Raw genomic sequence first — 57,671 nt, 5'->3', positions numbered from 1 at the left:
TCAGAAGCTTGTTTGCCTCCTCGTTCATGGCCTTCCACTGGATCATGTGATTCTTCTTGATCTCATGTCCCATAAAAATATTCTCAGCCACTGTTAAATGTGGATAGGATGTGGGGTGCTGGTAAACAGCTGCAATTCCTGCTTCCTGTGCATCCTTCGGACCTTTGAAATCCACTTTTTCTCCAAACAGGTACATTTCGCCTTCTTCTGCTTTATGTACACCGGTAATTACTTTAATGAAGGTAGATTTACCTGCACCGTTTTCGCCCATCAGTGCATGAACTTCGCCAGGCTTTAACTGGAACTGTACATTGTTCAGTGCTTTAACGCCGGGGAAAATTTTCGTAATGCCTTTTAATTCAAGAACATATTCAGACACGGCTTTTTCTCCTCCCTTTCTTGATCTGTTATTATTCTACCACCTGTGCACTTTGTTTGAAAATGGGAAAATATTTTGAAACAGGGTAAAATATTTTCCACTTAATGGGTAAAATTTTCCACCCGGTTTTAAATTTTTCACAAAACTGCGTGCTTTTGGTATCGTATTTTGGATATAATTGTGGTATGATGGGTGTGGTATTTTTATTAATACGTTTTTATAACCTTGCAGATAACTGTTCATTTCTTTCACAGTTACTGTCCTTTCACTAATCAGGAGCTCCGGTAATTTCCAGAGCCCCTATAACGGAGATTCATTATGAAATTACTGATCGTAGACGACGAAGAGCTTACCCGCACCGGTGTAATTTCTTCCATTGACTGGCAATCCATCGGAATCCGGGAGGTTCTTCAGGCGGATGATGGAATAAACGGAATTGAAGTGGCCAGAGTACACAGACCGGACATTGTGCTATGCGATGTACGTATGCCCCGTCTGGATGGAATCGCAATGCTGGAACGGCTGGAAGAAATTCTTCCTGATATTGTTCCTGTTTTTATGAGCGGATATTCGGATAAAGAATATCTAAAGGCTGCCATCAAGTTAAAAGCCGTCAATTATATAGAAAAGCCTCTGAACCCTGTGGAAATCCGGGATGCCATCGTGGAAGCCCGTGATCTTTGCCTGGAAAAAAAACGCACCCGGCAAAATGCGTCCATCCATTCCATGGAAAGCGCTTCCCGCCTGGCCCTTCTTCTCACCCAGCCTTTCGCCCATGCGAAGGAAAGTATTGACCAGCTCATAGATGAGCTGACTCTGTCTATTAGCAATACCACTCCCTTTACTGCAATTGTGCTTAAGACCGATACCGAGGAGGAGTTTCCTCTTTCAGAAGCAAACGCCATATTTCTGTCCGTCCAGGAATTTTTAAAAACCTTCCATATAGATTGTATTTTTGCAGAAAAGCGTGTACAGTATATGGTTTACTTTTTGTTTGGTTCCTCTCCTGGAGCTGCCGTTCGAAAAAGCATTGAAGAATTTTTCTGTAGTCTGTATTCCCGCTGCACCAGATTCTGCATCGCAGCCGGAGATACTGTTACAGGCATTTCCAGAGCTTATCAGTCCTATACTTCTGCTGTTATTTCCCTGCAGAGCAGCTTCTTTTTCCCCACAGGTACCTTTCTGTCTCCTTTTTATCAGGCACCTGTTTCTGAAACAGCAGCAGAGCTTTCTGCCAGTCCGGAGAATGAATTTCTCACTCTTCTCACTGAAAAAAATAAGGAAAAAGCAAAAGCTTTCCTTGACAATCTGTACCTGTATTATAACCAGAATCAGAATGTTCTGCCTAACCAGGCCAAGGATCTCTATTACAAATTATTCCGTGCTTTGGATAATGCTGCACGTCAGCTGAAGCTAACCTTATCCGATACCCAGGAAAATTTAATAGACACATTGGAGAAGATTTTTTCCTATAATGAGATGCACCAGAAGCTGGTAAAAAAGACAGAAATTTTTTTCCAGACAGCAGCCAGCACAGAAGAAGAAAATTCTACTATTTTTCTGATCAAGGATTACATTGGACAGAAATATATGAACGAGACCTTATCTGTGAAAGATATCAGTGATCATGTATTTTTATCAACCTCGTATGTGTGTACCTTCTTCAAAAATGAGACCGGTCAGACTTTAAATCAGTACCTCACAGAATACAGAATGGAAAAGGCCAAGCAGCTGCTGTCTGACCCCAGGTATAAAATTACGGATATTTCCTCGCGGGTGGGGTACAGTGACGGGAATTATTTCGGTAAAAGTTTTAAGAAGTATACAGGTTTTTCTCCTTCTGAATATCGAGAGAAGATGAGTTAGTTTCATGCGCCGCACAAAAAAACTTTTATGTATCCCAAAATATCTGCATAGTTTTAAGGAGTGTGAAATAATTTGCATAAGCTTAAGCAATGGTACCAGGATCTGAACCTGCAGTCCAAGTTTACCCTGGTACTTCTTTTGATCGTGTCAATTCCTGCGATCGCCATTATCTTCTTTTTTTATGGAAGAGCCTACGACATGGTAGTTTCCTATACGATCCGCCAGGAACAGGACCGGTCTGCAGAAACGGCGCCGTTGATAGAAGAATCCATTCAGAAAGTCCTGGATGTAAGTGAAGAAATTTCTTCCCTTGATTTTTACCAGACACTTTTTAAAAATGCCATAACCGACTCCTTCACGGATCTAGCAGATTCCCCGGATGCGGCATCTTTTTCCCAAAAGGTAGATCAGCTGATCACTGGTACACCTGTTACCAATGTCAAAATTTATATGGAGGTACCAAAAGACTCTCCTTCAGACATAAATGCACTTTTAAATAAGGAAGACCTGAAAGATACTTTTCTATCTCTCGATCAGATCCGTGGAACCTACTGGTATGGTATTTTCCGCGGAAGCCGCGTTTCCCAGCTTTTTTGTCCCTCCTTCTATCTTGGTACAAAGGAGCAAAAGGCATATGGAAATCAGGCATATATCACCCATGCTTCTGTGATCTATAACAACAGAACTTATGATGCTTATATGGCGGTCTATTATTCCGGTCATGATTTTCAGCAGATTCTGTCTGAGAATCTTACTCTGGACGACAGTGTATCTTATATTATGAATGAGCGTAACAACCTGGTTTCTGCTTCCAGTGATTCTCTCGCCGGAATTTACTGGCTGGATTACGACAAGATCATGGAGTCCTACATGTCCTCCAACAGTTTCGTGGAGCAGGATATTCTAGGGAAAACCGTTTACGTTGGTTTCTACCGGATCAAACAGCCAGGCTGGTTTATGGTGACGGTACTTCCCTCCCAGCCCCTGATCAATCAGAGTAATATCCTGGTTTTGCAGTTTTTATCCATTTATATTGCGGTACTGGTGCTTGCCTTTTTGCTTGCAAGTACCTTGTCCAAATCCATTACAGGGCGAATTTCCTCCGTTATCAGTCAGATGAGAACAGTCCGTCACGGTCCTCCGGTCCCTATGGACAGCCCAAGTGCGCACGATGAAATTGGTGACCTTATTGATACATACAACTATATGACACGCAAAATGAACCAGCTTATGGAAAAACAGGCCCAGGCTGCTGAGGATCTGCGAATTGCCGAGTTTAATTCCCTGCAGGCTCAGATCAATCCCCATTTTCTTTATAATACCATGGATATGATCAACTGGATGGCCCAGCAGGGACGTACCTCTGAGGTCTGTAACGCAGTGCAAAGTCTTTCCAGATTCTACAAGCTGACACTTAGTCGCAAAAAGGGAATCAGTACTATCGCCAAGGAAGAAGAACATGTTTCCATCTATGTTCACCTGCAGAATATGCGCTATCATGACAGCATTTTCTTCATTTCCGATATTCCGGATGAACTGATGGAATACCAGATTCCAAAGCTGACCCTGCAGCCTGTTATAGAAAATTCCATACTTCACGGCATTCTGGAAAAAACTTCCAAGTCTGGAACTATTGTACTTACCGGATGGATGGAGGATGGGGATATTGTACTTCTGATTTCTGATGACGGAGTTGGAATCGCGCCGGATAAACTGCCCGTGATTCTTTCCGGGGAAGGAACCAGTATTTCAGGTGGAACTAATATTGCGATCTATAATACTCACAGACGGCTTCAAGTGCTTTATGGCGCAGATTATGGATTGACTTATTCCAGCGATGTAGGAAAAGGAACTGAAGTGCAAATCCGAATTCCGGCAAAGAAGGATGTAGAAAACAAATAGCAGTTTAATCTTATCATCTACAGCAAAAGAGAGAGTCTGACGACTCTCTCTTTTACTGAATATGAATATGTGTACAAACCATATAGATGGTCTTATTCTTGCTATTATTTGCACAGCTTTGAAAATTATCTTGTTACAATATCAACCGGTACATTGAAGATCTTTGCAACCTTCAGGATGGTATCAATATGTCTGCCTGTTGCAGCTGCCATATGATGTGTCGGGCCAGCTTCACTCCAGCGGTTTACAAACTCTCTTGCACCACATGTAAAACGAGTTCTCATGTTCGTATCGCCAAAGGAAAGGATTGGTCCTTCCTCATTGATTCCCTCAGCAACAACGAATTTGAATCGTCCGTCTCCATCCTGTGTGATTGCAAGATAGGTAACCGGACCTGTGTATGGATAGAACTGTGTCAGATATCCGCCGCCTGTTTTGCCATGGAACACTGGTACGATCTTCATGGTAGGTTTCTTATCAGAAATATCGGCATCACCACTTCCGGAATGACCGATAATGCAGATGTCATCATTGAAGTCAATGGAATACATCTCGGAAAGCTGGCCTGTGCCGGAAATTGTCTTCAGAATACTCATTGCCATGGCAACCTTCATATCACCCTCAACAGCACATGCAGTACCCTGTTTGATCAGCATAGAGAATGCCGGAATCAGCATACTGTCAAGGACACCAGCCTTGCCCTGTGCAAATCCGTCATAATGGGAAGCGATCATTCCAAGATGCTCGTCCTTTACCCATTTCTCAAATGCTACAACATATTTTGCCATATCCCATACTTTCTCAATTGTTCCGCCGCCCTCAATATCAAAGGTGTCCAGAATATCCTGAGCTTTTGCACGAATTGCATCCTCATCTGTGATATCATCCGCAATTGCCCACATTTTTTCCCAGTCAAACTGTTTGGTATAAAGGAACATTCTGTTATACAGGTTAGTCTCATCAATGTAAAGGTCCATCATACCTGGGTAAGGTCTTCCAATCTGGGCAATATTTGTGTCACGGAATCTTCTTCTTACCTGAGCTGCTTTACACCAGTCTTCAATCTCAGCCTGAACATCTGGATCTCCGCCTTCTACAACACCAGTGATAACAGCATGTCTCTTTCCAGCTCTCTCAAGGTCAGCAACAGCTTCTCCAACAGCACCGCAGGCATATCCTTCGCCGAGCCATGTAGCAATGTCTGTGTGATCGTAATCCAGAGCTTTCAGCTTCTGAACATTTACCAGAACAACCGGAACATTCAGGTCACGGATTGCAGGAAGCATGTTGTAGGATGTAGCGTAGGTTAACATCTGAAGGAAAACGAGATCAACGTCTGCTGCACGGAATTTATCCCCAGCAGCCATAGACTGTTCTTTTGTTGTTACCATTCCTCCATCGATGATTTCTACGGTATCCGGAATTGTTTTCTTAAATGCCTCGTACTGAGCCTCAAACTCTGGTACCAGTGAAGGGAACTGAGGCAGATATGCGCCTAAAGCAATAGAAAATACACCAACTTTTGCTTTTGTGTTTACTAACATAGTAGTACCTCCTGTTTAATTTGATATATTATACAAATGATCGTATATCCCGGCTGTTTTAACTTTTCATTAAGCCTGATATACCTTAATTCCAAAGGACTCATGAATGGTAGTACGAGCCTCTTCGATTGATTTAAACTCTTCTGCTTTTAACATCTGAGCGGTAATATTACCGATTGCAGTTGCCTCTCCAGGACCTGCATGAACCTCTTTGCCTGTTGCTCTCGCAGTCAGCTCATTAAGATAGCCTGCATTGGAACCGCCGCCAACTACATGGATACGACTGAAGGTTCTTCCTGTCATCTCTTCCAGTTCCTTTGCTGTCTTTGCATAGCACTCAGCAAGACTGGTATAAATAACAGTAGCAATTTCTCCTAAAGTTTCCGGAACCTTCTGTCCGGTTCTTCTGCAGTAATCTTTAACCTCTTCGATCATGCTTTCCGGAGAAAGGAAGCACTCATCATTTGCATCTACTCTGGATGGGAAATCTTTCGCTTCCTCTGCCATCTGACAGATTTCTGCAAATCCATATTTATCATCATATTCATGACGAACAGACTGGATCATCCAAAGTCCCATGATATTCTTCAGATAACGGAATCTTCCTGCATAGCCGCCCTCATTCGTAAAGTTCATCTCGCAACTCTTCTTGGAGCAGTCAGCTTTTTCTCTTTCAATTCCCATCAATGACCATGTTCCGGAGCTGATATAAATAAAATCGTCGTCGTTTGCAGGAACTGCAAGAACTGCGGATCCGGTATCATGTGTAGCCGGTGCTACAACTTCCACATCAAACCCAACTTCTGCTTTTACCTCTTCTGTAAAGTGTCCAACACTGGTACCAGGCATGATCAATTTCTGGAACATTTTTCTTGGATATCCAAGTTTATCAATCAGTTCGTAATCCCAGTCCTTTGTTTCTGCATTTACCAGCTGACCTGTTGTTGCCTCTGTATACTCACAGGTTTTCTTGCCTGTAAGAAGATAATGGAAGTAATCCGGTACATGAAGCATAGTTTCAGCCTGTTCCAGATATTCCGGATGTTTTGTCTTCACAGCCATCAGCTGATATACCGTGTTGAAAATTGCTTTCTGAATACCGGTACGTGCATAAAGATCCTCAAGAGAAATCGTCTTATATACTTCCTCATCCATACCTTCATTTCTGTGATCACGATATCCAACTGTATTTCCAAGAACCTTGTCGTCCTTATCCATCAGTACAAAGTCAACGCCCCAGGTATCAACACCCATGCTTACCGGAATCTTGCCGATCTCTTTACATTTCTTAAGACCATTCTTAATTTCCTGGAAAAGTCTGTCAAACTCCCAGCAAAGCTCGCCGTCTTTCTTTACCATTCCATTCTCAAAACGATGAACTTCCTCAAGCTCCATTTTTCCATTCTCAAGATGTCCAAGGATCAGACGTCCGCTGGAAGCACCGATATCTACTGCTAAATAATACTTTGTCATTTTATGAAACCTCCTCAATTGTAAAATTACGCTGTATGGATCAAGGTTCCTGTCTTATTGTCCTACACAAACGTCTCATCAAACATTTTCCATAAACAATAACGTTACTGTTCACTCCGTTCACAGTAACGCGCTTCGCGATGCACAGAAATCATGCATTCGCATGATTTCGCGCCGCAATTCTCGGGTTTTCTGTGAACTTTGTTCACAAAAAACGCCTCGCGGAACGTTACCAGTGAACAGTAACACAATAACGTACCAATCCTGATATTCCTCATACAGCGGCTTTTCTAATTGATGATATCATAGTACTATAATATCCATCAATAAATAAGAACCTTGTTTGTCTAAAAAAGTGTCCTTATTTGCAAACAGAATGTTCTGTCCACTATATTCACAAAAACCTCTTACATAAAGTATCCGGAAGATAGTGACAATATTTCCGTGCTGCAATAATTCCTCTTTCACCCAGAAAACCCCCGGGGCAATGCCCCAGGGGTCTGTTTCATTCACAGTTTATAAACCTGCAAACATTGGACGTTGTGTCGTCTCTTTACTTTTTAATTAGTCGTAAAGGTTTGGAGCGATGTTTTCATCGTCGATGTTTGTAGAATCATACCAGTAACCAGCTGTAGGAACATCCTCAAGCTCAGCTCCGTTAGCAGCTGCTGTCAGAGCGTAGATTGCATAATATCCCATCATCAGAGGAGACTGTGTAACTGCACCAAGGAATGTGCCATCTGTTACAGCTGCTTTAATGATAGAACCAGCGTCGAAACCAACACCGATAACATCACCGTTAGCTGCGTCAGAACCAAGAACGTTCAGGTTAGCGTTAGCTGCAAGAACACCCTCTGCTGCAACCTGGTTGGAACCGAAGATTGCGATACAGTTTTCCTGGGAAAGGATAGCCTGAGCCTCTGTGGAGCAAAGCTCTACAGTTGTCTGTGCCGGAACTGCAACCTGGATAACAACGTCTGCGTCAGCTTCTTCAGCGTCAGCACCTTCTGCTGCGTTTACATAGAACTCATTACCTTTAACTGCTACTGTTTTTCCATCAGCTTTAATCAGCTCGATCATCTTATTGATGAATCCTGTACCACGCTGCTGGATGTTAAGACCTGTAGCATCCTGGTTAACCTCACCGATGATAACCTGTCCGTCAGCATTAGCGATAACGTCTTTGATTGCCGGATACATGTTCTCAGCTGCTACAGAACCAGCCTGATTGTTGTCTGTGCAGACTTCGCAAACTACAGATCCTTCCGGAGCATCAGCGATACCTGTATCAAATGTAACAACCGGGATTCCTTTGTCAACACATGTCTGAAGAGCTGCCTGAACAGAAGATGTATCACAAGCTGCAAGTCCTAATCCAACAGGATTAGCTGCGATAGCTGTATTGATCATGTTAACCTGGTCAGCGATATCGGACTCACTGTTTGGTCCCTGTGCTGTATAGGTAACCCCTAATTCTTCAGCTGCTTTGTCCATACCTTTCATAGCTGCTTCCCAGTATGTAGCCTGGAAAGATTTAACCATCATAGGGAATTCATAAGCTTCGTTAGCTGTAAGTCCTTCAAACTGATCTTCCGGAGCTGCCATAACAGTTGTTGCTGCTAAACCAGATACCATTGCTGCACAGAGTACTAATGCCATAACTTTCTTTGCTTTCATTTACTACTTCCTCCTTGAAATAAAAATTATATAGTTTTTTATGATGATACGTCGCTACACTCTCCGACGCTTCACATCCGTTATGAAATTGTTGCTGTTTACCAGCTGTTCTGCTTATAAACAGAATTCTGCTTTTCTTCAGGCTGACTGTCTGTAAGCCAGCCTGTATGTTTCAGTTATTAGTGTGCACTTTTTTTCTCTTTCAGGATATCGATCAATACTGCAACGATCAATACAACACCTGTGATGATCTGCTGCCAGTTTGCCTGCAGACCGACATATGGAAGACCGGTCTTTAACAGCATGATTACGAAAATACCTACCAGAGTTCCTACTACAGATCCATAACCACCGGAAGCTGCAACACCACCAACGAATACACCGCCGATTGCGTCCATCTCAAGTCCGGCACCAGTACCAGGCTGTACAGTAGGAGTTACTGCTGCGTATGCGATAGCTGCAAGTCCGGTAAACAGACCGCAAACTACGTATACCATTACATGGTAAAACTTAACATTGATTCCGGAAAGAGCTGCTGCTTCTTTGTTGGAACCGATTGCGATGGTGTAACGTCCGAATTTTGTATGATTCAGAACGAACTCCATCAGGATTACCAGAAGGATCATCCAAAGGAAACCGAGCGGGTAACGGGAAGCGCTTCTTCCCTGTCCGATTGTCAGTTTAAAGATGGAATGGAACCATCCGCCTGGCTGATTCAGTGTTGGCCATGGTGTAGCACTGCAAAGAGAACCAGCACCACGGGTAATCATACAGGTACAAAGAGTAGCAAGGAATGGCGGCAGATTCATGATGCCAATGAGAACACCGTTCAATGCGCCGATTGCAATTCCAAGCACTACACAGAGCAGCATTGCTACTACTACTGGAACATTGTTGCTTCTTACAAGTGTTCCGCCGATCAATGCGTAACATACCATACCAGTTCCGATTGACAGGTCTACACCGCCTGTGATAAGCGGGAATGTAACACCGATTGCCATCAGAAGGTCATAATATGAGAAATCCAGCATACTCAGGATTGTGGTGTACTGTCTGAACTCCTTACTCATAAAGGAGAAAACAGCAGCCAGTGCAATGATAACCAGCAAAACAATAAATCTCTGATCACTTAAAATACTTTTTTTCTTCTTAGTCATGACGTCCTCCTTAATCGATATTCCGTGTCGCCTTATTCATGATGTGTTCCTGTGTAGCTTCAGAAATATCAATATTTCCTGTTACCTTACCTTCACACATAACGATGATTCGGTCACTCATTCGGAGAATCTCGGTCATTTCAGAGGAAATCATAATAATAGATTTTCCTTCTGCTGCAAGCTTGCTCATTAACTTGTAGATCTCGTTCTTCGCACCAACGTCGATACCTCTTGTAGGCTCATCGAAAATCAGGATCTCACTGTCACGGGTAAGCCATTTTGCAATAACTACCTTCTGCTGGTTACCACCGGAAAGATTCACTACCAGCTGGTCTGTAGAAGGAGTCTTGGTTGCAAGCTCTTTCACATATCTCTCTGTAACTTTTTTCTCTTTGGCTTTGTTGATGAATAAACCGTTGCAATATTCTTCCATGGTAGCCAGAGTTGTGTTCTCTGTTACAGATTTCTGAACAACAACTCCATATCTTCTTCTGTCCTCAGACAGATAACCGATACCATATTTAACAGCATCCTGTGGGCTGTTGATGGTTACTTCATGGAGCTGTCCATCTTTACCCATAATGGAAATCTTACCGCTCTGTTTCGGATCTGCCCCAAACAGTGCTCTGGCTGTCTCGGTACGTCCTGCTCCCATCAGTCCTGAGAAGCCAAGGATTTCACCTTTACGAAGCTCGAAGCTTACATCCTGAACCATCTTGCCTGCATTCAGATGCTCTACCTTCAATACAACCGGGGCATCTGGCGCAACCATGCTATGATCCTTCGGATCTTCGTAAATAACACGACCAACCATCATGTTGATAATATCTTCTTTTGTACTGTCTGCTGTGATCAGGGTTCCAACATAGCCACCATCTCGCATGACAGTTACACGGTCTGTGATGACCTTGATCTCATCCATACGGTGTGAGATGTATACAATACCAAGATTCTTCTTACGAAGGTCTTTGATGATTTCAAATAAATCCGCAATCTCCTTCTCAGTAAGAGCTGCTGACGGCTCATCAAAAATGATCACCTCAGCTTTGTGGGAAATAGCCTTTGCAATCTCACACATCTGCTGCTTACCAACAGTAAGATTACTCATTTTTTCTCTCGGATCGATCTCAATATTCAGATCCTGAAATAATTTTCTGGAATCTTCGATCATCTTCTTGTCGTCTACACGGATTCCCTTCTTCGGTTCACGTCCGATAAAGATGTTCTGTGCAACAGTCAGATCTCCGATCATATTTAATTCCTGATGTACGATTACCACTCCGGCATCCTGAGCTTCACGGGTATTGTGAAATTCTGTCTCTTTGCCTTTATATGTAATTGTTCCGGAATCCTTCTGGTAAATACCGGTAAGTACCTTCATCAGTGTGGACTTTCCGGCTCCGTTCTCTCCCATAAGTGCATGTACTTCACCGCGTTTCACTTCGAAATTAACATGATCCAGGGCATGAACTCCAGGAAAGGACTTATCAATATCCTTCATAGTTAAAATAACTTCACCCATTGTCGAATCCTCCCTTATGATCAGTTCTTTCTGCGTCTTGCAGAAACGTCAGCGTAAACTGCTACAATAACAATGATACCTGTAATAATCATCTGCTGTCCTTTGCCAAGACCAAATGCCATGATTCCCTGCTGAAGAAGAGAGATGATAAATACACCGATCACAGTACCGCCGATGGAAGCAAGTCCACCAACCATGGATGTACCACCCATTACACAGCCTGCAATTGCCTCGTTGTTATACTGATCGCCATATCCTGGCTGAACGGTTGTATAAGTAGCAACAAAGAACAGTGCTCCGATTCCTACCAGGAATCCACAGATCACATATGCAAGCATTCTCCATTTTCTGGTGTTGACACCAGAAAGACGAACTGCCTCGCTGTTAGATCCAAGACAAAGGATATAACGTCCTGGCTTTGTATTGTAAAGAACAATACCGCAAACCACTGCCATTCCAAGGAAGATCACAAGACCAACCGGGAATCCATTATAAGATGCGATATTACGGAACCATCCGTTTACCGGATCAGAACTCTGCGGCCAGCTGACTGACTGTGTCTTGGTAAATACAGAAGCAATACCTTTTGCAATGTTCATGGAAGCCATGGATACGATAAATGGCGGAACTGACATATAAGAAACCAGCCATCCATTAAATATACCAAATGCAAGACCAATGAGCACACACAGAACCATGGCAGCTGCACAAGGAACTCCATAAGAAGTCATGCAGTAACCGGAAACCAGTGCACAGCAGAACATAACCGGTCCGATGGAGAAATCAATTCCTCCTGTAGCAATTACAAATGTTACTCCAAGTGATAAAAAGCCCAGGAAGTATACATAGTTCAAAGTAGATTTGATACTGTCGCCAACAGGGAATTTACTTCCGAGTACTACCTTGAAAACTACGAACATAAGAACAAGAATACAGACAAGCATGATTCTGTTCAGGCCGAGCTTTTTCACAATTGGATTTTGTTTTAACTTTTCCAACTTTTCACCCTCCTTGATTTTTTGTTATTGTCCAGGTTTACCTCACTCTTCCTGAGCAATAACTTTTTGCACTCTCTGCGTTTTCTATATAATACCTTGAATTCTTCACAATTGTAATAGAATATTTTCCAGAAAAAGGTTAAATATTTACGGTATGGTCATAAATTTTTAACCTTTTATGTGAAATATGCACTAACACTTTACCATGTAAAATCAAAAAACCTCAAATTCAATCCTTTTCATACGTAAGAAACGCAAAAGGATAGAACCTGAGGTCTCATTTTATCTGACAGAGTATATTAAAAAGATCTGGTACAGCATAAATCGGGTAACTCTTCCGCAAAACGTGCAGCTGTGAAGATACAGAACAGCTACAAAGTCTGTTTTATGGTATTAAATGGGAAGATCAGCTTTTCAATTTCGCTGGAATACATATTCTCCGGAGTTACAAGCTGACAGCCGGAATTTACATTCTCATCGTAAGGTTTGCCCTGCAGCATACGCACAGTCTCCGTTACACCCAGATAGCCCATCTTAAACGCTTTCTGCACAACAATTCCCTTGAAGACACCCTTTTCCATAAGCTGGACTGCTTCCTGGGAGCTGTCTACCCCCACTACCTGGATTTGGTCTTCCATATCATGTTTCTGTACCGCCCGTGCTGCGCCTACAGAGGAATATTCATTCATTCCTGCAATCATTTCAAGATTCGGATATTTCTCCATCAGTTCTTCTGTAAGCTGGGAAGCCTTATCAAACTGGGAATTACAATATACTACGTCTACAACATTCTTATTATAATCCCCCAGACCTTCCCGAAAGCCCTGTTCTCTTTCGATTGCGGTGGAAACACCTTTTACATGGCTTACAATTGCAATCTGGGAATCCTTATTTAAAAAAGTTCTGGCATATTCCCCCAGTTGCTTTCCTGCTTCCAGGTTATCTGTGGCAACTGTCATATCCTGAATATTGCTTTCTGTATAGGAATCTATAAATGTGATCTTGATTCCCTTATCTTTTGCCTCCTGCAATAATTCATCGGAAGCATCAAAGCTGGAAGGGGAAAATAGTATTGCATCCGGATTTTTCTCAATGGCCTCTTCCAGAAGTTTATTCTGTACCTCCACATCCTGTTCTCTCTCCGGTGCCAGCACTTCCAGTTCTGCACCGCATTCCTGCGCCGCCATTCTTGTCCCTGAAATCAGGGAGGTCCAGAAGTCATTGGTTCCATCCTCTGTTTTCGGTATGTAAATTAATGACCACTTTTTGTTATTATTTTTTTGACGAATATAAAGCATTCCTCCGGAAACCAGACACACCGCCAGCGCTATGCATACAAGCATAAGCCATTGTTTACGCTTTTTCATGATGTTCCTCCTGCTCGATCGGAATTACCACTGTAACAGTCGTACCTTTTCCTTTTTCACTTTTATAGCTCAGACCATATTCCTTTCCATAGTACATACTGAGACGTCTTTGAACGTTGTATACACCGACACCATTAGAACGATAATTGACTTTATGCTTCTCAAAAATCCGGTTCAGGGTCTCCTCATCCATTCCCACACCGTCATCTGCTATTTCGATAACTGCATTTCCATCTTTCTGGTATCCGTTAACAGTAAGCATCCCTTTTGATTCCTTATATTTAAGACCATGATAAATTGCATTTTCCACAATTGGCTGAAGTACAAGTTTCACTATATGCACACTGTTAATAGATGGATCCACATTGATCTCAAATTCCAGTTTATCTTTATAGCGCATTTTCTGAATGGTGAGATAACTCTTTACATACTGGATTTCCTGGCCGATGAGGACCGTTTCATCTTCGTTGCTGATACTTTGCCGCAAAAGCCGTGCCAGAGAAGCGGTCATCAGTACTACATCTTCATATTTCTTTCCTTCTGCCATCCAGATAATGGAATCCAGCGTATTATAAAGAAAGTGGGGATTGATCTGGGACTGAAGAGCTTTCAGTTCGCTCTTTCGCTTCAGTTCCTGTTCGTGGACATTCTGTGCCATCAGATCTTCAATCTTATGGGTCATCACATTGAATGATGTGGTAAGACTTCCAATTTCATTCTGGGAAGGTATAACCAGATCATCTGCTGCCTTGAAATCTCCTTCCTGAACCCTTTCCATAGAATCACGAAGCTTCTGAATCGGAAGAGTTATGCTTCTGGCAATAAAGCTGGAAATAAGCATGGCGATCACAACCAGTACAATGGCCGTCATTACATATATGTTATTGGCCTCTTTACTGCTCTTTAAAAGCTCTGCCATATTCATGCAGCCAACAATCGTCCAGCCAGTTATCTCAGAGCGGGCAAGTGTATAGATTTTTTCGTCATCTCCCTCTCCTGTTACTACCGTATCTGTGTCGGCATTCATAACAATATCAATGTTCTCCGTCTGAAGCTCATTATACAGCTGCTGCTGGCTTGGATGATAAACGATGTTTCCATTCTGATCCAGAATAAATACATATCCCTTATCCCCAATGCTGTTCTGGTCGCAGAGCTCACTGATGGCGCTGTAATTCAAATCAATAAATACAACACCGTCACTGTTTCCCGTGCCATAGAAATTGTGGACTTCGCGGCTTAAAGTAATCACCCACGGACGCTGCCCCTTGATCACATGCTGGACATGGGAAGAACTGAGACAATACTGATTGTAGTTATCTACCGCATTGGTGTACCACTCCTGAGTGGAAAGATCCAGATCCGGATTGGTGGCCTGATATCCGCTGTTTATAAGCATAACTCCATCTTTTTGCACGATTCCAATGTTGCAGATGTCATCACGGCCTTTCAGTATCGTACTAAATTGTTCCAGGAGACGTTTCCTGTGTCCTTCTTTTACAGCCTCATCCTCACCGATGCGCTGGTACAATAGCTGATACGCATCCTGGCTTTTTGCAATAACTGAGGCAATATTATCCATATATGTAATATACGAATCAACATTCTGATTCAGCTGATGTATAATTGTCTGGGTATAAATGGCAGAGTTCTCATAAACTGTAGAATTCGTATATCTTACTGATACTGCAGTCGCTGCAAGCACCGCACAGAGAACCAGAGCAGAAACAGCCACAAATATAGTGCTTTGAATACTTTTAAAGCCTTTAAGAAATTTTCGCTCTCTTTTGTTTTCATTCATAGGCTGCTCTCCCTTGCATTTTTCTCATTCATTTCAACTTTTTATTTTTCATACCTTTCATTACTGATTTCTGCAGAAATAATTCACCTGCTGTCAACAACTCTTTTATAGCTGCAATTATTCACTTCCGGATTCAATCATTTCCAGATCACATTCTGTCTGAAAATTTTCCTTAAGATTCTCTGAAATATGAATCTTCCCATCATCTGTTACCAGGATCACATTGAATTCTTCCCTGTGCTGCCGCCAGAATTGACAAGCTTTCTCATAACCCATGATATAAAGAGCCGTGGACATTCCATCTGCAAGTGTACCATCCCTTGATACGATTGTCACAGACAGCAGATCTCCATCTGCCGGATATCCTGTCCTGGGATTGATGATATGAATATAGGTCTTCCCATCTTCTTCAAAATACCGCTCATAACCGCCAGAAGTAACTACGGCCTGATTTTCCACAAATAAAACACCAATATAATCCTGCTGTCCGCCTTTTGGATCACGTATTTCCACTTTCCAGCTGCTGCCGTCTGGCTTCGTCCCTATCGCCTGAATGTTTCCTCCAAGAGAAACCAATGCGGAAGAAACGCCATATTCCTGAAAAAGCTCTGCCAGCTTCTGACCTGTATATCCTTTTGCAATTCCTCCAAAATCAATCTGCTGATCTGCTCCAAGCGTTACAAACTTTGCTTTTTCTTTGCTGTCCCTGCCCTTTTCATCAGAGTCCCGGGTCTGTATTTCTACTTTATTTCCATCCACCAGTGCCAGTTTTTTTTGTACTTCTGCAGCTGTAGGCACATGATAATTACCTGTGGGAAATCCCCATAGCTTCATCACCGGATAAATCGTATCGTCAAAAAGTCCGTCTGTCTCCTGATAAATCTCTTTTCCCCGGAGGATCAGTTCTGCCAGATCATCTGTTGCCTGCAGATTTCCCTGTTCGTTTAAGGCATATACTTCACTTTTACTGTTTTCTGCTGATAACATCGCATCCAGTTTCTGTACTTCTTCTATAGCTGCATCTACAGCTTTTTCGCTATTTTTACCATATGCGGTAAACTCCATATAGGTGTCCATCGCAAACAGCTGCTTCTGGCATTTCTGATTCTGAACAAAATACCTGCTGCCTTCTGTAAGAATCAAAATTCCAATACATATGCCGGCTGCCGTCAGTACTTTTCTTTTCATATGGATCTTTTTTCCCTTGCATACTCGGTAGGAGTCTTACCTGTCATTTTCTTAAAAGAAATTCCAAAATAATGGGGATCTGAAAAGCCCACCTTCTCCGCAATCTCATAGTTCTTAAGTGCAGTCTGTTCCAGGAGTTCCTTTGCCTTTTCCATACGGGTCTTACTGAGGAATTCCAGGAAAGTGCCTCCTGTGGCTTCCTTAAAAATAGTACTGAAATAGCTTGTACCAATATTCAGATAGGAGCAGATATCATTCAATCCTAATTCCGGCTCATTGTAATGCTGGCGAATATATTCCATAGCAAGTACCGCCTGCTTCTGCCCGCTGGAGCTGTTCAGGGAAGAGCACCTTTCGAATACCTCGTGAACATAGTCCTCTGCCATTTTAAAAGCTTCCTTAAAAGTTTTCTGTTCGGTTACCCGTCCCATGAGAATTTCTCTTTTGTGGAACAGATCTTCATTCTCAGAAGAAAGAGCTTCCCAGCAGCTTCCTGCATGGCGCAGAATCATCTGAAGGCAGACACAGGCCTGACTTTTATCCACTCTGGCCTTTTTGATCTCAGATTTCATAACAGAAAGAGCCTGATTCATCTCAGCTTCATTGCCTTTCTTGATTCCATCTACCATATCGCTTAATGGCTGCTGCAAAGAAATACTTCTCTCCGGATTCAGTGTTTCTGTATCAATGAGCAGATTTCCGCCCAGTAAATAGCGCAGTTCAATAGCCTTCTCAGCCTGGTTATGAGACTGGATCGTATCTCCGGGATTCCTTACCCAGCCCCCAATTCCTGCTGAAGCTTCAATGCCGATCACTTCTTTTACTTTTTTCTGGATTTCCTGACAGATTTCCTGTATTTCTCTGGAAAACTCCCTGCTGCGGTTTCCCATAAAGAGGATACACACCCGGTTATTTCCTTCCTGATAGGCAATTCCTGCATTACGATCTGTCACGATCTCATCTGCAACATTAAATAAAACAAAAGCCATTAATGCGCTCTCCTGGCGTTTTTCCATATCAATCTGATGAATATCGGAAAACAGATCCATGTCAAATAACGCAACCCGATAAGATGCTGCCTCCAGATTAATTCCCATTCCAGACAATTCCTCCAGGCTCTCCTGCACATCCCGCGTACAGCTTACCAGAGATTCAATCGCTTTCGAACGAATCACCAGAGCATTTTTGTGATAATCCTGAGATGTCTTTGTGAGGGATTCTATTTTCTTCTTTTCTTTTCTCTGCAGATCTACTTTTTCTTTCATTTTGCCAATAACTTCTCTGAGCTCCATAGCAGTTACCGGCTTCAGCATGTATTCGCTTACATTATACTGAATTGCTTTCTTTGCATATTCAAATTCCCCGAAGCCACTGAAGATCACAATTACGATCTCCGGGTAATTATCATGCAGAAAATGGCTCAGTTCCATTCCATCCATATACGGCATCAAAATATCTGTGAGAACAATATCTACCGGATGGCTCTTCACAAAATCTGCTGCCTGCTTTCCGTTTTCGCAGTCTCCTACAAGCTGGCAATCCATGGACTTCCAGTCAATATTCTCCTTTATGGCGTCACGTACCAGGATCTCATCATCTACAAGTAAAATTCGATACATAGTTTTCGCTTTCCCTTTCTATACACAGCATGTACCTCATCGGCTCCCCTGCGCCTGTTTGCACATGGTATTCTATTAATTTCAGCTAAATATTATATTATCACATACCATAAAATCATGCAAACTAAACAAACAATTCCAGAGTGTGTTTGGTGTGTTACTGTTCACTCCGTTCACAGTAACGCGCTTCGCGATGCACAGAAATCATGCATTCGCATGATTTCGCGCCGCAATTCTCGGGTTTTCTGTGAACTTTGTTCACAAAAAACGCCTCGCGGAACGTTACCAGTGAACAGTAACTGTTTGGTTACTGTTACTGTTTACTGGTAACAAAAAAGCTGCAAAGTTATAAGCATTATAAACCCTGCAGCTTTTCTGCTGTGTAAGATATTCAAAGAAGCTTTGAAATTATAACCATTATTTTACAATCACTCCATCCTCATCCCAGAGATCGTGCCAGTCCTTTGCACCTTCCCACAGGAATACATGGCCTTTGATCAGACGGTTATTCTTATCAAGGGAACGGATGGTTTCCATCTCTTCTTCTGTCAGAGGATCTTCCGTGACACATTTCAGATTCATGGTGTAATTCTTCTCTTTCAAAGAGAATGGAATTGGGGAAGCACCTCTCTGTACAGCCCATTTAATGCAGATAACTGCTGGATGTACACCATGTGCCGCTGCAATTGCTTTCAGCTCTGGCAGTTCAATATCCGCAATATCTTCTGGCATTTTATCACGTTCCGGACGTTCAGGAGAACCAATTGGGCAGAATCCTACCACTTCAATACCATGCGCTCTGCAATAATCAAACAGCTCCGGCTGCTGGAAGCATGGATGAAGCTCCATCTCGATCGCAGCTGGTTTAATTCTGCAAAGTGGAAGTACTGCCTCCAGTTTCGGGATTGTCATATTAGACATACCGATATGTTTCGTCAGACCCATATCTACCAGGCGCTCCATCTGGCGCCAGGTTTTCATAAAGCGCTCTACTGTAAACGGTTTGGAATCAGGATTTCTGGAATCCACATCACAATGTGGTGCATGATAGTTCGGGAATGGCCAGTGAACATAATACATATCCAGATAGTCAAGCTTCAGATCCTTTAAGGTCTTCGCACAGGCAATCAGTACATCTCCGTCACCATGCATATCGTTCCATACTTTGGAGGCAATAAAAAGTTCTTCTCTTTTTACAATACCTTCTGCAAATGCATCTGCGAAAATCTTTCCGATCATATCTTCATTTCCGTAACATGCAGCACAATCAAAAGAACGGTAACCTACGCGAAGTGCACCTGCAACAGAAGCAGAAACTGCGTCTGCATCTGCATGGTCACTTCCAAAAGTACCCATTCCAACAGCTGGCATCTTAGCGCCAGTATAAAGTGTTCTCTGCGGAACAATTGCCGGATCAATCATTGTCATTTTCTTATCCTCCTTAACATTTCTTTTGCACTATGGCTTTCAATTACAACGCAATTTACTTTCGCTTAATATCTTTTACTACATTTTCTTATAATTTAGTAACCTCAATCTGTGGAAGCAGTTTTTCCATATCTTCCATCACAAAAAATCCAGTCTCCTCGCGCATGGCTGCTGCCGCTGAAATAGCACTTGCCAGTTTCATTGTCTCAGGAAGTGAAAGTCTCCTGGATAAACCCAGTGCGAATCCTGCGATCATAGAATCTCCACACCCAACTGTGTTCACTGCATTTATTCTCGGAACCAGTGCACGGAAAATTCCTCCATTACCTACTGCAAGAGAACCGTCAGCTCCCAGGGAAACAGCTACGATTTCCACACCTTTTGCATGAATCTCTTTCGCCGCATCTATAATATCCTGAATATTATCACATTTCTTGCCTGTGAGCATACGGATTTCATCAATATTGGGCTTGATCATAGTAGGTGCTGCTTCAATTCCCATTTCAAGAAGTTTGCCACTGGTATCCAGAATAACCGGAATTCCTGCCTCTTTTACAATCTTTATAAGTCGCTGATAAGCAGTTCCATCAAGTCCTTTCGGAACACTTCCTGACATTGCAACTACTTTCGCTTCTTTTACAAGATTACAGAATTTTTCCTCAAATCCGGCAAAATCCTCTTCTGTAAGGGTAAACCCAGGTTCCAGAAATTCTGTCTGAACTTTATTAACTTCATCCCAGATATTAATACAGGATCTGCTTTCTGCAGCTACATGATAAAAAGCACTTTTAATACCAAACGGTTTCAATGCATTCTCAATATAAGCTCCTGCATAACCACCTACAAAACCTGTGGCAGTCACCTCTGCTCCGTAAATTGAAGCCGGCTTGGATACATTCAGACCTTTTCCACCAGGAACATAAGTACATTCCTTTACACGATTCACTTCTCCAGTCTTAAAGTTATTTACCACATACCGCTTATCAATGGCTGCATTTAATGTTACTGTCAGTATCATATGCTCAATCCTCATTCATCAGAAGAATCTTCCCCTTTACAAGACCAGGTGTCTTATAGAGCTGGAATGCTTCCTGAGCCTGACTCATTGGCATTTTGCGATAAATAAATCCCGGATCAAATTTCAGCTGACCGGTTGCAAAATAATGAGCTGTAAGATCCCACTCTTTGCCTGGGAACGGGGAACTATAGGACATCCAGGAGCCTGTAAGTTTAAATTCTTTACGATTCATATTCTCCCACTGCTTTGGTGTAAATGTAAGATCTGCATGAGGTGTTCCAATGAAGCATACGTGTGCCTTATTCGCAGCAAGTTCAAATGCCATATGCATAGTGGGAACCTGTCCGGCTGTTTCAAACACATATTCATAGCCCTTACCACCGGTAATTGCCATAGCCTCTTCCATATAATTCTCTTTGGTTGTATTGATAACTGCATCTGCGCCCATTCTCATGGCAAGATCCAGGCGTTCCTCACTAATATCAAATACGACAACCTTCTTGGAACCAAAGATCTTTGCCCACTGCATTGTGAATATGCCAATTGTTCCACATCCTAAAATTGCTACGCAGCGACCGCCCTGATAATCATTCTGAAGGAGTCCATGAAGAGCAACTGTGGATGGCTCGAACATTGCACCCTGTTCATAGGAAATAGACGGATCAAAAGGAATCGCATTCTGCTCTGGAATTACTACATAATCCGCATTACTTCCCTGCTGCCTGGAACCGATAAAACTGTAATGCTTACATAAGGAGAAGTTTCCATTCTGACAATCATCACACTTCATGCACGGAAGAAGCGGAGCCCCGGAAACGCGGTCGCCAACTTTCACCTTAGTGACCCCTTCGCCAACTTCTACTACATCACCAGAAAACTCATGTCCAAGAACGATAGGATAAAAATGAACACCATGATTCAATACTCGCGGAACATCAGAGCCACAAATGCCGGAAGCTTTTACTTTAATCTTTACCCAGCCTGGTTTTGCCTGCGGTTCTTCGATTTCCTGGTACTGTACATCCTCGTTTGCAACTACAACTGCTGCTTTCATCTTGAAATACCTCCTTACTTCAGTACCATCATAGCTTTCAGAGATTCATATAAATCCCTATATGTACGGTATGTCTTATTATAAACTTCTTTATTCTCAGGATTGGGCTCATGGCGTCTTGTCTCTTTCACTGTCATGGAAACCGCTTCCTCGTAATCTTTATAAAATCCAACTCCTACGCCAGCCAGGATTGCAGCACCTAATGTGGTTGCTGTATCGGAAGCAGGGACCACCACTGCCTTGCCTGTCACATCAGCCTTAATCTGAGTCCAGAGAAGGGAATTGGCTGAACCTCCCATAGCACGAAGAACTTCTGCTTTAGCACCTGCTGCTTCAGCCACCTCCAGATTATGGCGCAGGGAAAATGCTACGCCCTCCATACAGGCTCTTACCATGTGTCCCTTGGTCTTAGCAAAATCAAGTCCATAGAAAACGCCTTTGGCGTATGGATTCCAGACAGGGGATCTCTCCCCGGACATATAGGGAAGGAACACAACGCCTTCACTTCCGGCTGGTACTGCCTCGGCAATTTCATTCAGTTGTTCCAGAGAGGATTTCCCGGTATCCGCCTTGCGGCTCCTCTCATAAGCTGCAAATTCTCTCTCAAACCAGCGCATGACACCGCCGCCTCCGGTAGTTCCTCCCTGAAGAAGCCACTTGCCTGGCACTACGTGATATCCTAAGATCAGACTTGGATCTGCTTTGTATGTATCTGTGCAGATGCTCATGCCACCAGCCTGTCCACCCTGCTCCTGGGTCTCCCCCGGATGGATCACACCTGCACCAAGTGTCCCACAGGCTGCATCCAGACCGCCGGCCACTACAGGAGTTCCGACAGTCAGTCCACTCTGGGCTGCCGCCTCTTCCGTCACAGTTCCCACTACCTTATCGCACGCAACAATCTCCGGAAGAAAATCCACAGGAATTCCCAGTTTCTCACACATCACTTCATCCCAGGTACCAGTACGCATATCAAAGCAATGCAGACCATATCCCTGTGAAAGATCCTGTGTAATGGCACCAGTCAGTCTGTAAGCAATAAAGCTGTTTGACTGAAGGATCTTGTAAATCTTATTATATACTTCAGGCATATTTTCCTTATACCAGAGAATCTTCGCTGTGGTATAAGAAGGCTGAAGAGAATTACCGGCAACATTGAAAATATTCTCACTGCCGATTTCATTATTGAGTCTGTCGCAGATTTCCTGGGCTCTTGTATCCATCCAGATAGGTGTATCTGTCAGAACATTTCCCTCATGGTCAATGGCAATAGCCGACCAGCTCTGCCCATCAATTCCCACTCCAGCAATCTGCTCTCCTGAAATATTACCTGTCTTCAGGCATTCGCAAATAGCGCCGCAAACCGCATGCCACCATTCATCCGGCTTCTGCTGCGCCCATCCCTCATGAGGATAATAAACAGGGTAATCCCCATTGGCGGAAGCCATCACCTTTCCATTCTTGTTAAATATGGCAACCTTGCACGCGCTGGTTCCAATATCAATTCCTAATAAATAGTCTTTGCTCATCCTTGTCTCCTTATGGATTTCCCCATAAAAATATCAGTCTGAAGTTTCCGTACAATATGGTCAGGAAGCTCCTCTCTTCCTTCAAGCCGTTCCAGCATGATCTGTGCTGTTTCCCTTGCAATTTTCTCTGTAGGCTGTGAAACAATGGTAAGTGCAGGTCTGCAGGCACGGGCAAAAGGCAGATTGTCAAATCCCACCAGGGAAATCTCCTCTGGCATGGATACTCCCATCTCGTTAAGCCCGATCACTGCCCCCATAGTCATCTCATAGTTTGTCACAAAAACAGCTGTCATATCAGGATTCTCTTTCACCAGCTCTTCTACTGCCTGAACGCCCCCCTGGATCGTGTAATCACCATGGCAGATCAGCTTTTCATCAACCGCAATTCCATGATCCTTAAGGGCTTTCATGTATCCTAACATACGCTGTCTGGCAGTGAATACCTCATCCGGGCCACCGATCAGACCGATCTTCTGATGCTGTTGTTCTACCAGCATGCCAACAGCTTTCTCAGCTGCATTTACATTATCCACCAACACGCAGTCGCAGGATATTCCCTGGATCATACGGTCGATAAGCACAATGGGCTTACCAGTTTTCTGAAATTCATTCAGATGGGCTCCTGTCATATCTACCGGCATATTGATAATTCCATCCACACGTTTCCTGGTAAGGAAATCCACTGCTTCTTTTTCAAGCTTCTTATCTGTTCTGCAGTCACAGACAATCGCTGCATATCCATGGCTTCGGAGAATATCCTCCATTCCACTGATGATTTCGGCACAGAAAACATTGTTCAGCTCTGGAATCACAACCCCCACTGTTTTGGTAGCATTGGTCTTCAGACCGCGGGCAACTTCATTTACTTCGTAATGTAATTCTTCGATGGCTTCTTCGATCTTGATACGGTTCTTCTCTCTTACATTCCCCCCATTGAAATAAGAGGAAATCGTTGCCAGGCCAAGTCCTGTCCGTCTGGCAATATCTTTCATCGTCGCTGCCATAAATCAGCCTCTTACTCAGCCTTTCCGTCACAGCCGCAAACTTTCATACGAGCCATTACAAGCTCTTTCACAGCTGCAATTCCAGCCTTGCCATATGCCTTAGGATCAAATACCTTCTCATCCTCAAGTGTCTCTCTGACAGCCTTGGAGTATGCCGCACGAAGCTCGGTGGCAAAATTAACCTTACAGATTCCTCTCTTTACACAATCCATAACATCCTCATCGCTAAGGCCGGAAGCGCCATGAAGAACCAGCGGAATATCTACAACTTCACGGATTTCACTTAAACGCTCCTTATCAAGAACAGGAGTTCCCACATAGAAGCCATGTGCTGTGCCAATTGCTACTGCAAGAGAAGTAACGCCTGTGCGCTCTACAAATTCTCTGGCTTCCTGTGGATCGGTATTGGTATCTGCAACTGCAACCAGATCATCTTCCTTACCACCTACCTTACCAAGTTCTGCCTCGCATGGGATTCCCATAGAAGCTGCTACGTCAGCCACCTTCTTGCTCACCTCAATGTTTCCTTCATAGTCCAGCTTAGAACCATCAATCATCACGGAAGTATATCCAGCCTTCAGTGCCTTCATCGCAAGATCAAAACTACTGCCATGGTCAAGGTGCAGGCAAACCGGAACGGAAGCCTTTGCAGCTTCTGCTGCAACGATTGCCTGATAGGTCTCAAGAGTGCCATATTTAATAGTAGATGGAGTAGTCTGGATCATAACAGGTGCTTTCAGCTCCTCAGCTGCCTGAATGATAGCTTTCACCATCTCCATATTCTCTGCATTAAATGCACCTACTGCGTAACCGCCCTGCTGAGCCTTCAGCAACATTTCCTTAGATGTAACAAGTGGCATATTCTCCTCCTTCTGCCTGCTGATACAGGCCATGAATCTTCGGTTTTCGAAAACCGAAACGTTTCTGTTTTAGTTCATATTAACTCTTTTCCAAATTTCTGTCAACAGTAAATATTTCATCTTTTTGCGTAAAATTTTACCTTGAAAAATCCGGCAAAGAAAGGTAACTTATAGAGTAGAATATTTTCGGAACCGGTATCAGTTTTTATAGATTACTGTGCCAGATTTCTGAGAAAGAACGAAGGGAGAATATATTATGTTAAAAGGAATTCCAGAAATACTTTCACCACAGCTTTTAAAAGTTTTATGCGAAATGGGACACAGCGACCGCATCGTTATCGCGGACGGCAACTTCCCAGTAGAATCAATGGGTAAAGATGCAATTGTTGTTCGTTGCGATGGACATGGAGTTCCAGAACTTCTGGACGCTATCCTTACTGTTATCCCTCTTGATTCTTATGTAGAGAAACCAGTTACCCTGATGGAAGTTATGCCTGGCGATCCGGTAAAAACCCCAATCTGGGATACATACAAAGAGATTGTTTCCAAACATGATGAACGTGGCGCCGAAGCAGTTGGAAATATCGAGCGTTTCGCATTTTATGAAGAGGCAAAGAAAGCATATTGTATTATCGCTACAGGTGAGAAAGCTGTTTACGCAAACGTTATGCTTCAGAAAGGTGTTGTTATCAACAAATAATTTTTTTCAGCTAAAAAGCTCCGTCGGATTCCCGACGGAGCTTTTATTATTCATGTTTATTATGATTCACTATTTTTTCCTTTTTTCTTAAGAAGCCAGATTACCACTGCGATACCAATGATAATAACTACCACCAGAATCCAGATAACAGAGCTCATTCCTTTATCTGTGCTCTCCACATTTTCGCTGGACGCTTCCTGTTCTGCACTTTCTGAAGGAGCAGCTGTTACTGCTGCCTCTTCTGTAGGCGCAATAGTCTCAGTGGGTTCCGGGGTAGGAGTACTTGTCTCAGTGGGTTCCGGAGTAGGAGTACTTGTCTCAGTCGGCTCCGGGGTAGGCGTGCTCGTCTCAGTCGGCTCCGGGGTAGGCATACTTGTCTCACTTGGCTCCGGGGTAGGCGTACTTGTCTCAGTCGGTTCTGGAGCAGGAGTACTCGTCTCGGTTGGCTTCGGAGTAGGAGTACTTGTCTTCTCAGGCTTCGGGGTAGGAGTGCCTGTTGGCTCTGCCTCCGCATCACTGACATCTTTGCCTTCGGTACCTGCTTTTCCAACTTCAGAAATATTCTCTCCAGCCTGAACAGATTGGGAACCGTTTTCCGCTTCTTTCTCAGTTTCAGGAACAAGTTCTACTGTACTCTCTTCCGTATTGGTGGCTTCTGCAATATTTACCCAGCCAGAAACATCACCAGCCTCTGTGTGTCCCCAGATACCATCTTTACCAGTATCTACTTCTGTATCAATATATAACTTCTCACCGTTCGCTATATTACAGCCTCCGGAAACTGTGCCGTACTTTTTGCCAGGTCCTTTATACAGGCAAACGGAACCGTCTTCCTTAGCATTGACTGTAATACTGTAATTCGCATCCTTGCTTCCGTATAAAGCAAGCTCTGATGCCACTGCCTCGGCAAGAGTAGCCGGCTTCAGATAATTCTCTTCCAGGAAACCAAACATGCCATGAAGCTGAGCATATACCCATACCTTTCCAGCTTCATCTGTGACCTCTCCTTCTACATGGATCGCAGTTCCATTAGGAATCAGCTCATCATTCAGCTTCGGGCTGGAAGCATCTGCCTCTGAATACATGTCAACACCGCCATCAGGCGATTCTACAATCATATAGTAATCTGTTTTATAATCAACCTGCTGTGTCTTTCCTGCATCTGCAAAAACTCCCACAGTCATGCAAAAAGTAAGAAGCACAGCCAGCAACATTCCCAGCTTTTTCTTCATATATATCCTCTTTTCCCTCTTGTATACATTTTTCGTTACTGTTTACTGATAACATTCCGCGAGGTATTTTGTGAACGGAATGAGCAGTAACCATTTTTCTGCTTTTCATTGTAACACACCAGGAAAAACTTGCAACCATTTTTCTCATATTTTCCCATTATTTTACAGCAACAGTTACTATTCACTGGAAATGTTCCGCGAGGTGTTTTTATAAACAAATTTCACAGAAAAATCGGGAATCTGGGCGCGAAAGCATGCGAATGTATGTCCCATAAAAGTCCCCAGACAGTAAAAGAGCGAGACAAAAGTCCCGCTCTCTCTCAGCTTTCCTTCATTGTCCTGGGGGAGTGAAAGAAAGCAGTTAAGTTATAAAAAGCTAATTATTTATAAAGAGGTCCATAGTTCTTGCAAGCTCTGAAATCTGCACCTTCTTTATCCATTCCAAATGCATTCCAAGCTGCCGGACGGAAGATATCAGTTTCCGGTACATTATGCATGCAAACCGGGATTCTCAGCATAGAGCACATTGTGATCAGATCAGCACCAATATGTCCATAAGAGATTGCGCCATGGTTAGCGCCCCAGTTATTCATAACATCATATGCACTCTTGAATGCACCATCCTTGCCATCACATCTCGGTACGAACCATGTGCATGGCCATGTATAGTCAGTACGTTTCCAAAGTGTATCAGATACAGCCTCCGGAAGCTCTACTGTCCAGCCCTCTGCGATCTGAAGAACCGGTCCGAGTCCTTTTACAAGGTTCAGACGGATCATAGTTGCCGGCATGGTAGCTCTTGTCTCAAATCTGGAGGAGAATCCACCGCCACGGAAGTATCCGTTATCAGCTGCATTCCAGGTAGTAGCTTTCATGATGGCTTTCTGATCTTCTTCTGTAACGTTCCACCACTCTTTCATAACGCCTTCGCCGTTCTCATCCTTAACAACACCGGAAGCGTCAAGACAGCATGCACCAGAGTTGATCAGATGGATGATACCATCGTTCTCTTTTGCAACACCTTCAAGATCATATCCTGTAACTCGTTTAACAGCATTTGCGCTCCAGTATGTACGAACATCTGCAAACATCTGAGCACGTCCGGTAAGGAGTTTCATGAACAGCATTCCCAGACCGTTGAGAACATCATTCTCTGTAGCAAGGATGTATGGCTCTCTTGCGCCATCCCAGTCAAAGGAAGTATTCAGCATAGCCTCTGCAAAGTCACCATTCGGATAGAAATCAGTCCACTGTCTCTGTCCCTGGAAGCCAGCTGCAATCGCATTGTGTCCGATTGCTTCCTCTGAGAACTTCGGATCAAGGTTATCGCATCCATTCATAAGCTCTTTAATAATAACAGCCATCTTAACTACAAACTCAAACTGCTCTTCTTTCTGCTCCTCTGTCATCTGAAGTTCCGGTGGGTTCTTGTCAAAGCCGATGGTGCAGTTTTCTTTTGCCCATTTCATTGCTCTGTCAAATTCTTCATGATCATAGATGCCTTCTGTCATACGACGGATAATTTCAACCTCATCAACAGATTCAACACGCATTCCAAGATAGGACTCGATGAAATCAGGATCGATAATGGATCCGCCGATACCCATTGTAACAGAACCGATCTGCAGCCATGATTTGTTTCTCATAGTTGCAACAGCAACAGCTGCACGACCGAATCTTAACATTTTTTCTTTAACATCTTCTGGCATCTCTGTGTCATCAGCATCCAGAACTTCATGTCCGTAGATACCGAATGCCGGAAGCCCCTTCTGTGCATGTGTAGCAAGAACGGAAGCCAGATAAACAGCTCCTGGTCTCTCAGTAGCATTGAATCCCCAAACAGCCTTGATGGTCTGTGGATCCATATCCATTGTCTCTGCACCGTAGCACCAGCAAGGTGTAACTGTTACAGTGATATCAACACCTTCATGTCTGAACTTGTCTGCACAAGCAGCTGCCTCACCAACGCGTCCGATTGTGGTATCAGCGATAACAACCTTTACAGGCTCACCATTTGAATATTTTAAGTTTGCCTCATATAATTCCTTAACGGACTTAGCCATATTCATGGTCTGCTCTTCCAGAGATCCTCTTACATCGAGGGCTCCTCTACGTCCGTCAATAGTCGGTCTGATACCGATTACAGGGTAGCTTCCGATTAATCTGCTCTTTGCCATAGTAGTTTCATACCTCCTGTTATAAATATAAATTAAATTGTTCGTAACTGTTCAGCGTTTCGTAATTGCCTGCTGAATAATTACAATAGCTTTCTTAACTCTATTTCAGGCACTCTGCCTGTGTGTCGCTGATTGGAAAATCTATTTTTTCTCTCAGCCTCTCATATTTCACATTATAAGATTGATTCCGGAAAATTACTTGTGATATAATAGCAAATAATAGTACAATATTCACCTTTTCTGTAGAAACAATAAAATTTCTATAAATTCTTGACTGGAGGAAAAACTTTGCAGATTATTGATCAGAACGAAGACCGTCCGCGCGGCACTTATGAGTTTCCTTTTGAGTTTCATCATATTGATGCAAACCATCCCCGATACATTATGTCTTATCACTGGCATGTAGAATATGAAATCATTCGCATTCTTTCCGGCGAATTCACCGTCACTTTAGATGAAAAAAGTTTTAAAGCGACCCAGGGTGATGTAATTTTTGTCCACAGTGGAATTTTACATTCCGGAATTCCTGTAAATTGTGTCTATCAGTGCATTGTATTTGACATGAACGTATTTCTGAAGCTGAATTCCGTATGCGCTGATTATATCCAGAAGATCGTACATCAGGATATTTTGATTTTCCACCATTTTGACAATCGCTATCCGGATATTCTAGGTATCGTAAATTCACTTTTTCACGCTATGGAGGAAAAAAAGACCGGGTATGAGCTTTCTGTAATCGGACAATTTTACCACTTTTTCGGTATTGTTTTTGGTAATCATTACTATCTGGACAGCCAGCCTAAAGCACGCCGGGATTACAAACGAATTCTGCAGTTGAAGCAGGTTGTGGAGTTCATTGAAAAGAACTATGCTTCTCCTCTTACCCTGAGTCAGTTATCCGAATCTGTTTCCATGTCACCTAAGTACTTCTGCCGTTTTTTTTCCGAGATGACCCATCAGACGCCTATGGATTATCTAAACCGACAGCGTATTGAACAGGCCTGTTATGAACTGTCCACTACAGGTGATTCCATTACTGATATTGCTTATCGAAATGGGTTCAATGATTTGAGTTATTTTATCCGTACATTCAAAAAATATAAAGGAACTACACCAGGTAAATATAATAAAAGCTGATACTATACTGCTATGAATACAATTGACAGCGGTGATTTTTACCGGGCGGGCATTGGCCTGATGTCCGCCCTTTTCTCTTACTGCTTCAGATATGTAGAAGATGTGAGTTGTTCGCCGTAAGAAAGACGACAGAGAATTATTCCTGCATTTTTGCAGGCTATGGCAACGCATTTTTGCGCACTCTTTTGCTGTACAGACGCGAAAAGGCAGATGTTTACTGTTATTTTGATATACATGCCAATTTTTTCCAGAATGGTCTCTTATTCCAGGACCCTTATGCAGGTTGCCTTCAAGTAAATGGATGATGGAATTGCTGCTGATCAGGCAGATTAGCCCATGGCAGAAAACTGTCCGCACATACTGCTGCAGAACGCCGCAGAAAATCAGAAATTGTTTTTCTCTTTCGTTTCTTTTATTCTAACAAAAGCCGGCTGCCATTACAACGAAATTCGGTCGTAAAATTCTCCCATAATTCGACACTTAAATGATAAATTTTATCTGTAGCTAGAGTTTTCATTTTTCTTAAACGTGCTATAATATTTTTCATTAGAAGCAACTAACATAAGTACGATGAAAGGAAGCTGTTGAATCATGGGAAGATGTTATCTTTTATCAAAAACTGTTACGGAAGACCTGGCAAATGAAATCATAAAAGAACTGACAGAGCGAGGCGATGTGAAACACGCCAGAATCTCCGCTGACGGACGTTATCTTTATGTGGATACCATTGACGGAGAATTTTCCGTGGTAATGTATTCAGCAGTAAATATCTGCAGCCGTATTGCAAACTGCGAGCTGTCCTTTGTGAAATTTGATTACACAGCTTAAAGTCTGCAGATTGCGGGAATGATTTTTTCAAACAGGCTCCAGTACCACTTCTTCTGAAAGCATACCATCAGGACATTTATGGCAAATCTATTAAGAAAGGGAGATTAAATTATGCAGCAGATTACATTAAAAATAGACGGAATGATGTGTGGAATGTGTGAATCCCACATTAACGAAAGTATTCGTAATAACTTTTCTGTAAAAAAAGTCACCTCGTCCCATACAAAAGGAGAGACTGTTATCCTTACAGAAAATGATCTTGATGAAGCAAAGCTGAAAGAGATCATTGATAAAACAGGTTATAAACTGCTCTCTGTCTCAAAAGCTCCGTACGAAAAAAAGAAAGGCTTTTTCTCTTTCCTGAAAAAATAGCCTTTCTCTGTCATAATCCTTGTACTATATTCCAACTACAATATTTCCGGTAATACGGACAATGCATATTCTGCCAAGCTATGATCTTCCTCTCCTGTGCCTCCGCTTATGCCAAGACCTCCGATAATCGTATCTCCGGATTTCAGCGGCACACCGCCTCCGAAAATCACGATTTTTCCACCATCCATCTTATCTACGCCGTAAAAGGTTCCACCTGGCTGAGCCAGTTTGGATAATTCCATGGTGGACATCTTCACCGCAACAGAAGTATAAGCTTTTTTCAAAGCGACATCAAAGCTTACCAGAAATGCTCCGTCCATTACATGAACGGCAATTGGATTTCCTTCCGGACCGCAAACTGCAATCACCGCTTTCTTCCCGCGGCGAAGGGCTTCCTGTTCGATTTTCCCGATCAGCTTCTTCGCTCCATCCAGTGTAATCTTATTCTGCATACCCATGCGGCGCAGTACTGCCTGAATTACAGCTTCGTCTACAGAATCAGAGGTACCAGATATGAGAGAATTTTCAACTTTCGTATCCACGCTCACGCTTCCTCCTGCCACTTTCTCAGTTCCACTTGCATGTAGTTCCGTATTTTCAGAAGATGTGTCATTTTCTACATACTCTGACGCACCCGTCTTCTGACCTGCCGCCTCCGCTTCTTCATAGCGTGCAAGCACATACAGATAGTCTGCCAGACGGTTCATATATTTCTTGCTTCCTGTATCAGAACCAAACTTTACACTTACAGCCGCAAGATCACGCTCCGCTCTTCTGGCCACAGCCCAAGTCACATCAATCTCAGCAGACAAGCGACAGGCCCCAGGTAAAGAGGACTCCTTCGGCATATGAAAAAGCCCCGTCAAACGGTCAATCTCTTCCTCTAAAAGCTCTGTCTTGTCATCATTGATCTTATACTCTCTATTATATGGATCTGCCACTCCTGCATCAATTCTGGTCAGATTTTCCTGGATCTTTTCCAGAAAACGGATGGTATCTCCATCTCTGATCATGGTTTTCAACACTCCAATATGGCAGGAAAGTTCATCTATGGTTCCCTCCAGCTGAATTCGGTCATCCGCTTTGGAAACGTTTTTCGTATGGACAAGATTGGTAGTTCCCTTGTCACCATTCTTTGTATAAATACTCATACGACTTTCTCCTGACATTTTACCCATCCGGCAAAATGGATTTTATTACTACTATTCAAAGATTTCTGTGTAGCTTAAATTAATCTGTCACGAAATCCTTAAGCAATTACATTTTATTATGCACCAATACACTGAATATAAGACAAGGTTCGTGCAAAAGCAGGAAATAATCCACATTATCTTACGTTCACTACATTAGTTATAAACAGACTCTGGACAAATACACGCAATTCCGCCGTATCTGTCCAAAGTCTCTTATGTGTTACCGGGCACAAAGTGAACAGCAACTCTTAAATTCATTAAAATGACCACAATTTCTTGTAGATCTTCACAATATCCTCTTTCGTTGGTACTCTTGGATTGGCAGTTGTGCAGGCATCAGCAAGCGCCAGGTTTGCCATTTTATCAATTGCTGCAAAATACTCATCCTCAGAAATAGTTCCCATTTCTTTAATCGTAAGCGGAATATTCATTTCCTTCTGCATAAACTGAATCCAGTTTACAAGAGATCTTACAGACATTACTTTGTTGTAGTTACTCAGTCCAAGAATATGTGAAATATTGGCATATCGCTTTACTGCCGGAAGATATTCCTGCTGACTTCTGCTGTGTTTGTTGATATTTGCATTAAATTCTACAATATGCGGAAGCAGCATTGCATTGGCACGTCCATGAGGAATATGGAAAATAGCTCCCAGCTGATGTGCCATACTATGTGTGATTCCAAGTCCTGCAGCATTAAAAGAAAGTCCGGCAAGACAGGAAGCTACATGCATTTTCTGACGGGCATGCATATCACCACCGTCAAGGTATGCTCTTAACAGAAAGACTCCGCAGATTTCAATTGACTTTTCTGCAAGAGCAGACGAAAATTCATTGTGATTGATACTTACATAAGACTCAATTGCATGAGTCAGTACGTCCATACCTGTATCTGCTGTGATAGAGGGCGGAACGCTCTTTACCAGTTCTGCATCCAGGATTGCCTCATCAGCTGTAAGGCTGTCTGAGATCAGCGGATACTTCACATGATTATCTGTATCATTTACAACTGCAAAAGAGGTAACCTCAGATCCGGTACCACTGGTAGTAGGAATTGCAATAAGACCTACTTTGCCGTAATTGTTGATCTTCAGGGCAAACTCACGGATTGCCTTGGATGAGTCAATTGCAGAGCCGCCTCCGACAGCTACTACAACCTCCGGCTGATACTCCAGGAACTTCTTTACACCTTCTGCGATTTTTCCTACCGGTGCATCCGGCACAACATCACTGAATACTTCAAACTCCTTGCCACCGCGTCTCAATGGGTCTGTGATCAGCTCGATCATTTTCCCTTTTGCGATGAATGGATCTGTGATCACCAGAACTCTTTTGTATGGCAGTTCTGCCAGTCTATCCAGGGCATTGTCACCAAAATGGATGACTGTTTTCATTTCAAAAGTTTTCATAATTCAATGCTCCTTTATTGCAGCTTTCTTTTGTGAGCAGAAAGCTTCTATCGGACAGATTCCGGATATCTGCACTCCACGCCCTCTTCTTCAAAAAGCTTCAGCCATTTTTCAGAAGGCTTCACATCTGTCACGACGATATCAACATCCCGCAATCTTCCGGCAACGGAAAATGCGGTCTGGTCAAATTTCGTATTGTCCACAACCAGGATTTTCTTACGTCCTGAATCCAGCATTGCTCTCTTTGCTGTTCCAAAAGCTTCCTGTGATTCCATTACTCCCCAGTTCTCATCAAGAGCCTTACAGGAAAAAATAACGGTATCTACAAAATAAGAGCGAATGACTTCTTCTGTCCGGGATCCAAGAAAAGCCAGATAGCCTTCCTTCATCATCCCACCTGTGGAAATAATATTCCATCCTGACACATCTGCCAGTTCCAGAAGGATCTCCATGGAATTGGTGATCACAGTCAGACGCTCCTTCTCTTTTAATGCCTTTGCCACAAACACTGCAGTAGTGCTGGCGTCCAGAAGCAGATGTTCCCCGTCATGCACAAGAGAGGCTACAATTTCCGCCATCTTCTGTTTCCCAACTACATTCTGATTCTTGCGCACATTAAAAGGGAGATCAATGCTCACATCTTCATTGATCACAGCTCCGCCATAACTTTTAATGGCAAGCCCTTCCTTCTCCAGCTTGTCCAGATCCCGTCGGATGGTTTCCTCAGAGACACCGTATAACTGGCTCAGTTCACTTACTACTACGCGCTTCTCATTCTGTAATTTCTCAAGGATCAGATTCCGTCTCTCTAACGCAAGCATGTTCAGGTCCCCTCCGCGTTCATTTTATTGGTCAGACCAGAATTACAGAAGGCTGTCGATCATTCTCTTATCCGGATGTGCAATAACAGAGGAATCCAGATACATGCCTTTTTCAGCAACAAGCTCTTTCGCTCTGTCGATTGATGCGGATACAGCAGAAACCTCACCAGTGATCATCATGTAAGATTTTCCGCACATGCCTTTTGCAATACGAAGCTCAATAAGATCTACAATTGCAGTCTTTGCAGCCTGATCTGCAGCCTCAATAATGGAAGCTGCATCATATGTTTCAAGAATTCCCAGCGCACTGATCTCCTCAACCTGAGTAGTTCCATAAATAGCCGGGAAAAGAGACTCGTGTGGATTACCCAGTACAAAACTGTCAATGCACTTGTCCTCATATGTTGTTACAGCTGTATCTACGGCAGCTTTTACCGCACTGAGATCACCGGTAATAATTGCAATATATTTACCCGGACACACGGTCTGCGCCTCAACGATTTCTACATCAGATGTCTTAACCATTGCATCTGCTGCAGTAACGCCGGTAGCTGTAGTTTTGAATTCAATCATTCCGATTGCTTTACTCATTTTCTGCACGTCCTTTCTAATTCTTTGCAACTACGATCCAGCGGTCTGTCACCTCGGTAACTTTACCGGAGATGGTTGCATGGATACCAACACTTAAGCCCTGGGCAGGAGAAGCGATCATCTGACCTCTTGTCACCTGATCTCCAACTTTTACAATTGCCTGAGCAGGTGCTCCGATATGCTGGCTAAGAAGAATTTTAACCTTTGGAATATCAACCAGTGTCTCGTCCATCGGTGCGTCTTTGTCATATTTTGTAAGACCAAGACGTGCCATCAGGCGTTCTTCCGGAACCTTGCGGTATTCTCGGGATTCCTTAACTGGTACTGGCTGTACTCCCTGAGGAGGACGAATACCTGCCTTACGAAGTCCGCCCTTCATGTCTGCAAGAAGTGTTCTTGGAGCAAGGCTCTGAGGACATGCATACATCTCACAAACTCCACAGGAGCTGCAGAAGCTTGCATTGATGTATGGATTAACATCTCTGAAATCCTGATTGGAAGCTGCACGCATGAAGCGGGCTGGATCAATCGGATGTCCCAGATTGTTACGTGGGCAAAGATCTGTACAAGTATTACACTGGCAGCAAATAGATGCTGCACGTTTTAAATCTATAGCAGAAGTCCGCATCTTCTTCTGTACGATTAAATGGTCTTTTGGCAGAACCAGAATCGCATTTGTTGTCTTCGTCACAGGGTCAGAACCTTTTCCGATTCTTCCCATCATCGGTCCACCAATAAAGTAAACCGGATCTTTTACAGTAGTTCCGCCTGCCTGGGCAACAACATCATCCATAGTACATCCAAGAGGTACTTTTACAGTTACCGGATGATTTACCTCAGCTACAACAGACACATATTTGGCTGTTACAGGCTCTTTTTTCTCTACTGCCTTGTATATATTATACAATGTCTCTACGTTAAACACAGCAACTCCCTGCTCAATAGGAAGTCCGCCAGGTCTTACAACTCTACCAGTTGCTTCGTAGATCAGTACAACCTCATCTCCCATCGGATACACTTCATCCAGAAGGTGAATGCGCATTCCAGGGAACTCTTCAATATGCTGTTTCAGAGCATTTACTGTCTGAACGTAAGATTTTTTGATTCCAATAATGGCTTCAGAAGCTCCAACCGTTTCCTGAACCATATGGAAGGTTTTCATAATTTCGTAAGCGTGCTTCTCTAATAACTGTCTGTGTAATTTCAGTAAAGGTTCGCACTCTGCACAGTTCATAAGAATGGTATTTGCTTTGTCTGTCAGCTTCATGTATGTAGGGAATCCTGCACCGCCGGCACCAACTACACCATTCTCCTGTATAATATTCTGTAATTCTTTGATATCCATGGCGTTACTCCAATCCTGCACCGTCATCAACGATACCTACAATGGCGGCATCTACCGGTGCTGTTTCTACGCCGCAGCCAATTCTTGCCGCGCTTCCTTGTGCCACCAATACATATTCTCCGATTCCTGCACCGATAATATCGATTGCAACAATCTGACTGAGGTCACCTTTCATGTGATGAACCGGTTCCACGATCATAAACTTATTGCCGATCAGCTTTTCGTTTTTTCTTGTGGAAACAACGCTTCCTACTACCTTGCCAACTATCATGTGAACCTCCAAATTTTATATCAGTTCAGCCATGCACCTGTCATTTTCAGAACCAGCATGGCTGAACACTTTATTTTAGTAATGAGGAAATGATTCCCAGAACATTACTTTATAATTGTAACTGTATTGCCTGTGGCAATTTTTGCTGCATTTGCTTCATCTGTATCAATGTGCATCTCCAGTGTAAAGCTGTCATCTACACGGATCTTCACCTGATTAAAAATGGTTCCTCTCTCATTGTCAGCCTTAACAGATACGATATCTCCATCCTTCACACCGGCTGCCTGGGCATCCTTCGGGGACATGTGAATGTGACGCATTGCTACGATACATCCCTCTTTCAGATAAATCGCACCTTTCGGTCCGACAATTGCAATAGGAGCACTTCCCTTAACATCTCCAGACTCACGCACCGGTACTTTCATACCAAGCTTGATTGCGTCTGTAGCTGATACTTCAACCTGGGAAGCCTTGCGGACCGGTCCGAGAATACGTACATTCTCAATTGCACGGAGCTTCAATCCAACGATAGTTACTGTCTCATTGGAGGCAAACTGTCCGCCCATCAGCTCTTTCTTCTTGGTGAGCTGATATCCTGGTCCAAATAAAGCTTCAACATGTTCCTGTGTCAGGTGGATATGTCTTGCGGAAACTCCGATGGGCACCATGAAGCCATTGCCTTTTTCTTCTTTTTTATTGAGAGCATCCAGTACCATTCTGGTAATCAGCTCAACATTATTGGTTTCCAAAAGTACACCTACTTTCTTCCTGGAATTCGGTAATGTCTGACATAGCAGACATTATAAAAGTAAGAAGCATCCATGAATTCGCTCATGCAAGCACAGCTCATTCATGGCTGCTGTCTGGACTTTTATATTATTTCAGAACTGGAAGGATTTTCTCAACATCTGTATGAGGTCTCGGAATTACGTGTGTAGCTACAAGCTCTCCAAGTCTGGATGCTGCTGCGCTTCCGCTCTCTACTGCAGATTTAACTGCTCCAACATCTCCACGAACCATAACTGTTACAAGACCGGATCCGATCTTCTCTGTTCCAACTAATGCAACGTTAGCTGCTTTGCACATCTGGTCAGCTGCCTCGATAGCTGCTGTAAGTCCTCTGGTTTCTACCATTCCTAATGCTTCCTGTGTCATGATTTTTTCCTCCTTATGAATTGCTGGTTTCTCAGCTTCTATATGTTTGGTTTCTGTAATCTCTTTGTCAGCTGCAGTGGTCTTCGGCTCTTCAGTCTTTACTTCTGCTGCTTTTGCTCTGGTTGTTCTAGCCGTTCTTCTCGGAGCGGCTGCCTTTTTAGGGGCTGCTTTTTTCGCTGTCTCTTTCTTTTCTTCGTCAGCCATTATTCATCCCCCTTTTTCTTTCTCCATCGACTTGCGCTAAGCTCCACCATTTTGACGATTTCCTCATGGGGATTGGCAATTACTGCATAGCTTGCCGGTTTCTTGATGGCATTTGTTGCTGCCGCTTCCACGGCTTCTGTAACAGCTGCCACATCGCCTTGTACAATAATGGTCACCAGTCGTCCGCCCAGCTTACGCTCCCATGACGCCAGCTCAACGTCTGCCGTTTTACACATGATGTCCAGGGCATCCATGGCCGCTACAACACCTGTGATTTCAATAAAACCATATGATTTACTCATGAGCGAACTCCTTATAGTTCATTAGATGCTTGGAAGGATTTTCTCCACATCTGTATGAGGTCTTGGGATTACGTGTGTAGCTACAAGCTCTCCAAGTCTGGATGCTGCTGCGCTTCCACTCTCAACTGCTGCCTTAACAGCTCCGACATCACCGCGAACCATAACAGTTACAAGACCGGATCCGATTTTCTCTGTACCAACCAGTGTAACCTCTGCTGCTTTTGTCATTGCATCTGCTGCCTCGATTGCAGCTGTAAGTCCTCTGGTTTCTACCATTCCTAAAGCTTCCTGTGCCATGATGAATTCCTCCTGATATATCTCGACTTTTCAAGTACGCTCCAGCGTACTTGCTGTGAGGTACCTGCCATGCTCCGCATGACTTTGTTCGTTTTTATTATAGACTTAAATTCACTGGTTAGCAATCATTAATCCTTATCCAGTGCGCTGATTTTCAGCATTTTTTGTGTACCGGGTTCCGGATTTGGTATTACGTAGTGCTGTACCACACCGGTCATACTCTCTGCTACTCTGATTCCAGCTTCCACAGCCTCTGTTACATCAGAAACGCTTCCGCGGAACTTGATGCAGACAAGGAGCGGTACCGGCAGACTGTCCGCATTTGCAGGTTTATTTTTATCAAAAACCTCCAGATGGACATTTGCTGCCTTGCAGCCGGCGTCGGCCGCCACAAACGCTGTTGCCAGTCCGAACACCTCCAAGATTCCTACAGCTTCTGCCATCTTGATTCTCCTTTATCCGGCAATTATTTATTTACAACTGCGATCTTAAGACCGGTCATTGCAAGGTTCTTCTTTAATGCTTCATTGATCTCCTCAAGCGGATACTTGTCTGTGATCAGCTCAGACATTGGAAGTCCGATTGCATTTGCTCTCTTAAGGAAATCAAATGTTGTAACGTAATCTCTTAAGGTGTATACCCAGGAGCCTACGATTGTGATCTCTTTGGAGCAGATGTCAAAGTGCGGGTTAATTGTAGCATCTCCACCATTGATGAAGAAACCAAGCTCGCAAAGGCCACCGCCGTTACGGATGAATTTGTAGATGTTTGCATGAGCAACAGGTGATCCTGTACACTGGAATGCAAAGTCTGCAAGATGTCCGCCAAACTGATCTTTAACAGCTTCAGAAAGTGCTTCGATTCCTTTGTGCTCCATGAAGTTTACACTCATGGTAGCGCCCATTCTCTTAGCGAAATCAAGACGCTGCTGATTTCCATCTACAGCACAGATGTTCTCGATACCCATGGTACGAAGAACTGCAATACAGATCAGACCGATTGGTCCGCATCCCTGTACAACAACTCTGCTGTTGAAACGAAGGATACCAGTTGTTTTTGCTCTCTCAACTGCATGTACAAGAACTGCACATGGCTCGATCAGGATACGGGAGTCCAGATCAAGATCACTTACGTTGAAGAATGTGCTTCCAAACTCTCCACCTCTGATAAAGATGTAATCAGAGAACCATCCGTTAAGATGAATGTCATCATCTGGAAGAAGTCCGTATACGTCAGCTCCTCCAACGTTTTTCTTGTTTAAGTCGAACATTGTGATTTCAGGATCATCCTTGAAGATCATACAGGTAACGACTTTGTCACCGATCTTAACCGGTTTTCCAGCTGTATCAGTCTTAACATTTTTACCCATGGCAACGATCTCACCAGTTCCCTCATGTCCAAGTGCAACCGGGATCAGGTTGAATGGGTCTCTCTTGAATTCGTGAGCATCAGTACCGCAAACGCCGCAGCCTTCTACTTTAACAAGGATGTCGTCATCGCCAATTGCCGGAATCGGGTACTCTTTAATATCAAAATGCTCTTTTTCAGTAAGTACTGCAACGTGTGCAGTTTTCGGAATTGCGCCTGCCGGTGCTGCAGCTGGTGCTGCCGGTGCTGCTGATGCAGAAGCTGCCGGTGCTGTTCCAGCCATTCCAGCAAGAACCTGTTTTACGATTTCTTCGATATTTACGTTATTCATATCCATTTTTATGTTTCCTCCTGTCAGCGAATGCAAAGGCTGTCTGCCATTACGCAGCGTCTTCTCTTGGTAAATGTACTTGCACTTGTAAGTCCTTCACCAGTACGGCTTGCGATTGTGAATGTACAGTAACCTTCTCCGCCGAATCCAAGTGCTGCATAGGAAGGTGCATTCTTAACAAGGATTGCGGTGTCGATTGCTTTCGCATATTTGGTGATATTGTCAATGTTCTTGGAATGAATGTGTGCAGAGTGGCGGTTGCCATGCTCAAGCCATACAGCCTGCTCTACTGCATCATCAAAATCTTTTGCCCTTACAACGCCAAGGATCGGCATCATAAGCTCTGTAGCGATAAGTGGATGTTCCTTCGGTCCTTCAAATACGATGCAGCGGATATTTGCAGGAGCATTTACTCCGATCATGGAAAGTAATGTTCTTGCGTCACGTCCAACGCATTTACGGTTCAGCTTGCCGCCTGCAAGAACAACTGCTGTAAGTTTATCCTGTTCTTCTTTGGAAGCAAGGTAACAGTCATTCTCACTTACCAGATAATGCATAAGCTCATCTGTAATAGAAGCAACTGCTACGATTTCCTTCTCTGCGATACACGGAAGGTTGTTATCGAATGTACATCCGTTTACGATATCCTGAGCAGCTTTTCTTACATCTGCTGTCTCATCTACAACTGCCGGAGGATTTCCTGCGCCAGCGCCGATTCCACGTTTTCCAGAGGAAAGGACTGCTGTTACAACGCCAGGACCGCCTGTTGCTGCGATAAGCGGGATATCTTTATGTTTCATCATAATATTGCTTGTCTCTAATGTAGGTTTCTCTACTGTTACTGCGATATTGTCCGGGCCACCTGCTTCCAGGGATGCCTCATTTAAAAGATTAATCGCATAAATAGAGGTTTTGATTGCTGCCGGATGTGGATTAAATACAACTGTATTTCCACCTGCCAGCATACCCATTGTGTTGCACAGAATGGTCTCACTTGGGTTCGTACACGGAGTGATTGCTCCGATTACGCCAAACGGTCCCATCTCGATCAGAGTAAGTCCTCTGTCGCCTGACCATGCTGTAGTGCTGAGATCTTCTGTACCAGGGGTCTTATCTGCTACCAGATGATGTTTCAGGATCTTATCTCCTACATTTCCCATTCCGGTCTCATCAACACCCATACGTGCAAGGATTTCTGCATTTTCTTTTGTTTTTCTTCGAATGCAGGTAATAATTTTTTCTCTCTGGTCCAAGGACATTTTCCGAACGATCTTCTGGGAAGCTTTCGCAGCCTCAATGGCCTCGTTCATATCTGTGAAAATTCCATGTTTACCGGCCGGAGCGTCTGCAATCTGCATTTTCGCCATAACTTCCTGTACAATATCCTGTACCATGCTCTCGCTGATTGGCATGAGATTGTTCCTCCTTAACAATTGCCCGCAGCTGCCTGATTCTCTCACAGCTGCGGCCTTTATATTTTCTGATTATTTCAGTCCTAACTGAGCCATAACCTGTTTGGTGATCTTAGCTACTAACTCTGCATCTGCATTAGCTGTATCTGCTGCCGGAGCATCGCAGTTGCCGCCAACGAAATCATACTGATATCCTGGGAACTGTTTATAGTCTTCGTTGTGACATGCACCACCGCAGTTATGGCAGTTCATGCCATCTTTGTTCTGGCAAAGGCTTGCCGGATGTTTTCCAGGCATACCGAATTTACGACGGATCTCATAAAGTTTCTTAATGTTCTCTTTATCAAATTCCTTCGGGCCTCCAAGAAGTTTGCTCTGATACAGAAGCTGTGCATAGAATTCTACGGACTCCATCTTCATGTATGCAGCGTTCAGGTCTGTGCTCCAGGTAAGAGCTCCGTGGTTCTCAAGAAGAACTGCATCGAAATATGGAAGATATTTCTCAAGGTTATCCGGAATCTCCATTGTAGAAGGTGTACCATACTCAGCGATCGGAACACATCCAAGAGCGATAACTGCCTCTGGCATGATTGGCTGTGTAAGCGGAATACCGGCAATAGCAAAAGATGTTGCATAAATTGGATGAGCATGTACAACAGATCCTACATCAGGTCTCTTCTCATATACTCTCATATGCATCTTGATCTCAGATGATGGTTTGAATCCCGGGTTAGCCTGAAGAACATTTCCTTTGGCATCTACTTTACAGATGAACTCTGGGGTCATGAAACCTTTGGATACACCAGTAGGTGTGCAAAGGAACTCGTTGTCATTCAGTTTTACAGAGATGTTTCCATCATTTGCTGCAACCATGTTGCGGTTATAGATTCTTCTTCCGATGTCGCAAATCTGTTTTTTGATTTCGTATTCGTTTACCATGCTTTTTTCCTCCTTAAGCACATTCAGGTGCGGTGGATTATGTAAGTTATAGTACCGCACCGGGTAACTTATCATGGCTAGGCATAGCTAGCCTGTTACTTTTTAGGTTATGTTGTAAGTTTACACCATTCCACATTATAAGTCAAGGTTTTTCCGTTGTTTTATGTTGTTTTATGTGGATTTTTTTCTGGATTGCTATGTTGTTTTTCGTGGTTTTGCTGGTTTTACTGTTTTTCCACATTTGACAGGTATTTTCTAATTCACAGGATCAGAGGCATCTTTTTCCCATGGCATTACATCGCCATCTTCCCTAAGATATTCCAAAATCTCCGGAATGCCCTCCTGCTGCCTGGAGTCTACATAAAAGATTTTTTTACAGCCGGCAAGTTCCAGCCAGGACGTGGCAAGTTTTATATTTGCATCAGGATTGTGTATTTTGGTAACAATTCCAATTACTTCACGGTTGGCCATACAGGTAATGCAAGGTGGAAAAAGGCAATAAGGTTCCGTGGCAGATACCAGCAGACCTACCACATCTGATTCATATGTATACAACGCCAGGGCGTGTCCCAGACCTTTCGTCTGGGCATACTCTCCTGGCGTATCTACGATCACATCAAAATTATTTACATATTGTGTTTTATGATAATGTATTTTTTCACCACGCAGGGCCTGGGTCAAAGTAGTTTTTCCAGCCTCGCTGCGACCGATCAGAACAAGTTTCTTCATATTCTGTCAGGTCCTTGTAATGGGGCATAAAGTAAAGCCCAGTTTATTTCCCACATAATCCAGAATTGCACTGGTAGAAGCTTCTACTTCCGACACAGTACCTGTGATGATCAGGCTTCCGCTGAAACGGTCAACAAACCCCAGTTCAATGCCAGATGATTTCATCGCAATATCTGCCATAATGATAGCAGTTTCTGCCGGACTTACAGTCATGATCCCAATGGCCGCTCTTGAGTAATCCAGAGATGGATCAAGACCCAGCTTTGTGTAAAGAATCTTATCCGGATTAGCAATGATATGTGCCAGGGAAATCTGCTTGCCTGGCACAAGCTCCTGTACAATTCTCTGTTTCATTTCCGGAGACATATTATCTGTGTATCCCATTTTCTCCTCCTGAATAAAGGGTTTTTATTTTCTGATTTGATTATACCTTTCTGATTTCCAAGTGTCAACAAAAAGCAACACTTCTCCGCATGCGATATGTGGTTTTTCTTGTACTGCAATGTTGTTTTTATTTGTTTTTTCTGTTTTTTCTTATTTATGATTGACATGTTTTTTGCCCTCTGGCATACTAAAGTTAACTGTAAATGGCTTTTCAAAACACTTTTATAGTGAAATTACCAGCTGCATATATTCACGTAATCTTGACTAGGAGATGATTTTATGTATCTTTCTGATATACACACACATTCCATTGCCAGCGGACACGGCACAACCTGCACCATCAGCGACATGGCAAAGGCTGCTTCTCAAAAAGGGCTGAAGCTTCTTGGAATCACAGACCACGGACCAGCCACTCTGGCTGCAGGAACTTCTTCTTATTTTCGAAGCCTGATCTATTCGCCAAGGAAGCGTTTCGACGTGGAATTATTATATGGAATTGAACTGAACATTCTGGATACCGATGGAAAAACAGATCTGCCACAGGAGCTTCTTGATAAGCTGGACTACGCAATCGCCAGCATGCATTATCAGAATTTCCGGCCAAAGACCAGGGAAGAAAATACTGCTGCTTTTCTGAACGTAATGAAGAATCCGGTTATAAAGATCCTGGGACACATTGATAATCCCCAGTATGACATAGATTACGACGCAGTTGTAAAGGCTGCCGGTGAAAACGGTGTTCTCCTTGAGATCAACGAAGCTTCCCTGGCGCCTTACGGATATCGGGGCGACACCCATGCCAACTGCGCGCAGATCCTGTCCTGCTGCCGGAAGTATCTGGTTCCAATCGTTCTTTCCAGTGACAGTCATGGAACAGAGCATATTGGAGACTTCACTTATGCCGCTGATTTCGTTCATAATGCTATGTTTCCAGAGGGTCTGATTCTTAACAACCAGATTCCGAAATTAAAGATGCTGTTAAGCATACGATAAAAAGGATCCAGCTTGCAGAATTCCAATGGAATTTTGCATTACGCAAAAACTCTCCGAGAAATATAAATACGTAAGCTTAACTTCGTATATATTCCGGAGAGTTTTTTATACTTATTTCTTTGATTACTCATTTTCATTTTTATGATCTGCTTCTCTTACTTTCTGCATCATCGCTGCAAGTTCCTGATATTTTCCTGTCACATAACCGTAATTTTTCTTCTTATGAGGGAGCTGACAATTCGTGCAATCTTTAAATCCCTTCTCATTATATTTGAAATTTCCGCCGCATTTTTCTCCAAGGGCATAAAGCGGGCAATAGCAGAACAGACAGTTAAAGTCCTCTGGATCAGCTCCTTTATGGCATGGAAAATACTCACATTTCTTATGGCTGAAATAAGCGTATTCTTTGTCTTCCCAATATTTTTTCTCCATATTTCTCTCCTTATCTCATACAACTCAAAACAAAATATTCTTTATATTCTATTTCGTAATGCACAAAAATCAAATGATAAAAATGACTCCCGCTTACAGGAATAGAATATTGCCAGAGCGTGTTTAAAAAAGGCTTTCTGCAAGATGTGCGTCACACTCTGCAGGAGATTACGGAATAATTCTACAAACAGGCTCAGGAAAAGTGTAAAAAAAATACCGCATATGCGGCTTCTGAATCATCGTGATTTAAGAGGGAGCGATGCTACTCCGGGGTAGAATATGATCCGTTCATATATACGCGGAGGGAACGGTTTCATCCGAAGTAGTATCGCCTGCCATTTAATCTGTATAATTCTTCTGAACAGGCGATCATTCCATAAAAAATGTCCACTCACAAAAGCGGACAACATCTCAGGGCTGCGGATTCCCCAAAACTGGTTGTTACACTTTCATCGGAAGTTTAACCTCGCCATACCAAGCAGGTTTCCTGGCTCCAGGATCATCACATCATCTCTCCTTCTCATGCGCAAGCACAATGGACTATGAGATTCGCTCCTCTGTTACAGTGACCGGATCGCTCAGGTTTCTCACCTGATTCCCTCTTTCTGCCAGCTTGTAGCTGTCAGCACTTAATATGTTCACTATGGAATTATACTGACACCATAGTACCACCGGTCACTGTCTTTGTCAACCCTTTGAAAGGATTTTTGTTATTTTTTTATCAACTTTTTTATCAACCAGATGTTGCTAGTCACGGCGTGACCAGCAGCGTCATTTTTTCCTGAATCTTCTCCACCAGGATTTTCGCTGTTTTTTCATGAGATCTGTGCCCCGGGTGCTGCCTTGATCCAAATTCTCCTTCCAGTGTATCCGGAAGCTTCACAAATTCTACGCGTTCATCCCCTGTTTTTCTTTTATAATTCCCCACCGCTTTCTCAAGCGTTGGTAAAATCTCATCTCCAAGCATTCCATAACACCACAGAATATAGCTTTCCGGATTACATACGCGCAGTTTTCTCAAAAAGACTTCCACAGCCTTTCCAACCCTGTCCATATTCTTCGTGCCGCTGCCGTCGTTTGTCCCCAGATTCACCACGATCACATCAGGCTGAAACTTCTGGAAATCCCATTTTTCCATAGCACCCAGTTGTTTGTTTCTTTCTCCATTTAAAAGACCGCACACCTGCTCATAATATAGCGGGATTGCCTGCTGCTCATTGCCTTCCCAGGAACAGAAAACGCCCCAGCCGCTCTGACTGATGCAATTGTACACCGCGCCCAGTTCTTTTGCCGCCATATATGCATAATTATCCACGGCATTGAAGCAAAAGGAATTCCATGTCATTTCTTCTCCTGCACCGCAGCCGCCCTCACCAGAGGTAATGCTGTCCCCTATTACTTCCAATCTGAGCTTCGGTGTTTCAAGAGGTAAGAACTCACCGTCAGTTTCAACCTCCAGCAGCTGAAGCAATGTTTTTTCATCTGTAGGAAACGCAGGGGTATCACGAAGAAGCTTTACATTTCTTACCTTATCCCTTTCCATATTACGGAAAAGGCAGATTTTCTGTTCTCCCTTATTTACCATAAGCCGTTGGGACCATACGCCGTCTACGATCACATCCACCCATGGCTCAAAAACATCATAATCGGAGCGGATTTTCACCCATATTTCTGTTGCTTTTACATTCAGTTCAATTCCGGAAGCGGTCCAAAATAGTGTTACCGGTTCCAGACTGCCATTCGTTCTTCCTAATATTCTTAAATATGGAATTTCCTTCATCTGATAATGGCTAAGCATTTTTCTCCACCTCTCATCTGGCTATACGAAATATTTATGTTACGATTTTCAGACAATACTTTTATTCTTACTATACTTCTTTTTTCTTTGCTTTTCCACATTATTTTCAGTAAAAAGCCCCTTCCGGATTTTCATCTCCGGAAAGGGCTCACAAATTCATTTATTCAGATTACACAAGACGTCTTACAGAAGTAATCGTTCTGTATGCAGCATTATCGCTGACCTTGATGCCATCTCTGGCATTGGATGCATGGACAATCTGTCCATTTCCCATATAGATTGCAACATGTCCGCCATAGCAGATCAGGTCGCCTGGCTGAGCATCCGCATAGGATACTTCATATCCGGCATTCTGCTGCTCATAAGATGTTCTTGGAAGACTTACGCCAAAGTTTGCATATACACTCTGCACAAAGCCAGAGCAGTCAGCACCACTGGTAAGGCTTGTTCCACCCCATACATATGGGTTTCCAACAAACTGTGTTGCATAGGATACAACAGAAGAGCCGGAACCTGAAGAACTGCTGGCTGATGAACTGTCAGAAGAACTATCTGAGGAACTGTCGGAGCTGCTTGCCTCGGAATTGTAATCAACTGTATTGTCAGTATCAATTACATTACCATACTCATCGTATTCATAATCAGAAGATCCATCAGAAGAACCACTTACAACATTTCCATCTTCATCATACTGAACATCTTCTGAGGAATTATCTCCGTTCTGAGCTGCTTCCTGTGCTGCTGCAGCTGCTGCGGCCTCTGCCTCTGCCTGACGTCTTGCCTCTTCTTCTGCTGCAATACGTTCTGCCTCAAGCTGCTCAATTTCTGCCTGCTGCTGTTCCAGAAGGTTCGCATACTCAGTAGCCTGCTGCTGTGCGTATGCGATCTCATTCTCGCAATCAGCACTGTTCGCACGGGTTACATCCAACTGATACTGAAGGTTAGACTGCTGAGCCTCATATTCTTCCTTCATGGTCTCAAAATCAGCTTTCTCCTGCTCATACTGATCTTCTAACTTCTGAACTTCTTCAATCGTTCTTGCATATTTCTGAAGGCTCTCTCTGTCCTGCTCATACATCTGCTGTGTATACTCAGCTCTTGTAAGAAGATCTGCAAGGTTATCTGCATTTAACATCATCTGGAACCATGCATTGTTTCCACCTTTTTCATAAAGATACTGAATACGTTTCTTCATAGCGCTGTACTGTTTATCCTTGGCATTCTGAGCCTTGGTCAGGTCACCCTGTGTTTTCTCAATTTCTGCTTCCTTGGAAGCGATATCACTCTCAAGAGTCTGAATGGAAACCATTACATTTACAAGATCAGAATTCAAAGATTCGATCTGGCTCTCAAGCTGCTGCTTCTGATCCCACAGAGCACTCATACGTGCGTATGTAGCATCCAGCTGCTGGCTTGTCCAGGCCTGCTCTTCTCTTAAATCGCTCTCACGGTCAGCCATTACGCTTACAACCTGTGAACCGCACATTAAAATTGCCAGTGTCAGACATACAATTCTTTTCTTCATGTTTCATCACCCTCGTTAATCTTTTTGATAATCTAAAAAACTCAATTTGTAATATGTTTGCAATATTTCATTCAATCTTGCTACATATTAGCACACTCTCGCAAAGATTTCAACCCTGAATTGCAATAAATTTTAAAACTTTGTAACATTTCGTAATATATTTGTCTAAATAAGAGACACAGAGCGTGTTTGTGCAACAGAGGGGGAATTCAAAGATTTCCGTTGTTACATAAAAAGAGAACCAGTATTTTCACTGATTCTCTCTTGTATATTACTTAACCATTATTTTCCAAACAGATCGTACAGAATCTGGTCTGCTGTCATATTGTAATAACCATCCGGATCAGAAAGTGTATCTCCATTCCATCTCAGATAGTTTCCATTTCGGATATAGTTTCCAACGGATGGATGATAGTTGAAGATGCTGTATCCGGAATACAAGGACATATACTTCTTCGCAAGGGCTGCAGCCTCACTGGAATAGCTTCCTGTAGGTGTGGTAGTTCCGGAAATCTGGACACCTGCCTGCGGAGTGGAATGAATGATAACAACACTCTTATCACTGCACTGTCCAAGAACGATCCATGTATGACCATCATTGTATCCGATATCGCCAGGCTTCAGCTCCCAACCATTCTGTGACAGATAAGACTGATTTACGATTGAGCCCCAGCCTTTCCCCTTGTAATAGCTTCCAATTTCACCTGAAACCACTGTGTATCCATATCCTACACCGGACTGTGTCTGCATTACCTGATAAGCAGACCAGCCTACAAAGCCCGAGCAGTCAAATCCTTTCGCACGATTGGAAGTAGAAAGATCACGGTAATTATTGTAATCATAACCGGATGGATTCGCTGACCATTTATTATACCAGCTGGTCATGGTATCGCTGAGACCCTTTCTTGTGGAATCATTCCATCCGCCGCCCCATACGTAAAGTGCTTTTCCAACAGGTAAAAGTGCTCCTGCAAGATAATTCTTGATGGTCTTATTTCCTGTATTTCCATTCGGAGAAGGATCATCCTGCTTCTCTCCCTGGCATACACCAGTGCTGGAAAATGTATATGTAACACCATCAACAGTCTGTGTGCCTGTGTACATCGCGCCTGTAGCAGGATCAAAATAGTACTTTGTACCCTTGTCTGTATTCTCCACCCAGCCCGTCGCCATAGCTCCGGAGCCGCTGTAGAAATAATAGGTCACATTATTGATCGTCTTAAAACCAACTGCCATGATTCCATTGGTAGCAGTTTTCGATGTAGTATCAAAATACCGCTTCACTCCTGATGAGCTAGTCAGCCAGCCAGTGGCCATAATTCCCGTTTTGGAAAAATAGCGGATATTTCCTTTGCTGTCCTTTACAAAACCGGTAGCTGCAACGCCTGATTTCGCGTAAAGGTAATAGGTCTTTCCGCCAAGCTTCAGCCACTTTGTCTTCATGTATCCGGTTGACGGTGCAAAGTAACGGCGCTGTCCCTTGGAATTGGAAAGCCATCCAGTTACCATAACACCTGCTTTGCTTGTGAAATAACGCTTTCTGCCCTTTTTATCTTTCACCCAGCCTTTCGCCTGAACACCGGTAGATTTACTAAAATAATATTTCTTACCGTTCAGGGTAAGCCATCCTTTGACTTTCTTGCCGTTTTTATAGTAGTATGTTTTTCCTTTTACTGTACGGAATCCATTCTTCGTGGCAGCCTGTACATCTCTTGATGTACTATGGCATGTAAAACCGGCTGCCATAAGCATTACCAGCAGCAGGATACTCCAAAGTCTGAATTTTTTACATTTGTTTTGCATACTTACCTTCCTTTTTAATTAATCTGTTGCTGTCCACAGGTAATACTGCAGTCCAGCAAACACAACCCCTGTTATTATCATCTTCAAGTTTTTACAAAGTTGTTACAGCTTTATGTAGCTCATTATATTACAGTTTCCATCTATCGTCAACCCGAAAGTAAAACTCTGTAAAGTTTTCACAATATTTTCGTATTATTTTTCTTTAAAAGCAATGATTTCAAAGGTATTTTCCATAAAAAAAGAACAGTCCCACACAATATAAAAGAACTGTCCTTTTATAAATTCTGTAATATTTCTGTTATAAAGTGATTATAATAGATGTTTTCTTAATTCTTCTCCGCTCAGAGCGCTTAAGTAAGCAGGTGCAACATCAAATACAGTCTTGCAGCCCTTCTGTCCCTCCTGGTTCATGCGGTATGCAGCTCTGGCATATGCAACAATTACAGAAGAAGTAAATTCCGGATTGGAATCCAGTTTCAGGCTGTACTCGATCACATGACTGTTCTCATCGTTCCAGCCGGTCTTGCCTGTGCGGATTACAAATCCACCGTGCGGAATTCCGCTGTGGTCACGCTTCAGTTCCTCTTCGGAAATAAAATGTACTGTGGTATCGTATTCATCAAAGTAGTTCGGCATAGTCTTGATCTCATTCTCAATTCTTGCAAGATCAGCGCCTTCTTCAGCTACTACGAAACACTCTCTGGTATGTTTCTCCCTTGTAGTAAGCTCCGGATTCTTTCCGCTTCTTACTGCTTCCAGTGCAGCCTCAACCGGGATAGTGTACTGTTTGCCATCCTTTACCCCTTTGATACGGCGGATTGCATCAGAATGTCCCTGGCTTACGCCTTTTCCCCAGAATGTGTAATCCTTGCCGTTTGTCAGGATTGCATTTGCATACATGCGGTTCAGGGAAAACATTCCCGGATCCCAGCCTACAGAAATAATTCCAACATGACCGTTCTCAGAAGCTGCTTTGTCCACATTTGCAAAATGTTCCGGGATTCTCTTATGGGTATCAAAGCTGTCTACCACATTGAACCACTGGGCATATTTCGGTGTCTGCTCTGGCAGGTCAGTAGCACTTCCGCCGCAAAGAATCATAACATCAATCTGGTCTTTCATCTTCTCAGCATCATCTACAGAATATACCTTCGCTGTCTCTGTCAGAATTTTAACAGTCTCAGGAGCACGACGGGTAAAAACTCCCACCAGTTCCATATCAGGATTGTGTTTGATCGCACATTCTACGCCACGTCCCAGGTTACCGTATCCCAGGATACCAATACGAATACTCATTATCTGATTCCTCCTATACTACCGCACGCCAGATGCACAATCCCCACAAATGGTCATGCAGCCCCCAAAAGCTGTATTATCCCATACGAACGTCAGATGCTTCACGTCTGCGGTATCTATATCTATTTCACGCTTTAACAGTTTAATACGTGCGAGTTTTCTTGTCAATTGATTTTTAACAAAATCTGTCATTCAAAGGTTACTGTTCTCTGGTAACATCAAAACACCTCAAAAAAGAATACTGTACAATGGCATCCTTCTCCACGGTACAGTATCATAAACTTCTACTTTATCAACAGCACAGCACTCCGCTTCCCGGACAGCACATTCCGCAAAGCGCATTTGCCAGACAAAGCTTCAGACACATATCATCCCCTGCCACCGGCATTCCTCCAAACGGTCCCTGCTGTGTCTCATACCAGCTTCCACCGCCCTCCATCCGGTTCAGGAGCATACGGTACTGCTGATTATTCGGCTCCTGGCGCACAGCTTCACGAATATGCTCCAGCGCTTTTACATTATTCCCCATTCCCATGTTCGCCATGGAGGAAATATAATACCACTCTCCATTCTTCTGGGAAAGGGAATTCAATACATTCATAGCCTCCTGATAATGTCCGCTCTGAACAAAATTAGCTGCTGCACGTCTACGCACACTTTCCTCATCTTCGTAAGTGCTCTGGCGCTGCTGTCCTCCAAAGCCGCCAAATCCGCCATATCCGTAACCACCGTATCCGCCGGAAGATTCACCACTGCTTCCATACTCGCGTTCTCTCATGATCTGCTCATATGCCTGCTGTACTTCCTTAAACTTCTCTTCTGCCTGATCTTTGTTTGGATTGTTAATATTCGCATCCGGATGGTACTTCCGGCTTAACTTTCTGTATGCCTTCTTTATTTCTTCATCTGTTGCATTTCTGGAAACTCCCAGTACGCTATATGGATCCAACATGTTCTTTCTCCCGTTCTTCCCTGCGTTTCCTGCTCACTTCCTCGAAGCGGCACCACACACCGGAATATAAAATGTTCCGAAGAATATCCCCATATTTAATAATAGGAAGCTTCTCGAATTCTCTGCAGGTTTCTGCCATCATCATCATAAGGATCTGGCGTACTTCCCCTTCAAACCCTTCCATTGTATATTTTTCTGCGAAAGGATTGTAATCTTTATTTTTCACATCTTCTTCCACATCATCATATGCATCCAGAAGATAGATGAATTTGCCAAGATAAAAGCCAATTCTTCGAAGGCTTTTCTCCCACTCATCCTGCCTGTAAGCAAGAATCTCCTCCATAATATGCCCGAAAACCCCGGACATTCTGTCTATATCTGTCTCCCCCTGTTTCTCCAAAGCGGAAAGCGCATCCAGAAGTTCGACGATCCGCTTCGCCTTATCTGGATAAAGTTTTAACAGACGGTTATTTTTCCCCTCAAGAAGCCTGGCGTAACCAAGCTTCACATATTTCCTGTCATCGTTCCAGTCATCCAGACATTTATAATAAGTTAAAAGTATATTCATGTCTGCACAGTATTCTGTCATCACATTCTTTCGAACCGGCTGTTTTCTCACAGGATGAAGAATGCATCTGGTAGTGCCCTTGTACGTCTTTGGCTCATAAAGGCCGGAAAGAAGCATGATCACAAAAGTCATATCATAGCTTAATGTAATCTGGCCGGATATCCCGTATTTCTCACGCAGTTCCCTGCAGAGTCCACAGTAAAAGGATCTGTACATGTCAAAATCCTTCATCTTGATCTCCGGCTTGTTCATTACAATATATCCAAACATATCAGCGCCTCTTTATAAATTTGGTATGACACTTGGGACATTCAATCTCCACTTTCTTAAATCCGCCTCTGGGGATACGGATTTTCTGACCACAGCCAGGACAGCTGTAAATATGATAGTCCTTGCGCTGGCTCATCATTCGCTTCTCTTTCTGGAAACGGGCTCTTAGCTTATCCGTCATCTGAAGATACTTCTGATTCTCCTGATAACGTTTGGAAATATTTTTGGAAAAAATCCTGAAATAAGTATAAACAATGGCAGCCATTCCAAACAGATCCAGAAATGCGCCAATTCCACTTCTGGTCCCGGTAAATAAGGTGAGCACAATAGCAGCCAGTGCCACTCCCATGGTGAATCTCGCGAACTGATCCACTCCATTGCGTCCCTGCATAAATCTCATAAATTTTTCTTTCAATAAAATACCTTCTTTCTTGTGAACTTATCTTCCTGAAATAAGTTTCTGTCTCTCTTTTGTTATTATATTATTTCCCTATCCCTGATTCTGTATATGGTTCACAAAACAATCGGCAATCATTCAGCCCTTTTCCTATCTGTCGCTGCAGACCTGGAAAATATAAAATTTCAGATAATAAGATTCATCAGCAGACCATAAGATCGGATGATCTGGTGCCTGGGTGCGATATTCTACCTGACGAAGACGTTTATGCACATTTCTGGCAGCCTGACCGATGGTCTGGGTAAAAAGCTGGTAATCCATAAAATGTGAACAGGAACAGGTTGCAAGGAAGCCGCCGTCTTTCACCAGTTTCATAGCACGAAGATTGATCTCACGATAGCCTTTCACCGCATTCTTAACAGAGCTTCTTGACTTGGTAAATGCAGGTGGATCCAGAATCACCACGTCATATTTCTCGCCTTTCTCTTCCAGTTTCGGAAGAAGATCGAAGACGTCCTCACAGATAAATTTTACAGAATCAGAAAGTCCGTTTAAAGCTGCATTGGCTGTAGCCTGATCAACTGCAAGCTGTGAAGCATCCACACCAGTTACTTCTTTCGCTCCTGCATATCCTGCATTTAAAGCAAAAGAACCAGTATGGGTAAAACAGTCCAGAACTCTGGCATTCCTGCAAAGCTTCTGGATTGCCAGACGATTGTATTTCTGATCCAGGAAAAATCCTGTCTTCTGACCGTCTTTTACATCCACCTGATATTTTACACCATTTTCCACAATTTCAACCAAAGTAGGGAACTCTTCACCAATAAAGCCCTTATATGGCTCCATTCCCTCCTGCTTACGTACTTTCACGTCACTTCTCTCGTAAACGCCGCAGATCCGGATACCATCCTCTGCCAGAACTTTCTTCAGAAGTTCCACCAGCATCTCTTTATAACGGTCGATTCCAAGTGCAAGGGACTGTACCACCAGCACATCAGAAAACTTGTCCACAATAAAACCCGGCAGAAAATCTGCCTCTCCGAAGATCACGCGACAGCTTGAAGTATCCGTTACTTTCTTACGATACTCCCATGCATCCCGCACTCTTTTCTCAAAAAATTCCTCATCGATCACAGTATTCTCATCTCTTGAAAGAAGACGTACCACAATCCTGGAATTCGTATTGATAAATCCTCTTCCCAGAGGATATCCGTCAAAATCATGAACCAGTACAATATCTCCATTTACAAAGCTTCCCATAATAGAAGCTACTTCATTATCAAAAATCCACATTCCGCCGGATTTCAAAAGACGTCCTTCTCCCTTTTTCAGGGTTACTACTGCCAGACTCATAGCACTACTCCTTTGCTTTTGCGATTTAGGTAACATTGTAGCACACAATTTCTCAATTTGCCAGTGTTTCCAGGGGTTCTGCGAAAAAGTCATAAAAATTTCACTAATCTTAAAATTTTATAAACTGCCAGCCATTCATCTTCTTTTTTTAACAGACATCTCATTCTCATTAACAACAAAAAAACTCCGGACTGCCTGAGCCCGCCTCCTATCGTCAGATTCTAAATCTGACTTTCAATGGCGGTACACGGTTCAGACATTCCAGAGCTTTCACTTATCTTATATTCTGGCTTTTCCAGAAGGTTATTTTCTTCTTATTTCGCATTCGCTGCAGCTACATGTACATGAATCAGATTTGCCTTAATAAGAGCTGGACGAACTGCATTGTAAATAATCACAACCAGGATTGTAGATACAATTGCATTTACAAATGTAGCACCGGCGCTTAATTTTGCAAGGATGCTCGCTACTTCCTGGGGCTGACCAAGAATGTACTGTTTGTAGAAATAGCCAACGATGGGATCTGCGATCACATTAAAAGCAAGACCTGCAATGGAAGCGATCAGACTCCATTTGAATACGTATTTCTTGTCGTTCGTCTCATTGATCTTTGCAATCTTGTGGGCTACAAGACCTGTTATAAGACCGATGCAAAGCTTCAGGACAAAAGTCTTGGGTGCTCCTGTAATGTAAACCGGATCCATAAGGTCTGCAATAGTCATTCCAATAGAACCAGCAAGACCGCCGTACCAACCGCCAAGAAGCAGAGCTCCAAGCACGCAGAAGGTATTTCCGATGTGAAGAGAAGTAGCATCTCCACCCGGTACCGGAATCTTAATCTGCAAAAATGTAAAAGATACATAGCAAAGTGCTGCAAGAAGTGCAGTCTCTGCAAGTTTCATAATGGTAGAATTCTGTTTGTTCATAGGTTTCTCTCTCTTTCCCGGAAACCTGGTACATATTGAAAAAACATTCTGCAAGATGTGCCTCACAAGTTGCAGGAATGATTTCTCAAACAAGCTCCAATGTTTCCTGTTTAATCACTGCTTTTTATACTGCAGTATCTAATTAGCACTTATCATAGCGAGATACTGGTATGTCTTCAATAGACAGTTTTGATTATTTTTAAGAGGACAGTTATTTTCTGCAAAAAAGGTACAGTCCCCAATATCCCACTGGATATCAGTTTCTGTACCTTTTCCACCAGCAGACATGTCATCTCCTGGAGCATCAACACATACTATTCAACAGTATTCTTCCGAATTCAGGTCTGTTATTCTTCGTAGGACTCTTCATCAATAGTCTCGTCATAAGACTCATCGCCTACTTCATCTGTAGCACTTTCATCTGTTGTCACATTTTCAGAGCCGTCAGCTGAATCACTGGATTCTGAACTCTCACCATAAAGTTTCTCAAAGAACTTCATAGTATCTTTATACAGGGTATCTTTATCATCAGAAGATACTGCATCGCCAAGAACATCAATATCCTCAGAAGACTCACCATCATCGATCACATCAATGCCGAAAAGTTTCTTCATCTCTTTATCCAGCATATTCAGTTCTGGTGTAATGTATTTCTCAGTTCCATCCTCCTGATAGGAAACAGCACCATTTCCAAGGATACCAAGGTATTTCTGAAGAACTTTGATGGAAAGCTTGTTGGCTGTGTCAGAATCAAGTGTTACAGTAACTGCAGCAT

The 57,671-nt window shown here is 43.2% G+C and carries 53 protein-coding genes and 1 riboswitch (2 of these 54 running past the window's edge); of the genes, 7 read left to right on the top strand and 46 right to left on the bottom strand.

Annotation, left to right across the window (positions count from 1 at the left end; genetic code table 11):
• Positions 1-379, bottom strand: the 5' portion of a protein-coding gene (locus I2D69_RS00785; protein ID WP_148461192.1) for a sugar ABC transporter ATP-binding protein. Its footprint begins 1,133 nt before the window's first position; only the first 379 of its 1,512 coding nucleotides appear in the window; its start codon is at positions 377-379; its stop codon lies beyond the left edge, outside the window.
• A 318-nt stretch (positions 380-697) separates the two neighbouring features.
• Between I2D69_RS00785 and I2D69_RS00780 the strand changes: the two genes are divergently transcribed.
• Both I2D69_RS00780 and I2D69_RS00775 read left to right on the top strand, forming a co-directional pair.
• Entirely contained in the window at positions 698-2,245 is a 1,548-nt protein-coding gene (locus I2D69_RS00780) for a response regulator (RefSeq protein ID WP_195379220.1), read from the top strand.
• Between the two features lie 72 nt (positions 2,246-2,317).
• On the top strand, positions 2,318-4,147 hold the full coding sequence (locus I2D69_RS00775; protein ID WP_195379219.1) for a histidine kinase: 1,830 nt from the start codon (positions 2,318-2,320) through the stop codon (positions 4,145-4,147).
• Positions 4,148-4,272: 125 nt separating this feature from the next.
• On the opposite strand, the gene I2D69_RS00770 is transcribed toward I2D69_RS00775, so the two are convergent.
• From I2D69_RS00770 to I2D69_RS00695, 16 genes are all read right to left on the bottom strand, one after another.
• Entirely contained in the window at positions 4,273-5,691 is a 1,419-nt protein-coding gene (locus I2D69_RS00770) for an arabinose isomerase (RefSeq protein ID WP_173717089.1), read from the bottom strand.
• A gap of 69 nt (positions 5,692-5,760) precedes the next feature.
• Positions 5,761-7,164: a rhamnulokinase gene (gene rhaB / locus I2D69_RS00765; protein WP_118577746.1), complete on the bottom strand. Its 1,404-nt coding sequence runs from the start codon at positions 7,162-7,164 to the stop codon at positions 5,761-5,763.
• A gap of 564 nt (positions 7,165-7,728) precedes the next feature.
• Positions 7,729-8,841: a substrate-binding domain-containing protein gene (locus tag I2D69_RS00760; RefSeq protein ID WP_173770685.1), complete on the bottom strand. Its 1,113-nt coding sequence runs from the start codon at positions 8,839-8,841 to the stop codon at positions 7,729-7,731.
• 179 nt (positions 8,842-9,020) lie between these two features.
• A complete protein-coding gene (locus I2D69_RS00755) occupies positions 9,021-9,998 on the bottom strand; it encodes an ABC transporter permease (protein WP_173770686.1) in 978 nt (325 codons plus the stop codon).
• A gap of 10 nt (positions 9,999-10,008) precedes the next feature.
• Positions 10,009-11,520, bottom strand: a complete 1,512-nt coding sequence (locus tag I2D69_RS00750) for a sugar ABC transporter ATP-binding protein (protein WP_148461187.1) — start codon at positions 11,518-11,520, stop codon at positions 10,009-10,011.
• Between the two features lie 20 nt (positions 11,521-11,540).
• A complete protein-coding gene (locus tag I2D69_RS00745; protein WP_118577750.1) occupies positions 11,541-12,518 on the bottom strand; it encodes an ABC transporter permease in 978 nt (325 codons plus the stop codon).
• Positions 12,519-12,889: 371 nt separating this feature from the next.
• Complete coding sequence (locus I2D69_RS00740; protein ID WP_195379218.1) at positions 12,890-13,885, bottom strand: substrate-binding domain-containing protein; 996 nt, start codon at positions 13,883-13,885, stop codon at positions 12,890-12,892.
• Complete coding sequence (locus I2D69_RS00735; protein WP_118577752.1) at positions 13,872-15,686, bottom strand: sensor histidine kinase; 1,815 nt, start codon at positions 15,684-15,686, stop codon at positions 13,872-13,874. Before I2D69_RS00735 ends, I2D69_RS00740 begins: the two co-directional genes overlap by 14 nt.
• 117 nt (positions 15,687-15,803) lie before the next feature.
• Positions 15,804-16,874, bottom strand: a complete 1,071-nt coding sequence (locus I2D69_RS00730; protein WP_195379217.1) for an FAD:protein FMN transferase — start codon at positions 16,872-16,874, stop codon at positions 15,804-15,806.
• Positions 16,871-18,493: a response regulator gene (locus I2D69_RS00725; protein WP_173770688.1), complete on the bottom strand. Its 1,623-nt coding sequence runs from the start codon at positions 18,491-18,493 to the stop codon at positions 16,871-16,873. Before I2D69_RS00725 ends, I2D69_RS00730 begins: the two co-directional genes overlap by 4 nt.
• Before the next feature lie 417 nt (positions 18,494-18,910).
• Positions 18,911-19,921, bottom strand: a complete 1,011-nt coding sequence (locus I2D69_RS00720) for an aldo/keto reductase (protein ID WP_118577756.1) — start codon at positions 19,919-19,921, stop codon at positions 18,911-18,913.
• Between the two features lie 88 nt (positions 19,922-20,009).
• A complete protein-coding gene (gene pfkB / locus I2D69_RS00715) occupies positions 20,010-20,939 on the bottom strand; it encodes a 1-phosphofructokinase (RefSeq protein ID WP_173734872.1) in 930 nt (309 codons plus the stop codon).
• Between the two features lie 4 nt (positions 20,940-20,943).
• On the bottom strand, positions 20,944-21,993 hold the full coding sequence (locus I2D69_RS00710; RefSeq protein ID WP_118577758.1) for a galactitol-1-phosphate 5-dehydrogenase: 1,050 nt from the start codon (positions 21,991-21,993) through the stop codon (positions 20,944-20,946).
• 14 nt (positions 21,994-22,007) lie between these two features.
• On the bottom strand, positions 22,008-23,522 hold the full coding sequence (gene xylB, locus I2D69_RS00705; RefSeq protein ID WP_195379216.1) for a xylulokinase: 1,515 nt from the start codon (positions 23,520-23,522) through the stop codon (positions 22,008-22,010).
• Positions 23,519-24,526 carry a LacI family DNA-binding transcriptional regulator gene (locus I2D69_RS00700; RefSeq protein ID WP_173717931.1) on the bottom strand — a complete coding sequence of 336 codons (1,008 nt, stop codon included), beginning with the start codon at positions 24,524-24,526 and terminating at the stop codon, positions 23,519-23,521. Before I2D69_RS00700 ends, xylB begins: the two co-directional genes overlap by 4 nt.
• An 11-nt stretch (positions 24,527-24,537) precedes the next feature.
• Positions 24,538-25,386, bottom strand: coding sequence for a class II fructose-bisphosphate aldolase (locus tag I2D69_RS00695; RefSeq protein WP_173717930.1), 849 nt, complete (start codon positions 25,384-25,386; stop codon positions 24,538-24,540).
• Positions 25,387-25,642: 256 nt separating this feature from the next.
• Between I2D69_RS00695 and I2D69_RS00690 the strand changes: the two genes are divergently transcribed.
• Positions 25,643-26,086: an RbsD/FucU domain-containing protein gene (locus tag I2D69_RS00690; protein WP_118577760.1), complete on the top strand. Its 444-nt coding sequence runs from the start codon at positions 25,643-25,645 to the stop codon at positions 26,084-26,086.
• Between the two features lie 59 nt (positions 26,087-26,145).
• Here the strand turns inward: I2D69_RS00690 and I2D69_RS00685 are convergent, their stop codons facing one another.
• Positions 26,146-27,318, bottom strand: a complete 1,173-nt coding sequence (locus tag I2D69_RS00685) for a hypothetical protein (protein ID WP_195379215.1) — start codon at positions 27,316-27,318, stop codon at positions 26,146-26,148.
• Between the two features lie 380 nt (positions 27,319-27,698).
• Complete coding sequence (locus I2D69_RS00680) at positions 27,699-29,495, bottom strand: L-fucose isomerase (protein WP_148461175.1); 1,797 nt, start codon at positions 29,493-29,495, stop codon at positions 27,699-27,701.
• A gap of 288 nt (positions 29,496-29,783) precedes the next feature.
• Between I2D69_RS00680 and I2D69_RS00675 the strand changes: the two genes are divergently transcribed.
• From I2D69_RS00675 to I2D69_RS00665, 3 genes are all read left to right on the top strand, one after another.
• The gene (locus I2D69_RS00675) at positions 29,784-30,632 is read left to right on the top strand and encodes an AraC family transcriptional regulator (protein ID WP_173716629.1); all 849 of its coding nucleotides are present in this window, start codon (positions 29,784-29,786) and stop codon (positions 30,630-30,632) included.
• Between the two features lie 591 nt (positions 30,633-31,223).
• On the top strand, positions 31,224-31,460 hold the full coding sequence (locus I2D69_RS00670; protein ID WP_195379214.1) for a hypothetical protein: 237 nt from the start codon (positions 31,224-31,226) through the stop codon (positions 31,458-31,460).
• A gap of 111 nt (positions 31,461-31,571) precedes the next feature.
• A complete protein-coding gene (locus I2D69_RS00665) occupies positions 31,572-31,832 on the top strand; it encodes a heavy-metal-associated domain-containing protein (RefSeq protein WP_173716627.1) in 261 nt (86 codons plus the stop codon).
• 35 nt (positions 31,833-31,867) lie between these two features.
• Here I2D69_RS00665 and I2D69_RS00660 read toward each other — a convergent pair whose 3' ends face one another.
• From I2D69_RS00660 to I2D69_RS00585, 16 genes are all read right to left on the bottom strand, one after another.
• Positions 31,868-32,983, bottom strand: a complete 1,116-nt coding sequence (locus tag I2D69_RS00660; protein WP_173716626.1) for a cob(I)yrinic acid a,c-diamide adenosyltransferase — start codon at positions 32,981-32,983, stop codon at positions 31,868-31,870.
• Positions 32,984-33,282: 299 nt separating this feature from the next.
• Entirely contained in the window at positions 33,283-34,434 is a 1,152-nt protein-coding gene (locus I2D69_RS00655) for a 1-propanol dehydrogenase PduQ (RefSeq protein WP_173716625.1), read from the bottom strand.
• Positions 34,435-34,481: 47 nt separating this feature from the next.
• Positions 34,482-35,255, bottom strand: a complete 774-nt coding sequence (locus I2D69_RS00650) for a DeoR/GlpR family DNA-binding transcription regulator (protein WP_173716624.1) — start codon at positions 35,253-35,255, stop codon at positions 34,482-34,484.
• 42 nt (positions 35,256-35,297) lie between these two features.
• On the bottom strand, positions 35,298-35,846 hold the full coding sequence (locus I2D69_RS00645) for a BMC domain-containing protein (RefSeq protein ID WP_118577770.1): 549 nt from the start codon (positions 35,844-35,846) through the stop codon (positions 35,298-35,300).
• A gap of 16 nt (positions 35,847-35,862) precedes the next feature.
• Positions 35,863-37,191 carry a 4Fe-4S dicluster domain-containing protein gene (locus tag I2D69_RS00640; protein ID WP_173716623.1) on the bottom strand — a complete coding sequence of 443 codons (1,329 nt, stop codon included), beginning with the start codon at positions 37,189-37,191 and terminating at the stop codon, positions 35,863-35,865.
• A 4-nt stretch (positions 37,192-37,195) separates the two neighbouring features.
• Positions 37,196-37,462: a EutN/CcmL family microcompartment protein gene (locus tag I2D69_RS00635; protein ID WP_117850917.1), complete on the bottom strand. Its 267-nt coding sequence runs from the start codon at positions 37,460-37,462 to the stop codon at positions 37,196-37,198.
• Positions 37,463-37,566: 104 nt separating this feature from the next.
• Positions 37,567-38,211 carry a phosphate propanoyltransferase gene (locus I2D69_RS00630; RefSeq protein ID WP_117850748.1) on the bottom strand — a complete coding sequence of 215 codons (645 nt, stop codon included), beginning with the start codon at positions 38,209-38,211 and terminating at the stop codon, positions 37,567-37,569.
• 127 nt (positions 38,212-38,338) lie between these two features.
• Positions 38,339-38,617 (bottom strand): BMC domain-containing protein, encoded by a 279-nt coding sequence (locus I2D69_RS00625; protein WP_005427721.1) that lies wholly within the window; start codon positions 38,615-38,617, stop codon positions 38,339-38,341.
• A gap of 203 nt (positions 38,618-38,820) precedes the next feature.
• Complete coding sequence (locus I2D69_RS00620) at positions 38,821-39,123, bottom strand: BMC domain-containing protein (RefSeq protein ID WP_118577772.1); 303 nt, start codon at positions 39,121-39,123, stop codon at positions 38,821-38,823.
• 21 nt (positions 39,124-39,144) lie between these two features.
• Positions 39,145-39,420: a BMC domain-containing protein gene (locus tag I2D69_RS00615; protein ID WP_118577773.1), complete on the bottom strand. Its 276-nt coding sequence runs from the start codon at positions 39,418-39,420 to the stop codon at positions 39,145-39,147.
• Between the two features lie 128 nt (positions 39,421-39,548).
• Entirely contained in the window at positions 39,549-39,863 is a 315-nt protein-coding gene (locus I2D69_RS00610) for a BMC domain-containing protein (protein ID WP_118577774.1), read from the bottom strand.
• Positions 39,864-39,886: 23 nt separating this feature from the next.
• Positions 39,887-41,125, bottom strand: coding sequence for a zinc-binding dehydrogenase (locus I2D69_RS00605; protein WP_173717926.1), 1,239 nt, complete (start codon positions 41,123-41,125; stop codon positions 39,887-39,889).
• A gap of 17 nt (positions 41,126-41,142) precedes the next feature.
• Positions 41,143-42,531, bottom strand: coding sequence for an aldehyde dehydrogenase family protein (locus tag I2D69_RS00600; RefSeq protein ID WP_118577776.1), 1,389 nt, complete (start codon positions 42,529-42,531; stop codon positions 41,143-41,145).
• Between the two features lie 72 nt (positions 42,532-42,603).
• Positions 42,604-43,470 (bottom strand): class II aldolase/adducin family protein, encoded by an 867-nt coding sequence (locus I2D69_RS00595; protein ID WP_118577777.1) that lies wholly within the window; start codon positions 43,468-43,470, stop codon positions 42,604-42,606.
• 255 nt (positions 43,471-43,725) lie between these two features.
• Complete coding sequence (eutP, locus tag I2D69_RS00590) at positions 43,726-44,199, bottom strand: EutP/PduV family microcompartment system protein (RefSeq protein WP_173770697.1); 474 nt, start codon at positions 44,197-44,199, stop codon at positions 43,726-43,728.
• 6 nt (positions 44,200-44,205) lie between these two features.
• Complete coding sequence (locus I2D69_RS00585; protein WP_021924989.1) at positions 44,206-44,583, bottom strand: BMC domain-containing protein; 378 nt, start codon at positions 44,581-44,583, stop codon at positions 44,206-44,208.
• 279 nt (positions 44,584-44,862) lie between these two features.
• On the opposite strand from I2D69_RS00585, the gene I2D69_RS00580 reads away from it, so the two are divergent.
• Positions 44,863-45,576 (top strand): phosphatase, encoded by a 714-nt coding sequence (locus I2D69_RS00580; RefSeq protein WP_118577779.1) that lies wholly within the window; start codon positions 44,863-44,865, stop codon positions 45,574-45,576.
• Positions 45,577-45,699: 123 nt separating this feature from the next.
• On the opposite strand, the gene I2D69_RS00575 is transcribed toward I2D69_RS00580, so the two are convergent.
• From I2D69_RS00575 to I2D69_RS00525, 11 genes are all read right to left on the bottom strand, one after another.
• Entirely contained in the window at positions 45,700-46,008 is a 309-nt protein-coding gene (locus tag I2D69_RS00575) for a cysteine-rich small domain-containing protein (protein ID WP_173716619.1), read from the bottom strand.
• Between the two features lie 459 nt (positions 46,009-46,467).
• A riboswitch (cobalamin riboswitch) is annotated at positions 46,468-46,656 on the bottom strand.
• Positions 46,657-46,759: 103 nt separating this feature from the next.
• Entirely contained in the window at positions 46,760-47,806 is a 1,047-nt protein-coding gene (locus tag I2D69_RS00570) for a GDSL-type esterase/lipase family protein (protein ID WP_195379213.1), read from the bottom strand.
• Positions 47,807-47,975: 169 nt separating this feature from the next.
• Positions 47,976-49,331: a C40 family peptidase gene (locus tag I2D69_RS00565; protein WP_195379212.1), complete on the bottom strand. Its 1,356-nt coding sequence runs from the start codon at positions 49,329-49,331 to the stop codon at positions 47,976-47,978.
• 282 nt (positions 49,332-49,613) lie between these two features.
• On the bottom strand, positions 49,614-51,134 hold the full coding sequence (locus tag I2D69_RS00560; RefSeq protein WP_195379211.1) for an N-acetylmuramoyl-L-alanine amidase family protein: 1,521 nt from the start codon (positions 51,132-51,134) through the stop codon (positions 49,614-49,616).
• 309 nt (positions 51,135-51,443) lie between these two features.
• On the bottom strand, positions 51,444-52,430 hold the full coding sequence (locus I2D69_RS00555) for a diaminopimelate dehydrogenase (protein WP_118577783.1): 987 nt from the start codon (positions 52,428-52,430) through the stop codon (positions 51,444-51,446).
• Positions 52,431-52,722: 292 nt separating this feature from the next.
• Positions 52,723-53,382 (bottom strand): J domain-containing protein, encoded by a 660-nt coding sequence (locus I2D69_RS00550; RefSeq protein WP_173773178.1) that lies wholly within the window; start codon positions 53,380-53,382, stop codon positions 52,723-52,725.
• Positions 53,366-54,220 (bottom strand): DUF5685 family protein, encoded by an 855-nt coding sequence (locus I2D69_RS00545; RefSeq protein WP_195379210.1) that lies wholly within the window; start codon positions 54,218-54,220, stop codon positions 53,366-53,368. Before I2D69_RS00545 ends, I2D69_RS00550 begins: the two co-directional genes overlap by 17 nt.
• 1 nt (position 54,221) lies before the next feature.
• Positions 54,222-54,635 (bottom strand): hypothetical protein, encoded by a 414-nt coding sequence (locus tag I2D69_RS00540; protein WP_118577786.1) that lies wholly within the window; start codon positions 54,633-54,635, stop codon positions 54,222-54,224.
• A 132-nt stretch (positions 54,636-54,767) separates the two neighbouring features.
• Positions 54,768-55,970: a class I SAM-dependent rRNA methyltransferase gene (locus I2D69_RS00535; protein ID WP_148461162.1), complete on the bottom strand. Its 1,203-nt coding sequence runs from the start codon at positions 55,968-55,970 to the stop codon at positions 54,768-54,770.
• A gap of 314 nt (positions 55,971-56,284) precedes the next feature.
• Complete coding sequence (locus I2D69_RS00530; RefSeq protein ID WP_173734859.1) at positions 56,285-56,896, bottom strand: ECF transporter S component; 612 nt, start codon at positions 56,894-56,896, stop codon at positions 56,285-56,287.
• A gap of 347 nt (positions 56,897-57,243) precedes the next feature.
• Positions 57,244-57,671, bottom strand: the 3' end of a protein-coding gene (locus I2D69_RS00525) for a DUF1002 domain-containing protein (protein ID WP_195379209.1). Its footprint extends 1,201 nt past the window's final position; only the last 428 of its 1,629 coding nucleotides appear in the window; its start codon lies off the right edge, out of view; it ends in the stop codon at positions 57,244-57,246.

Source organism: Ruminococcus sp. D54t1_190329_F1 (genome assembly GCF_015551645.1).
GTDB classification, from domain to species: domain Bacteria; phylum Bacillota; class Clostridia; order Lachnospirales; family Lachnospiraceae; genus Blautia_A; species Blautia_A faecis.
Note: the sequence above shows the minus strand (reverse complement) of the source record. Positions and strands in the feature narration are given on the sequence as shown.

What these genes read in the sequence shown, in the direction of transcription:
- I2D69_RS00690 (WP_118577760.1), top strand. Translation starts at nt 25,643, where the DNA reads ATGTTAAAAGGAATTCCAGAAATACTTTCACCACAGCTTTTAAAAGTT.
- I2D69_RS00610 (WP_118577774.1), bottom strand. Translation starts at nt 39,863, where the DNA reads ATGGCAGAAGCTGTAGGAATCTTGGAGGTGTTCGGACTGGCAACAGCG.
- I2D69_RS00710 (WP_118577758.1), bottom strand. Translation starts at nt 21,993, where the DNA reads ATGAAAGCAGCAGTTGTAGTTGCAAACGAGGATGTACAGTACCAGGAA.
- I2D69_RS00740 (WP_195379218.1), bottom strand. Translation starts at nt 13,885, where the DNA reads ATGAAAAAGCGTAAACAATGGCTTATGCTTGTATGCATAGCGCTGGCG.
- I2D69_RS00770 (WP_173717089.1), bottom strand. Translation starts at nt 5,691, where the DNA reads ATGTTAGTAAACACAAAAGCAAAAGTTGGTGTATTTTCTATTGCTTTA.
- I2D69_RS00650 (WP_173716624.1), bottom strand. Translation starts at nt 35,255, where the DNA reads ATGCTTGCGTTAGAGAGACGGAATCTGATCCTTGAGAAATTACAGAAT.
- I2D69_RS00555 (WP_118577783.1), bottom strand. Translation starts at nt 52,430, where the DNA reads ATGAGTATTCGTATTGGTATCCTGGGATACGGTAACCTGGGACGTGGC.
- I2D69_RS00695 (WP_173717930.1), bottom strand. Translation starts at nt 25,386, where the DNA reads ATGCCACTTGTTACATCTAAGGAAATGTTGCTGAAGGCTCAGCAGGGC.
- I2D69_RS00635 (WP_117850917.1), bottom strand. Translation starts at nt 37,462, where the DNA reads ATGATAGTTGGCAAGGTAGTAGGAAGCGTTGTTTCCACAAGAAAAAAC.
- I2D69_RS00645 (WP_118577770.1), bottom strand. Translation starts at nt 35,846, where the DNA reads ATGAGTAAAGCAATCGGAATGATTGAATTCAAAACTACAGCTACCGGC.
- I2D69_RS00600 (WP_118577776.1), bottom strand. Translation starts at nt 42,531, where the DNA reads ATGCCAATCAGCGAGAGCATGGTACAGGATATTGTACAGGAAGTTATG.
- I2D69_RS00615 (WP_118577773.1), bottom strand. Translation starts at nt 39,420, where the DNA reads ATGGCACAGGAAGCTTTAGGAATGGTAGAAACCAGAGGACTTACAGCT.
- I2D69_RS00735 (WP_118577752.1), bottom strand. Translation starts at nt 15,686, where the DNA reads ATGAATGAAAACAAAAGAGAGCGAAAATTTCTTAAAGGCTTTAAAAGT.
- xylB (WP_195379216.1), bottom strand. Translation starts at nt 23,522, where the DNA reads ATGAGCAAAGACTATTTATTAGGAATTGATATTGGAACCAGCGCGTGC.
- pfkB (WP_173734872.1), bottom strand. Translation starts at nt 20,939, where the DNA reads ATGATACTGACAGTAACATTAAATGCAGCCATTGATAAGCGGTATGTG.
- I2D69_RS00535 (WP_148461162.1), bottom strand. Translation starts at nt 55,970, where the DNA reads ATGAGTCTGGCAGTAGTAACCCTGAAAAAGGGAGAAGGACGTCTTTTG.
- I2D69_RS00670 (WP_195379214.1), top strand. Translation starts at nt 31,224, where the DNA reads ATGGGAAGATGTTATCTTTTATCAAAAACTGTTACGGAAGACCTGGCA.
- I2D69_RS00750 (WP_148461187.1), bottom strand. Translation starts at nt 11,520, where the DNA reads ATGGGTGAAGTTATTTTAACTATGAAGGATATTGATAAGTCCTTTCCT.
- I2D69_RS00580 (WP_118577779.1), top strand. Translation starts at nt 44,863, where the DNA reads ATGTATCTTTCTGATATACACACACATTCCATTGCCAGCGGACACGGC.
- I2D69_RS00565 (WP_195379212.1), bottom strand. Translation starts at nt 49,331, where the DNA reads ATGAAGAAAAGAATTGTATGTCTGACACTGGCAATTTTAATGTGCGGT.
- I2D69_RS00625 (WP_005427721.1), bottom strand. Translation starts at nt 38,617, where the DNA reads ATGACACAGGAAGCATTAGGAATGGTAGAAACCAGAGGACTTACAGCA.
- I2D69_RS00585 (WP_021924989.1), bottom strand. Translation starts at nt 44,583, where the DNA reads ATGGGATACACAGATAATATGTCTCCGGAAATGAAACAGAGAATTGTA.
- I2D69_RS00730 (WP_195379217.1), bottom strand. Translation starts at nt 16,874, where the DNA reads ATGAAAAGAAAAGTACTGACGGCAGCCGGCATATGTATTGGAATTTTG.
- I2D69_RS00755 (WP_173770686.1), bottom strand. Translation starts at nt 9,998, where the DNA reads ATGACTAAGAAGAAAAAAAGTATTTTAAGTGATCAGAGATTTATTGTT.
- I2D69_RS00640 (WP_173716623.1), bottom strand. Translation starts at nt 37,191, where the DNA reads ATGGATATCAAAGAATTACAGAATATTATACAGGAGAATGGTGTAGTT.
- I2D69_RS00665 (WP_173716627.1), top strand. Translation starts at nt 31,572, where the DNA reads ATGCAGCAGATTACATTAAAAATAGACGGAATGATGTGTGGAATGTGT.
- I2D69_RS00545 (WP_195379210.1), bottom strand. Translation starts at nt 54,220, where the DNA reads ATGTTTGGATATATTGTAATGAACAAGCCGGAGATCAAGATGAAGGAT.
- I2D69_RS00620 (WP_118577772.1), bottom strand. Translation starts at nt 39,123, where the DNA reads ATGAGTAAATCATATGGTTTTATTGAAATCACAGGTGTTGTAGCGGCC.
- I2D69_RS00725 (WP_173770688.1), bottom strand. Translation starts at nt 18,493, where the DNA reads ATGTATCGAATTTTACTTGTAGATGATGAGATCCTGGTACGTGACGCC.
- I2D69_RS00595 (WP_118577777.1), bottom strand. Translation starts at nt 43,470, where the DNA reads ATGGTAAACGAATACGAAATCAAAAAACAGATTTGCGACATCGGAAGA.
- I2D69_RS00760 (WP_173770685.1), bottom strand. Translation starts at nt 8,841, where the DNA reads ATGAAAGCAAAGAAAGTTATGGCATTAGTACTCTGTGCAGCAATGGTA.
- I2D69_RS00550 (WP_173773178.1), bottom strand. Translation starts at nt 53,382, where the DNA reads ATGTTGGATCCATATAGCGTACTGGGAGTTTCCAGAAATGCAACAGAT.
- I2D69_RS00605 (WP_173717926.1), bottom strand. Translation starts at nt 41,125, where the DNA reads ATGGATATGAATAACGTAAATATCGAAGAAATCGTAAAACAGGTTCTT.
- I2D69_RS00780 (WP_195379220.1), top strand. Translation starts at nt 698, where the DNA reads ATGAAATTACTGATCGTAGACGACGAAGAGCTTACCCGCACCGGTGTA.
- eutP (WP_173770697.1), bottom strand. Translation starts at nt 44,199, where the DNA reads ATGAAGAAACTTGTTCTGATCGGTCGCAGCGAGGCTGGAAAAACTACT.
- I2D69_RS00720 (WP_118577756.1), bottom strand. Translation starts at nt 19,921, where the DNA reads ATGACAATGATTGATCCGGCAATTGTTCCGCAGAGAACACTTTATACT.
- I2D69_RS00685 (WP_195379215.1), bottom strand. Translation starts at nt 27,318, where the DNA reads ATGAAGAAAAAGCTGGGAATGTTGCTGGCTGTGCTTCTTACTTTTTGC.
- I2D69_RS00530 (WP_173734859.1), bottom strand. Translation starts at nt 56,896, where the DNA reads ATGAACAAACAGAATTCTACCATTATGAAACTTGCAGAGACTGCACTT.
- I2D69_RS00575 (WP_173716619.1), bottom strand. Translation starts at nt 46,008, where the DNA reads ATGGAGAAAAAATATTGGGAAGACAAAGAATACGCTTATTTCAGCCAT.
- rhaB (WP_118577746.1), bottom strand. Translation starts at nt 7,164, where the DNA reads ATGACAAAGTATTATTTAGCAGTAGATATCGGTGCTTCCAGCGGACGT.
- I2D69_RS00655 (WP_173716625.1), bottom strand. Translation starts at nt 34,434, where the DNA reads ATGAAAACTTTTGAAATGAAAACAGTCATCCATTTTGGTGACAATGCC.
- I2D69_RS00560 (WP_195379211.1), bottom strand. Translation starts at nt 51,134, where the DNA reads ATGCAAAACAAATGTAAAAAATTCAGACTTTGGAGTATCCTGCTGCTG.
- I2D69_RS00570 (WP_195379213.1), bottom strand. Translation starts at nt 47,806, where the DNA reads ATGCTTAGCCATTATCAGATGAAGGAAATTCCATATTTAAGAATATTA.
- I2D69_RS00680 (WP_148461175.1), bottom strand. Translation starts at nt 29,495, where the DNA reads ATGGCAAAGAGCAGATTAATCGGAAGCTACCCTGTAATCGGTATCAGA.
- I2D69_RS00700 (WP_173717931.1), bottom strand. Translation starts at nt 24,526, where the DNA reads ATGGCAGCGACGATGAAAGATATTGCCAGACGGACAGGACTTGGCCTG.
- I2D69_RS00660 (WP_173716626.1), bottom strand. Translation starts at nt 32,983, where the DNA reads ATGAGTATTTATACAAAGAATGGTGACAAGGGAACTACCAATCTTGTC.